Consider the following 55,007-nt stretch of genomic DNA (forward strand, 5'->3'; position numbering starts at 1 on the left):
TCAGCTTGCGCAGCGGGTTGCGGCCGCTGTGATACATGGCCGTGGCGGTTGCCATCGGCGAAGGCAAGAACGCCTGGACCTGATCGGGGCGGAACCGGTTCCGCTTGAGCCACAGCGCGAGCTCGAGCATGTCTTCGTCGGTGGTGCCCGGGTGCGCGGCGATGAAGTAGGGGATCAGGTACTGCTTCTTGCCAGCTTGCTCGCTGTAGCGCTCGAACAGCTGCTTGAAGCGCTCGTAGGTGCCGACCCCGGGCTTCATCATCTTGGACAGCGGCCCCGGGGCGACGTGCTCGGGGGCGAGCTTGAGGTAGCCGCCCACGTGATGGGTGACCAGCTCGCGCACGTACTCGGGCGACTCGACGGCGAGGTCGTAGCGCAGGCCCGAAGCGACCAGGACCTTCTTGATGCCGGGCAGCGCGCGGGCCTCACGGTAGAGATCGATCAGATCGCTGTGGTCGGTGTTCAGGTTGTCGCAGATGCCCGGGTACACGCACGAGGGCCGCCGGCACGCGGCCTCGATCTTGGGATCTTTGCAGCCAAGCCGCCACATGTTGGCCGTGGGGCCGCCAACGTCGGAGATGATGCCCGTGAACCCGGGGACCGTGTCGCGGATCTGCTCGATCTCGCGGATCACCGACGCCCGCGAGCGGCTCTGAATGATCCGACCCTCGTGCTCGGTGATCGAGCAAAACGAGCAGCCGCCAAAGCAGCCGCGCATGATCATGACCGAGGTCTTGATCATCTCGTAGGCGGGGATCTTGGCGTCTTCGTAGCGCGGGTGCGGGCGCCGGCCGTAGGGCAGCTCGAACACCTCGTCCATCTCGGGGGTCGTCAGGGGGATCGGCGGTGGGTTGATCCACACGTCGCGGTTGCCGTGGCGCTGGATCAGGACCCGACCGTTGTGGGGGTTGGCCTCTTGGTGGAGCACGCGCGAGGCGTGGGCGTAGAGCACCTTGTCGTTGCGGACGGTCTCGAACGCGGGCAGTCGCACGGCCGTGCGCTCGCGCGGCGTGGCCATGGTTCCGGTGCGCGAGTTGACCTTGCGCCGCAGGCTGACCAAGCCCTTCGGTTGATCCACATCGCTCGAGTCGATCTCGACAAACTCAGCCGGCAGCTCGCGGACGACCGTCGCGGTGCCGCGGATATCGCGAAGATCGCTGACGAGCTCACCCTCACCGAGGCGATGGGCGATCTCGATGATCGAGCGCTCGGCGTTGCCGTAGACCAAAAGATCGGCCTTGGCGTCGAGCAGCACGCTGCGCCGGACCTTGTCGGACCAATAGTCGTAGTGGGCGATGCGGCGCAAGCTGGCCTCGATCCCACCGATGATCACGGGGACCTCGGGCGCGGCTTCACGGCAGCGCTGCGTGTAGACGATGACCGCGCGATCGGGGCGCGAGCCAGAGCAGCCGCCGGGCGTGTAGGCGTCGTCCGAGCGGTGCTTGCGATCCGAGGTGTAGTGGTTGACCAGCGAGTCCATGTTGCCGCCGGTCACCCCCCAAAACAGGTTGGGCGCGCCGAGCTGCGTGAACGCTTCGGGGTCTTGCCAGTCGGGCTGCGCGAGCACGCCCACGCGGAAGCCCTGGTGCTCGAGCACCCGGCCGATCACGGCCGCGCCAAAGCTGACGTGATCGACGTACGCGTCACCGGTCACGATGATGACGTCGCAGCTATCCCAGCCGAGCTGGTCCATCTCGGCGCGGGACGTGGGAAGGAACGAGGCGACGCCGAAGCGATGCGCCCAGTACTTTCGCCGACCGAACAACGGCGGCGCGCTCGCACGGGTCACGGACACGGCCGGAGAGTACGCGAGTTCGTTGGGCCCCACAGACGCACCCCCTCAGCTTCTCTGTTTCGTCGCGTCCCCGGCACGCGCCGAGCGCGGGAAAGCCAGGCAACATGCGCCGCCGGTCACGCCGCCCGCGACGGAACGCACGTTGGCGGTGGCGGTGGTGTTGGCCATCGGGGTTTCGTCTATGGTTGCGGCCGCGGTCATGGGTCAAGAGGAGTCTCCATCGCACGGCTCGGAGCCGCTCTCGTCGACCGTGCGCATCCGACTCGACGAACAGATCCAGGTCAGCGCCACGCAGATCGATCGGCAGCTCAGCCACGCGTGGGCCGACCAGCCCGAAGACAGCGGGCAGCCGATCCTGGGCAGCGATGAGATCGTGGATGAGCGCTACCGGATCGACGCGCTGCTCGGTGCCGGGGGGATGGGCACGGTCTACAAGGCCACGTCGCTCGCTTCTGGCGAGTCGGTCGCGCTCAAGACCATGCTGCCGCGGCTGGCGGTGAAGACGGCGGCCCGGGCACGGTTTCAGCGCGAGGCCCAGGCGATCCTGCGCATGGATCACGACAACTTCGTGAAGGTGTTGGACTACGGCGAGATGCCGCCGCACACGCCCTACCTGGTCATGGAATTCCTCGAGGGGGCGGTGCTGCGTGACGTGATGGAGTCCGACGATCCGCTGACCAGCCTGCGGGCCGTGGAGATCGTGCAGGGCGTGCTGAAGGGTCTCGCGCATGCCCACGCGCGGGGCGTGGTCCACCGCGACATCAAGCCGGAGAACGTGTTCATGGTCGCGCAGGCGGATGGCCCCGGGCTGCCCAAGCTGCTCGATCTCGGCCTCGCCAAGTTCGTCTCGACCGACGACAGCAGCACGCCCTACAAGCTGACGATGCGGGGCGCGGTGTTTGGGACGCCCGCATACATGGCGCCCGAGCAGGCGCTTGGGGAAGAGGTGGACGGTCGCGCGGATCTCTACGCGACGACGGTCATGTTGTTCGAGCTGCTCACCGGTAGGCGCCCGTTCTATGCCCGGGATTCGCCCGCCTTGTTGGTCATGCACACCCGCCGCGAGCCGCCCAAGTTGGTCGACTACGCCCCGTTCTTGGTGGCGTATCCGCGCTTGCAAGAGGTCGTCTCGCGCGGCTTGGCGAAGCTCCCCATGATGCGCTTTCCCAGCGCCGACGCGTACCTCGAGGCGCTCGAGGAGGTCGTCTTGGAGATCGCCGGGAGCAACGCCAACATGCGCAGCGCCCCGCGCCACCACACCGCCACCGCCACCGCCATGGCGCGCGCGGACGCTGGCGGGCCGTCCACGCCGCAGCCAAGTCACGCGGACGAGGAGACCCAGACCCTGACGGGGATCCGCGCCAAACCCAGCGCGAGCGTCCCGCCCGGGGACCGCCCGCTGGCGACCTCGTTGCGCTCGCCCGTGATCGTGGTGGTGCTGCTCGCCGTGCTGATCGCCCTGATGGTGGCCGGTCTGCTGCTGGCGACCTGACGCCCAGTCCAGCGCGGGCTGCGGGCAGCGCCGGCGAGATCGTGCCAGCAAGAGGTGGCGCGACTCTTGGCCAACCTAGGCGAAATCGGGCGAATCGACCCGTGCGGCGCTGTTATGCTGCCCCGCGAATGAGCGACGCGCCTCGACCCGCCCTCGAAGAGCTGACGCGGGCCAACCGCGAGTTTTACCGGGCGTTCGCGGCTGGTGACATCGTGGGTATGGACCGGCTCTGGGCGGACCACCAAGAGGTGTTGTGCATGCATCCGGGGTGGACGCTGCTGCGCGGGCGCGAGCGGGTCATGGCCAGCTGGCGGGGCATCCTCCGCCGGCCCACGCCGGTCCGGTTTCGCGACGAGGTGATCGAGCTGCTTGGCGAAGTTGGGGTGGTTGCCTGCGTCGAGGTGCTGCCCGAAGCCGAGCTCGCCGCCACCAATGTGTTCGTGCTCGAGCAGGGCCGCTGGCGGATGCTCCATCACCACGCTGGCCTGATCGCGCGCAGCCTCGAGCGCGAAGAGGACGAGCCCGACGAGCCCGATCAGGGCCGGCTGCTGAACTAGATTGGTGGGCTGCACAGGGGAACGGTCATTTGATCACTGCTGAACATGTATGGTCGACCACTGAAAACTAAAGCAGTTAAAATCTTCGTTGACGCCGTGATGGTGGACACGATACGAAACCACTCGCACCTACACGTAGGTTCGGGTGCTCCACGAGACCGTCATGTTCCGCCAAAACCTCTCCATCTCCTCGATTTCGCTGCTACTCCCGCTGCTTGCGCTGTCCGCGTGTGATGACACCGAGAGTCGCCCAGGCGACATGTCGGGCATCCAAGACGGTGGCGACACCGAGCCCGACGAAGAGAGCCTGCCACAGCAGCCGCCAGAGGAGTTGGCGGAGATGTTCGATGTCGCAGGTGAGGAATTCGATGTCCCCGCCGCGATCCTGCGCTCGGTCTCGCTGGTCGAGACCCAGTGGCAGATGGTCCAGGGCACGTCGGAGTTCGAAGGCCAGCCGGTGGCGACCGGGTTGATGGCCCTGCGCGGGCAGGACTTGGCCGAAGGTGCCGAGCTGGCGGGGGTCTCGATCGTCCAGGCGAGCGGGGATCCGCTCTCCAACATTCGCGCTGGCGCGGCGCTGCTGTCCGCGCTCGCGGATCAGCACGGCCTCGCAGACCGCGGTGACATTGGCTCGTGGGTGCCCGTGCTCGCCGAGTACAGCGGGATCCAGAGCCAAGAGGGCATCGACGCCTATGTCTACGACGAGGTGTTCCCCGAGGCGATCGGCGGGGTCGGCTTCGAGGTTGGCGACGCTCCGCTCGCGCTCGACTCGGGCAACGGCGCGGCCACGACGGCGCTCTCGGCTGGGCCCAACTACGCGGGCTCGGTCTGGCGGCCCTCGCCCAACCACAGCGCGCGGCCGGCCGGGGCGATCGGTGATCCTTCCATGGTCATCATCCACACCTGCGAGGGCTCGTACAGCGGCTGCTGGAGCTGGCTCAAGAACGCCAACTCTGGCGTCAGCGCCCACTACGTGGTCAACAACACCGGCTCCGAGATCACCCAGCTGGTCGATGAGAGCCGCAAGGCCTGGCACATTGGCGCGTCCTACAACTGCGCGCTCAATGGCAACACCGACTGCAACAAGGGTGGCAGCAGCAGCAACAACTTCACGATCGGGATCGAGCACGCCGGCTACGGCAACCAAGCGAATTGGGACGGTGGCCTGATCGACGCCTCGGCCGAGCTGGTCTGCGACATCACCAAGGACCACAGCATCCCGCGCGACCAGTATCACATCGTCGCGCACGGTCGGCTGCAGCCCTACAACCGCACGGACCCGGGGCCCAACTGGCCGTGGTCGGACTACCTCGCGCTGATCAACAACTACTGTGGTGACGGCCCCGCGCCGGATCCCGAGCCCGAGCCCGAGCCGGACCCCGAGCCCGAGCCGGATCCCGATCCGCAGCCGGATCCCGATCCCGATCCACAGCCGGACCCCAACCCGAACCCGGTCGACATCGTCATCGACAGCAACAACAGCCTCAACGGCCCCGACGCCAGCATGTACGTGTCCAACGCGTGGACCTCGGCGACCGGACCGAACGACTGGGAGACCGGCTACTGGTGGCACTCGACCCAGAGCATCTCCGATGCCGCCGAGTTCGCGTTCTACCTCGACGCGCCCGCACAGCTGACCGTTGAAGCGTGGTGGACCTCGGGCAGCAACCGCTCGGCTTCGGCGCCCTTCATGATCTACGACTCGTCGATCAACCTGCTCAACACGGTCTACGCCAATCAGCAGCAAAACGGCGGCAAGTGGAACAGCCTGGGCACCTACCAGTTCAAGGCCGGCTGGAACTTCGTCGACCTCTCGGTCTGGGCGCCGGTGGGTTCGGTGGTCATCGCTGACGCGGTCCGCGTTCATTCCCCGTGACACGCAATCGCCTCGTCATGCTCGCGCTGCTGACCGCTTGGGTCGGCAGCGCTTGCTTTAAACCCAGCGCGGATCAACCCGGCGCCCAAGCGGCCGCCAAGGCTGACGCCGGCAAGCCTGGCTCGCCCGTCGAGCAGCCCGAGACCGAGGAGCTGTGCGGGCGGGTGTTGTTCGTGGCTTCGTCTGCGGACCACCACGGGCCCGACCAGATCTGGCAGGTACCGGCAGCGGGCGGCCCAAGCACCCAGCTGCTGCGCTCCGGGGCTTCGGTGTTTCCGGCCGCGATCTCGCCGGATGCTCGATCGCTGTTGGTGCTTCGCTCCGAGCCGCAGCCCGACGGCAAGACCCACGATCGCTTTGGGTTGCTCGCGCTGACGGGCGAGGCCGACGCGGGCCCGGCCGCGTTGGCGGCCGCGATCGGGCCCAAGGACGCGGGGCTGCGCAATCCGTCGTGGTCGCCCGATGGCAGCTGGATCGTGTTCGAGAGCGACGCGAACAGCTTCCGGGATCTGTACCGGCTTGGGCTCGGCTCGGACACGCTGCTGCGGCTCACCGACAACGCCGAAGGCAACTTCGAGCCGGTCGTGTCGCCCGATGGTCAGCGCATCGCGTTCGTCTCGAGTCGTGACGGCAACGCCGAGATCTACGTGATGACGGCCGACGGCGGCGCACCCACGCGGGTGACCAACAGTCCGGGCGACGACTCGGCGCCGGTCTGGTCACCAGACGGACAGTCGCTGGCGTTTTGCAGCGCCCGCGCGCGCGAGCGGGGCGTTGACGCGTTCGTGACCAACCTCGAGGGCACCAACGTCCAGCCGGCGCTGCGCGAGGGCGCGCTCGAGCAGTCGGTGATCGTTAGCGGCCTCGCCTACTCTCCAGATGGGTCGCTGCTGGCCTACACGGAGCTGGTGCCCAAGGGCGGCGTCGCCTCGATCGTGATCGTGCGCGCTGCGACGGGGGAGTTGGTCGCGCGCACGGGCACCGCGGGCACCAAGACCGTTGACGAGCAGCCGAGCTGGTCGCCAGACGGCAAGCACTTGGTGTTCGCGCGCAGTCAGGATCAGCGCTCCGACATCGCGCGGGTGCGGGCCGACGGCAGCGGACTCGAGCTGCTGACCGATGGGGCGGGCTTGTATTGGTTGCCACGCTGGGTCGCGGATCCCGGCTGCGATCGGGTCGCGCCGCTGGTGGTGCCGGTCGCCGGTCAGGGCTGAGCGCCCAGCTACATCACCGGCAGCCCACCTTGGAAGTCGACGCTGCCGCGGCCTTGGGCGCGCAGCTGATCCAGGCTGGCAAAGATCGCCCGGGTCTGCGCCAGCTGGATCCGCGCGGGTGCGCGGGTGTCGAGCATGCCGATGCCAGCGCTGCGGATCGCCAGCTCGAGCGCGAGCGGGTGCCGGCGTCGCATCGGCGCGGTGTGGAGCGCATGCTCGATCGTGCTTGGCTCGAGCGGCCGCCCAGCGTAGTAGCGCAGGGCAGGGGACAGCTCGTTGCGCTGCTCGAGCCACCACGCGCGCGCGCGCTCGGGGTTGGGCAGCCGCAGGCGCAGCTCGTCGGGCGGGACCAGGTTCGCCGTCAGATCGTCGCGCCCGAGCACCGGCAGCGCTTCGTCTTCGTCGTCGCCGTAGATCCCGTGCGCGCCTTCGTCGAGCCAGAAATCATCGACGCGCGTCGGCAGCCCGGCGACGAAGGTCATCAGCTCGCCGGCGAGCCGGGCGAGCAGCGGGTGATCGAGCAGCTGCACGGCCAGGTCGACGGCGTCGGGCCGACCGGTGACGCCGGCCGCCCACAGCAGATCCGCGTCGGGCCGGGCCCGCAGCAGGTCCAAGATCCGCGCGTGCGAGGCCGCGTCGCCCTGCATGGCGACCCAGCCGAGCGCGGTCCGGCGCAGGGAGCCCGCGCCCGTTGGGCTGCGCGGATCGAACGCGGCCTCGCAGGCCAGCTGCCACGAGCCGGGCAGCCCGCGGATCAGCGCGCTCTCGATCGCGGCCTCGCGCAGCTTGGGATCGGGGTCATGCATGAGCTTGAGCAGCCGCTTGAGCACGCTCGACGAGCTCGAGTAGCGCGCGAGCCAGGCCGCGGCCTGGCGCACCCGGGGCAGCTCGTGCTTGAACCACACCCGCAAGCGCTTGCCGACGTCGACCCCGAGCCCGGTCAGCGCTTCGAGGCGGCCGGCCAGCGCGAGGCCATCGTGGTCGGGCAGCGAGGCGATCAGGCGCGGGGCCAGATCCGTGCGGCGCGACAGATGCATCGCGCGGACCAACCCCCACTGACCCAAGACGCCCGCGCGGGGCAGGTACGCCAGCACGACGTCGGGCCCCTCGAACCCGCCGCCGTCGAGGATCGCCAGCGCGGCGGCGGCGGTCCGGTAGCGATCATCGTCGAGGTCTTCATCGAGGATCGGACGCACGAGCCGGTCGAGCACGACCTGCCCGCCAACCACGAGCCCCATGATGTTGGCCATCAGCCGCTCTTCGGGCCCGGTTCGCAGCTCGCCGATCGTGAAGATCGGCGAGTCGACGGCGCGCTCCCAGGTCTCCCAGAAGAATTCCGCCTCGCCGAGGTGCTCCTCTTGTACGTCCCAGAGCAGCGCTGCCACGTGGCCTCAGTTGATCTGGACGGAGCCGCCCTTGATCCGGTTGACCCCGCGCGAGCGGGTCTCGACGTAGGTGCCGCGGATCACCACGCGACCGTTGCGACGCAGCACGATGCTGGCCTGTCCGCACTTCAGGACGATCTCGTCGGCGGCTTCGATCTCCACCCGCCGACCGTCGACGTTGGCCTGCATGGCCGGAAGAGCCTCGCTGGTCTGGCGATCGGCGTCCTCCGACGCGGCCTCGGCGTCGGCGTCGGCCTCGGTGGCGATCTCGGCCTCGACCTCGAACACGACCGGTTGTAGCAGCCCCGTGATGATCGGCGCCCGCGGCCGGCCGTCTTCGAAGCTGATCATGACCCCGCGCTGCTCGGCGATCGCCGTGGCCACGAGGTTGGGATCGAGCGGGATCACGCTGCGAGCCGCGAGCGGACCGAGCTCGTTGCCTGGAAAGTCGACCGTGGGCGCGGAACCGGACGCCCACTCGACCAACCACCCCACGCGCGTACCAAAGACCGGGTGTGCAGAGGCGGTGGCAGGCCGCGGCTGCGACCCGGCCTGCGGGTTTGACGGGTCGCGGGCGCCCTCGAGCAGCTCGGCGAGCAGGCCGGGCGAGGTTGGTGCGGCGTCGCCCGCTGGCCCGACGCCTGGCCCGTCGCGGGTCCCGTCAATGGCCTCGTCTGACGGCGGGGGCGCGTCTGCGGGGGCATCGCTGTCTGGGTTGGCAGATTCGCTCACGACCGATCGCCAGTCTACCAGATGAACGGTTGCCGTACGCACGTTTGCGCCGGTATTCTGCACATGTCCGCGCGCAGGTGTGGGCGAGCGCTGGCGCTGCCACATCGGCGGCTCGGCGATTGTTGGGCGCTGGTCGTGCCCCCGAGAGATATCATGCTCAAGCTCAGTCTCCCGCCCGCCGCCTACGAGCTGACGTTGTCCGAAGAGGGCGCGCAGTGGACTGTCACTCGCGTGTTCATCGCAGAGGGTCTCAACCGCAGCTATCGGGTGGTGATTGACGCCGAGACCGACGGCGAGCCCGAGACCGACAGCTTGCTGGGGTGCAACGCTGGCTTGCGCTTGGTCCGTGGCGGCCAAGAGCAGCGCGCGATCTGTGGGGTCGTGGCGCGGGTCGACTACACCGGCATCGTGGATCACCACATGACGATCCGGCTCGAGGTCGTGCCGGCGTTCGAGCTCCTGCGCCAGCAGGTCAAGTCGCAGATCTGGCAAGAGCTCAGCGTCCAGGCGATCGTCACGGAGGTGCTCGATGAGGCGCTGGGCGCCTACGGTCGCGCGATCGACTTCGGCAGCGTCAGCCGCGGGGCCGCGCCGCGCGACTACTGCACGCAATACCGCGAGTCCAACTTCGACTACGTGTCGCGGCTGCTCGAGGAAGAGGGCATCAGCTACGAGTACCTCCACGACGGCGACGCTGGGCTCGAGACCCTGACCTTTCGCGACGCCAACGATCAATACACCGAGCTCGAGAACCTGGACGGCACCTCCGACGTGCCGATCATCGCCACCCAGCCGGATCTGGCCGACGTCGAGTCGATCCAGGCGTTCGAGTGGTCCAACCAGCTCACGACCACCGGCACGCTGCGGCGTGACTACGACTGGATGACCCCCCGCAACCTGCTGAGCGAGGCCGCCTCGGGCACCGACGCGCGCGGGCTCGAGCGCCGGGTCTATACCCACGGCCGCCGCCGCTACATCGAAGACGACCTTGGCGACCAAGCGACGGATCTCAAGCACGCGTCCACGATCGCCGGTCGGGTTGGGCGTGGCCGCAGCAACTGCATGAGCATGCGCCCCGGTCTGCGCTTCAAGCTGGCCAACTCCGAGCGGCCCGACATCGAGATCGAGTACCTGATCACCGCCGTGACCCACTCGGGCGGTCACAGCTACCAGGCCCAGGACGACGGCGGCGCCGAGGCCAGCTACACCAACGAATTCGAGTGCGTGCCCTTCGACGCGGTGATGCGGCCCGAGGCGGTCTCGCCCAAGCCGCGCGTGCACGGTCCGCAGACGGCGATCGTCACCGGCCCCGACGGCGAAGAAATCCACACCGATCAGCACGCCCGGATCCAGGTCCAATTTTACTGGGAAGAGACGCCAACCTACACGGCCGGTTCATCGTGCTGGGTGCGGGTCTCGCAGAGCTGGGCCGGGCTTGGGTGGGGCACGCAGTTCATCCCGCGGATCGGCATGGAGGTCATGATCGAGTTCCTCGCGGGCAACCCCGATCGTCCCATGTGCACCGGCTGCGTCTACAACGGCGAGTACCCGCCGCCGTTCGCGGTGCCCGACAACAAGACCCAGACCGGCTGGCGAACCAACTCGTCGCCGGGCGGCGGCGGCTTCAACGAGCTGCGCTTCGAAGACGCCAAGGGTGAGGAGCACATCTACATCCACGGTGAGAAGGACTGGGTCGTCGAGATCCTCAACGATCACCGCGAGACGATCGGTCACGATCAGTACCAAGAGATCGGCAACGATCAGACCAACGTGATCAAGCACGATCAGACCGAAGACGTCGGCCACGATCGAACCGAGAGCATCGGCAACAACGTCAGCGAGTCGGTCGGCAAGCTGCGCACGGTCACCTCGGGCGACAACATGAGCTTCACCAGCGACAAAGAGACGCTGATCGAGGCCGCCGACAAGATCACGCTCAAGTGTGGGGCCTCGTCAATGACGATGAAGAGCAACGGCAACATCGTGCTCAGCGGCAACAACCTCACGCTCAAGGGCACCGGAAACATCGTACTCAAGGGCAACAAGATCGGTAGCAATTGAGCCGGCAGGACAGCACCGGCTCGGTGGGGCACGCAGACGGCTTGGACGACACGTCGAGCAAGATCTCGAGCAACCTCTCGAGCTATTGGCCGTTCGACGCGCTGCCCGAAGCGGCCGGCAAGCTGTTGTCGGAGTCGGCCCTCGAGCTCGAGCTCGAGCACGACATGTGGCTGTTTCACCAAGATGATCCGGCCGACGCGCTGTTCGTGCTCGTCTCGGGTCAGCTCGACGTCTACCAGGGCGAGCCGCCGATCTGGCGCAAGCGGCTCGAGGCTGGGGCCTGCGTGGGGGAGCTCCCGCTGGTCGTCGGTGGCGAGCGCGTGCGCTCTGGCAGCATTCGGGCCGTCGGCAGCTGCCGCCTGATCGGGCTGGGCTACAGCGACGTGCGACGGTTGTTGACGCGGCGGGTGTTTGACGGGCTGTTGACCCCGGTGACCGAGCGCCACCTCGCGCGGCTCGAGCTCGGGCTCTCCACCTTGTTTGGCAAGCTGCCGCTGTCGATGTTGGTCGAGATCGACGGCGAGATGATCCAGCGCCACCTCGCGGCCGGCGAGGTCTTGTTCCACGCCAACGACACGCTGCGTCATGTATGGCTCGTCGATGAAGGCCGGCTCGAGGTCTTGGTCGAGCGAGACGGGCAGCAGCAGCGCGTGGCCGAGGTCGGTCCGGGCCAGCCCGTGGGTGAGCTCGCGGTGCTGATCGGTGGCGAGCGCTCGGCCACGGTCCGCGCGCTGCGTGACACCTGGCTGCGCGGGCTGACGGCGCCAACCTTCGAGGCGCTGCTGATGCGTCACCCCGGCGCGGCGCTGGGTCTGGCACGGACCCTCGCGCGGCGTCTGGTCCAGGCCAGCCAGCAGCCCGTGATCGTCAGCCAGCCGCGCACGCTGGCGTTGGTGCCGGCCCAACCAGACGTGGACCTGCGCGGCTTCGCGGACGCGCTGATCGAGCAACTCAGCAGTAGCGTGACGGCGCTCGGGGTCGAGAGCTTCGCGGCCGATGCCCCGCTGGCGGTGCGGCTCGACGACGATCCGGCGAACCGTCGGTTCGGCGAGTGGCTGTCGGCGGCCGAGGCCGAGCACGACGCGGTGCTGCTGCTGGTCAGCGACAAGCTCAACGCGTGGACGCGCGCGTGCGTGAGCGCGGCCGACGAGGTCGTGCTGATCGCCGACAGCGGCAACGCCTCGGCGCTGACCGAGGTCGAGCGCGCGATGCAGGGCGGCGACACACCCGGCGGCGTGTCGCAGTTGGTGCTCTGTCACCCACCCGGAACCCCGACGCCAGGCGACGAGAGCGTGCTGATGCCGTGGCTCGAGGCGCGCTCGCAGCTCGTGTTCTTGCACGAGGTAGCGAAGGGGGATCGCCGGGACTTCTCGCGGCTTGGGCGCGGGCTGTTTCGCGGCTGACGCCAGGTCAGGCCGGCAGCGCCGCGCTCAGCTTTTCTAGCACCCAGCGCATCCCGGGCGCGGGGGCCAGGTAGAAGTGGTCGCCCTCGAACTGCGCCGACTCGAAGCCAGCGCTGGTGAACGCGGCCCAGCGCTCGAGCCCGGCCTTGCCGACACGCGGATCATCGAGCCCCGCGTACGCGTGGATCGGGGTGTCGAGCGGGGCCTCGTCGGTGAGCGCGTGGGTCTCGTTGATCGTCAGGTCGGCGCGCAGGACCGGGAGCGTCAGGGCGAGCAGCTCGGGCTCATCGAGGATCGCCTGCGGGATGCCACCGTAGATCCGCTGGACTTCGTCGATCAGCTGGCGATCGCCAAGCTTGTGGAGCTCGAGCTTGCGGCCGGCGCCGGGACCGTTGCGACCCGAGGCGACCAGCAGCTCCGGGCGTGGGAGCGAGCGACGCCGCAGCTCGCGGGCCAGCTCGAACCCCAGCAGCGCACCCATGCTGTGACCAAAGATCGCAAAGCGGGGTGCCGAACCGGCCGCGCTGGCTTGCAGCAGCGGCGCGAGGGCCTCGGCGAGGGGCTGCACGACCTCGGCCACGCTGTTGACGGGGGTCTGACGCAGCCGCGCCTCGCGTCCGGCCAACCGCACCGCGAGCAGCTCGATGTGAACGGGGAGGTCGTTGAGCCACGGGCGAAAGCTAGAAGGGCTGCCGCCCGCGTGGTGAAAACACACCAGACGTACGGTCGCCGCGGGGCGCGGGCGCGGGCATGCCAGCCACGTTCGAGTCAGCTCGGGGGCGTCTTGGAGTTGCACCGCGGCCAGCCTACCCGCGCACGCGCAGCTTGTCAGTCGTCATCGTCGCAGTCGCGGCCGCACAGATAGGTGTCACCGCACTTCTTGGACTTCTTGCGCTTTTGCTTGCCCTTCTTGTCGGTCGTCGAGCACTCGACTTCGCAGCCACCGCGAGGGCACTGCACCTCGCAGTCGCCAAGGCACTGGACCGCGCAGCTGCCCACGCGCTCGCACGCGACCACGCTGTCGTCGCCCACGGTGATCTCGCAGCGACCGACGTCGATGCAGCGGACCTCGCAGTCGCGCTCGCAGCTGAGCTCGCACTCCGGGGTGCGGTGACACGCGCAGACGCGATCCGAGCAGTCCATGTCGGGCGCATCGGGGTCGCCCGCGCGCGCCGCAGGGCTTGCGGCGTCGCCCTCGAGCGCGGAGCCCGACAGCTTGGAGCCCGCCGCGCCGGGCTTGTCCGACGGCGCTGGCTCGCTGTGACCGGGGTGGAGGGCTTGACCTGCACCAAACGCCATCAGCGCGACCATGACCGCGACCGCACCGATCACCCAGGGCAGCCATGGACGGGCCGGTGCGGTCGGGGCTGGCCTGACCGGGGCGGGCTCGTAGTTGGTGATCATGGCCATGTGGGGATGACCAGGGTGGCCGCCGTGCGCGGCGAGCTGGTGACCGTGTGTGGCCGCGTTGGGTTCTTGGAGGGTGGGCGTCGCGCCGGGTCCGATCGGGTTGGGGATCGGGCGAGGGATCGGGCCAGGGTTGTGAGGGCCGACGGGTGCGGCGATCGGTCCAACGGCCGGGGCCGAAACCGGCGCCGCGAGGGGGGCGGGGCTCGGCGGGGCGATCGGAGCTGGGGCATGGGCCGGTGCATGGGCCGGGGCCGGTGCATGGGTCGGCGCGGCCGGCTGCCAAGCGCTCGAGCCTCCGGCGACCTCGGCGTGGGTCTGCATCGACGGCGTCGCGCTGGGACCGGTGACCGCCGGCGACGCGGGCACGGGCGCGCTCGCGGATCCAACCAGCCCCGGTCGCAGCTGCGTGAGCTCGTCGATGACCTCGCGCGCGCTCGCGCGTCGATCGTTGCGCGACTTCTCGAGCAGCTTGGCGACGACCTGGGCGAGCGGCGCAGGCACGCTTGGCGGCAGCGCGGGCGGATCGGCCAGGATGTGCATGCGCAGCAGGGTGGCCGCGTCGTCCGACACGAAGGGCGGGTGCCCAGCCAGCATCTGATAGAGGATCAGCCCCGCCGCGTAGAGGTCCGTGCGCTCGTCGAGCTTGCCGCCGGATGCCTGCTCCGGCGACATGTAGCGCGGGGTCCCAAACACCATCCCCGCTCGGGTCAGCTGCTCTTTGGCGCCCTCGTCGTCGATCAGCTTGGCGATCCCAAAGTCGACGAGCTTGACGATCTCGTCGCCGCGAAAGTCGGTGGTCACGAACACGTTCTCGGGCTTGAGATCGCGGTGCACGATGCCGAAGTGGTGCGCGTGCTCGAGACCCTCGAGCATCTGGACGATCGTGTCGACCGCCTTGTCCGGGGCCCATGGCTGGCCGAGCGAGGCCTCGAGCTCGGCGCCCTCGAGCAGCTCCATGACCAGGTACTTGACCCCGGCCTCGGTCGTGCCGAAGTCGGTCACGCGCACGCAGTTGCGGTGATCGAGACGCGACACGCTCTGGGCCTCGCGATCGAAGCGCTTGGCGGTCGACGGGTCGCGGCTGAGCCCTTCGTGCAGGACCTTGATCGCCACGTCGCGACGCAGGCCCACGTGGTGAGCCTTGTACACCGCGCCCATGCCCCCGCGACCGAGCAGCCCCTCGATCCGGTAGCGCTCGTGGATCATCTCCCCCGTGATCATTGCGCCCTCGGTCCATCCTGCCTGCTGGCGCCGATCGCCGCTATCCCCGTGGAGGCGTCAGCGCCGCTGGCCCCCGCGCCCGACCCCAGCCTGGTCAGTGCAGCGGCGATGCGCTAGGGTACGCGCTTGTTGGGCACCCACAGGCGTGGTGTGCGCAACGGAGACACGACCGATTTCGGCTCGAACACATCGCGCGCTCCTACAGGCCAAGCCCGTCATCGGTGCTTGGTCTAGTGTGCTGGGGCGCGCACGTTGATGATCGTTCGGGTCGAATCCACGGCGGGGGACCAGCGCGCAGGCTCATGTGGAGCTGCGTCGAGTTGGTCCACGCCTCACTCGCCCGCGCGACCAAAACACCGTCGCACGGGTCCAACCAGCCACAGGGAGTCCATGCATGGGTCGCGGTAGTAACTCGGTAGGTAAGCGTAGGCGTGAAGCCGAGCGTGAGCGTAAACAACGTGAAAAAGAGGAGCGTGCGCGTCAGCGGCGTGCCGACTCGACGGGCGAGGTCGAGATTGCGAATGTCGCAGACATTCAGACGGCGGCCGTGAACGCGACGGTCGAAGGCGTGCTGGCCGACGGTACGATCCTGTCCGGCGAAGATCCCGATGGGGCGTCCTCCGGACCGCCGTGCCGCTTGTTTGTCGGTGGGCTCAGCTGGGACACCACCGCCGTCGAGCTGCGCAAGGCGTTCGCGGATATCGGCGAGGTTGTCGACGCGGTGATCGTGATGGATCGCGACACCGGCGACTCACGCGGCTTCGGCTTCGTGACCATGGCCGATCGCAGGGCCGCCTCGAAGGCGATGCGCGAGCTCGGTGGTCATGAGCTCGATGGCCGCCCGATCCGCATCGACATGGCCACAGACCGCTAGAGCGCCGATCAGTTTGAAGTCGCGTCGTCAGGTGTGCCTGTCGTCGTGACTTCAAACTGATTGGCACTCTCGCTGACCTTCGCACTTCGCCGACGACGACCACGGTCGCTGTCGGCGAAGTGCCAAGGCGTCTGCGGGCCACTCGAGCGAGTCACGGAACCTCGAGCAGTACTTTGAGCACACCCCGCTGTCGGGCCTGCTCGAAGGCTGCCGGGGCCCGCGCGAGCGAGTGCGTCGCGGCGATCAGGGGGCGGGGATCAAAGCGCCCCTGCGCGAGCAGATCCATCGCCCGACGCATGTCGCCGCAGCGTGACCCAACGAGGCGCAGCTCGTTGACAACGATCGCGGCGAGATCGATCGGAGTGGGCGCGGCGGTCGTGGTCTTGAGGATCACCAGGCCGCGCGGCTGCGCCAGCCACAGCGCGCGCGCGAGCCCATCGGGGTGACCGGTCGCTTCGACGACGACCGCCGCGCTGCGCTGCTCGGACGGCGCGAGCTCGTGCTCGAGCGCGGTGCTGACTCCGGCCGCTGCGGCGATCTCGAGCTTGGCGCGGTGGTGGCCAATCGTGCGAACCGGGCGACCGCTGGCGGCGAGCGCGAGGCTGATCAACAGCCCGAGCTTGCCGTCGCCGAGCACGTCGACCCGCTCGTGGATTCGCTCGGGATCGAGCTCGTCGAGCACGTGGAGGGCGGCCGCGAGGGGCTCGGCGAACACGGCGAGCACGTCGTCCACGCTGTCCGGCACCCGAACCAGGTTTCGTCGGGGGATCGCCACCCGCTCGGCGAAGCAGCCGGGTCGATCCCGGATCCCCAGCGTGGTCCGAACCAGGCAGTGGTGGCCGTCGCTGCCCGTGCAGGCTGAACATCGGCCGCAGCCGATGTTGATGTCTGCGACCACGCGCTCGCCGGGGCGCTCGGGATCTGCGGCGTCGACCACACCGACGAACTCGTGGCCAAGCACCCCTCGAAACCCAGCGTAGCCGCGGGCGAGCTGCAGATCCGTGTCGCAGATCCCCGCTCGCTTCACATGGATCAGCGCTTCGGTCTTCGTTGGAGTTGGCTCGGGGTGATCGGTGGCGAGGCAGAGCCGGCCGTCTGCGTCGAGGATCAGCGCGCGCACGTATTCACAGTGTCCCGCGCCGCTGGGGCGCGAGCAAGCGAGTCTGACAGAGCCGCGTGACACTCGCTGGCCCCGGTGCGGATCGCTAGACTCACCGGCTGCGGGACTGGCAGCCGGCGTGGTCAAGCCAGGTCGCAACGATCGAGCGCAGCGAGCCTCGCGTGGTGCTGCAGGCCCACGCGGGCGGCGATCCGTGCGGCGTGGCGATCGCTTGTGGCAGCGACCTCATGCAGATCGCCGTTGCACCCGAGCACCGCCGCCGCTCGATCGCCAGCGCGTTGCTTGGCGAGCTCCACCGGCGCAGCGCCGATCCGCTGCGGATACTCAACGTCGATGAACGCGCCGTCGCGTCGCTCGCCTGGCTCCGCCACAGCGGCGCGCGACCCTTCATGCAACAGTGAGAGATGACCCGCGAGGTCAGCTGACAGCGACGCCGGGGTCTGGCAGCTCAGATCGGCCGATCGCCGGCGATCGTGATCCGCTGCATGATCCGAACGGCCGGCCAAAAGTCGTTGACCGGCCGGTGCATGGTCGAGCGGTTGTCCCAAAACGCGAGGGTCCCTGGGCGCCAGCGGAGCCGGCAGGTGTGCTCGGGGACCTCGAGGTGATCATACAAATACGCGAGCACGGCCGCGCTCTCGCGCTCGCCCACGCCGATCAGGTGGGTCGTGAACAAGCGGTTGACGAACAGCTGCTTGGCGCCGCTGATCGGGTGCGTGCGGATCACCGGGTGACGGCGCGGCGGGTTGTCGCGGACCGCGTCGCCAAGCCGCTCGAGCCCGCCCGGCTCGGCCAGGCTCTGGCGAAACCCGTGCGCGAACGAGTGATAGGCCTCGAGCCCCTCGAGGTAGCGCTGCATGCGATCCGACAGGCTCTGGTAGGCGGCGCCCAAGCTGGCGAACAGGGTGTCACCGCCCGAGCCGGGGATCGTGATCGCCCGCAGGATCGACCCCAGCGGCGGCCGCTCCATGAAGGTCATGTCGGTGTGCCAGGTGTCGATCTTGGGCGGCTTGGCCTCGTTGTTCTCGAGCACGTTGACGACCGGGTAGCCGGGCACGGTCGGGTAGGCCGGGTGGGCGACCGGGTCGCCAAAGCGCAGCGCGAGCGCGAGGTGATCCGCCGGCTCGATGTGCTGGTCGCGGAAGAACAGGACCTGGTGCTCGACCAGCGCGGCGTGCAGCGCGTCGGACAGCGCGTCGTCGATCGGTTGGGTCAGATCGACGCCGAAGACCTCGGCGCCGATCGTGGCGGTGACTGGCTGCAGCTTCAGCATCGGGGCCTGGACGCGGGCAGCTTTTTACACCGCCCGCGCGGCTTCGTAGAGACCGTCTGCTTTCAGCTCGGGCGAGGGCTCCTCGCCCGCTTGCGGGCGGCATTCGTAGACTGGGTCGACCGCGCCAAACGGAACGCCATGCAACACGGCTGCAACGCCAGGCCCGCCCGATCGCCCAGAACCAGGGTCGCGTAGCCATGGCGGCCTGGCATGGCGATTGCTCTGTCCGGGCCGTTGCACCGGGACGAAACACGAGCCTTCGTGAAGCACTCACGCGCCAGGTCGGAGCGGCCATCGTGAACTACGGCTTTGTCATTGACAACACCCGCTGCATCGGTTGCCACGCGTGCAGCACCGCGTGCAAGAGCGAGAACGAGGTCCCGCTCGGGGTCGATCGGACGTGGGTCAAGTACGTCGAGCACGGCGCGTTCCCAGACGTCACGCGCACGTTCCAGGTCACGCGCTGCAACCACTGCGAGAACCCGCCGTGCGTCCGGATTTGCCCGGTCACGGCCATGTACCAGCGCGACGATGGGATCGTCGAGTTCGACAAAGACATCTGCATTGGCTGCAAGGCGTGCATGCAGGCGTGCCCCTACGACGCGATCCACATCGACCCAAACACCCACACGGCGGCGAAGTGTCACTATTGTGCGCACCGGATCGACGCCGGGCTCGAGCCCGCTTGCGCGGTGGTGTGTCCAACCGAGGCGATCGTCGCGGGTGACCTCGACGACCCCATGAGCAAGATCGCCAAGCTGGTCGCAACCAGCCGCGTCAGCGTGCGCAAGCCCGAACAGGGGACAGCCCCCAAGGTGCTCTATATCGACGGTGACGCGGTCGCGCTGCATCCCACGGTGTTCGCCGCCAAGCCGAAGCAGCTGATGTTCGCGGACGTGGTCACGCAGCAGGGCACGGCGAGCCAGGCTGCCCCGGCCCCGCGTCAGACCAGCACCGCGGCTTCGGGCGCCAAGATCCGGGTCCCGGCGGCCCAGGGGCTCCCAGCCGGCTCCCCCGTTGGCGGCACCCGAGCCGAGCAGATGATCCAGCTGGCCTACAACGCGCAGCACGAGCTGCCCTGGCACTGGCCGGTGCCCGCGTACCTGGTCACCAAGGGCATCGGCGCCGGCATCTTCGGGTTCTTGGCGCTTGGCTGGGGCCTGGGGTTGTTTGCGTTTGATCAGGCGGCGATCGTGTGGGGCGGGCTGCTGGCGATCTTGGCCACCCTCGCCACGACGGGCTTGCTGGTCATGGATCTCGAGCGACCCGAGCGCTTCTTGTCGATCTTGCTGCGTCCGCAGTGGAAGAGCTGGCTGACGCGCGGGGCGTTCTTGCTGGTCGGCTTCGCGGGGATCTCGGGCGCGTGGTGGGCGGGTGAGGCGGCGGCGGCGTGGACCGGCGGCGCGTTCGTGTTGCCAACGTTGGCGCGCGCCGTGCTGGGCTGGCTGACGTTGCCGCTGGCTGTTGGGGCGGCGATCTACACCGCGTTCTTGTTTGCCCAGGCCGAGGGCCGCGACCTGTGGCAGAGCCCGCTGCTGCCGCTGCACCTGCTCGTGCAAGCAACCATGATGGGCACTGGCGCGCTGTTGGGCCTGTCTGCCGTCGTCGAGCTTGGGCCCGATCTGGTCGCGGCCGCGCGGGTCGGGTTTGGGGTCAGCTTGGGCGTCGACTTGTTCGTGATCTTGTTGGGTGAGTTCGCGATCCCCCACGCCAGCGAGCTCGCGGCGCGTGCCGCCCACGAGATTCGCCATGGACGCCACGCTCGCAATTTTTGGTGGGGCGCGATCGTGCTTGGGCACCTGGTCCCGCTCGCGCTGCTGCTGATCCCCGCAGGCGCGTTGCCTTCCGCGCTCGCTGGGGTCGTCGTGTTGCTCGCGGCCGCCACCGCTGCGATCGGGCTCTACGCCTACGAGTACGTGTTTGTGATGGCGCCGCAGGAGCTGCCCAACTCATGAGCACCCTCGCAGCCAAGATCGCCAGGCTGATCACCGCGGTCCTGCGCCCGGAGTACGCCCAGCACGACGAGCCGGTGATCGGCACGGAGCAGACCAACGCAGCCGGCCAGGCCCTGCCAAGCTACGGCGCGGCCGCGGGCGAGCCGATCCGGCTCGACACCATGATCGACGTTGCCCACGGCGACGGTCGGATGAGCCGCTACCCACCGCCCGCGCACTGGGAAGACTGGGTCGAGTGGGACGCCAAGGCCTGGCCGCGCAAGCTCGCGCGACGCTACGCGCTGATCCCCACGATCTGCTTCAACTGCGAGAGCGCCTGCGGGCTGCTGGCTTACGTCGACAAGACCACCTTCGAGATCCGCAAGTTCGAGGGCAACCCCGTCCACCCCGGCAGCCGCGGCCGCAATTGCGCCAAGGGCCCGGCGACCCACAACCAGATCTACGATCCCGAGCGGATCTTGTACCCGCTCAAACGGGTGGGCGAGCGCGGTGAGGGCAAGTGGAAGCGGGTCAGCTGGGACGAGGCCCTGGCCGACATCGCCGGGCGCATGCGGGCCAGCCGGCTGAAGCGGCGCGATGGGATCATGTATCACGTGGGCCGGCCCGGCGAAGACCACTACGCCAATCGCTGTATCTCGGCGTGGGGGGTGGATGGGCACAATAGCCACACCAACATCTGCTCGGCGGGCGCGCGGGCCGGCTACACGTTGTGGACCGGCGCGGATCGTCCGAGCCCCGACCACGCCAACGCCCGGGTGATCTTGCTGATCTCGAGCCACCTCGAGACCGGGCACTACTTCAACCCGCACGCCCAGCGCATCATCGAGGCCAAGCAAAACGGCGCCAAGATCATCACATTTGATCCGCGCTTGTCGAACACCGCCGCGCGCAGCGATGTGTGGGTGCCGTGTTGGCCAGGATCCGAGGCGACGATCCTGCTGGCGATCGCGAATTACTTGATCAGTCGACGCAGCTACAACCGCGAATTCGTCCGCCGGTGGGTCAACTGGGAGCAATTTCTGGCCGAGGCCCCGGGCCTGCCCAACATGCCCGAGCTGCCGGTTGGCGCGGGCCGCTTCGAGGACTTCGAGCGCTGCCTGGACGCGCTGTATGCCGAATTCACGTTCGAGCGGGCCGCCGCCGAGTCGCAAGTGCCGATCGAGCGGCTGCAAGAGACCGCGCGCTTGGTCGAGGCTGCCGGCGATCGCCTGGCGAGCCACACCTGGCGCTCGGCGTCGATCGGCAACCTTGGTGGCTGGCAGGTCGCGCGGACCTTGATGTTCCTCAATGTGCTGACCGGCAGCGTGGGCACCCGCGGCGGCACGTCGATGAACTCGTGGAACAAGTTCGTGCCCAAGCCCTTCAAGCAGCCGCCGGCGTTCAACGCCTGGAACGAGCTGCACCTGCCCCACGAGTGGCCGCTGGCGTTCTTTGAGATGAGCTTTTTGTTGCCGCACTTCTTGGCCGAGGGCCGCGGCGACATCGACGTGTATTTCACGCGGGTCTACAACCCCATGTGGATCAACCCCGACGGCTTCATGTGGCTCGAGGCCCTGCGCAACGTCGACAAGCTGAAATTTCACGTCGCGCTCACGCCAACCTGGAACGAGTCGGCGTGGTTCGCCGACTACGTGCTGCCCATGGGCCACGCCAGCGAGCGCCACGATCTCATGAGCCAAGAGACCCACGCCGGGCAGTGGATCGGGTTTCGCCAGCCGGTCAGGCGTGTCGCCCTCGAGCGGGCCGGCAAGCCGATCAAGCACACCCATGAGGCCAACCCGGGCGAGGTCTGGGAAGAGGCGGAGTTTTGGGTCGAGCTGTCGTGGCAGATGGACCCGGATGGTTCACTGGGGATCCGCCAGTGGTTCGAGAGCCCCGTCGACTCGAGCCGGCCGGTGTCGCAAGACGAGTACTGGGGCTTTGTGTTCGAGCACAGCGTGCCGGGGTTGCCAGCTGCGGCCCAGGCCGAGGGGCTGACGCCGCTCGAGTACATGCGCAAGTACGGCTGCTTCGAGGTCGTGCGCGAGAACTACGTGCCCTATGAGGCGGAGCTGTCCGAGGCAGCGTTGGCCGGCAGCGAGGGCGCAGGGGCGGGCGGCGTGATCCTGCGTGACGGCGCGGCGATCGGCGTCGAGATCGACGGGGTCGCGCGAGTTGGCTTCACCACGCCCAGCCGCAAGCTCGAGTTCTTCAGCCCCACGCTGCGCGACTGGGGCTGGCCCGAGCGCGAGCACGTGCTGCCGTGGCCGCTCGAGAGCCACGTTTCTTTGGGCAACATCGATCGCAGCAAAGGCGAGATGCTGCTGCTGCCGAATTTTCGGCTGCCCACGCTCATTCACACGCGCTCGGCCAACGCCAAGTGGCTCTACGAGATTAGCCACGCCAACCCGGTGTGGATGCACCCCAGCGACGCCCAACGGATCGGCGTGGAGACCGGCGCCCTCGTGCGCGTGGAGACGGAGATCGGCTACTTCGTCGACAAGATCTATGTGACCGAAGGGATCAAGCCGGGGATCATTGCGATGAGTCATCACCTGGGTCGGTGGCGGCTGGCCGATGACGCCGGCGGCAACCCAGGCATGACCGCGCTCGCGCAGCTCGACGAAGATGGGCTGGGGGGCCACACCCTCAACATTCTCGAGCACGGCAAGGCGTGGAAGAGCTTCGACCCGGACACCAGCCGGATCTGGTGGAAGGATGTCGGCGTCCATCAAAACCTGACCCACGCAGTCCACCCGGATCCGATCAGCGGCGCGCACTGCTGGCTGCAAAAAGCGATCGGTGTTGGCAAAGCTCAGCCCGGTGACAAACACGGCGATGTCCGCGTAGACACCCAAAAGTCGATGGACGTGTATCGCAAGTGGCACGCGCTGACCCGCTCCGCCGTGGACCACAGCCCCGACGGGACCCGCCGACCTGCCTGGCTCAAGCGTCCGCTGCGGCCCGTGGACGCCGCCTACGCCCTGCCAAAGGAGCCGTTTGGGCGCTGACGCGGAGCAGCAGGCGCTTGGACGCAGCCGCTTGTACGCGCTGCTGGCCCGGCTGTTCGTGCGAGGTGCGACCGCCCGCTCGCTCGCCCAGCTTGGCGCGCTCGAGTGGGTTGAATCCGAACCGTTGGATCACGACGAGCTCGCCGCGGCGCACCACGCCTGCTTTTCGCTCGGGGTGTTTCCCTACGCGGGGGTGTTCCTCGATCCCGCCGCGCAAGCAGGCGCGTGCGCGGATCGGGTCCGCAGTTTCTACGAGCAGGTCGGGTTCGCGCCGCGACTCGACGAGCTCAGCGCCGATCACCTCGGCATCGAGTTCGCGTTCTTGTCGTTCGTGACCGGCGCCCAGGCGGAAGCCCACGCCGACGGCCGACCCGAGCTGGTGACCCGCTGCGACGCGGTGCTTGCCAAGTTTCTCGACGCTTGTGTGCTCTCGTATCTGCCCGCGTTCGTGTGCGCCTGCGAAGATCTGTCCGAGAATGGCGAACACTCGCTCTGGCCCAAGATCGCGCGGGGGGCTCTGGAATTGGTCGCCGAGCACCGCAGCCACTTGCCAGGGACGCTGGACCCGGTCGCCCTGCCAGCCGCCGACCCGCTGCTGCAGGATCGGGCGACCGGCCTGCGCGAGCTGGCGCGGTACCTGCTGACGCCGGCCAAGGTCGGCGTGTTCTTCAGCCGCGCGGACATCGGCGCGCTCGGCCGCCGCCACGAGGTCCCACGCGGGTTTGGGCCGCGCGAGCTGATGCTCGACAACCTGCTGCGCAGCGCCGCCGAGTATGGCGAGCTGACCGGGCTGCTCGACTCACTGGACGCTGTGTTCCTGCGGCGGGATGATGCGCTCGCCCAGATCGCCAGCAGCTGCGCGATCGAACCCGCGATCGCGCCCTGGCGCGCCGCGATCGCCAGCGCGAGGACGCTGCTCTCCCAGCTGCGCGACGCCAGCACAGCCCCTTCACGCACCAGCACGGACACAGGTCGACCATGAAAATCGAAGCCTTCTACGATGAAGCCACCAGCACTCTGACTTACGTCGTGTTTGATCCCGAGTCACGCGACGCGATCGTCATTGATCCGGTGCTCGACTACGATCCGGCCAGCTCCGAGATCTCGCATGTCTCGGTCAATCGCGTCAGCGTGTTCCTGCGCAAGCACGAGCTCGAGCTGCGGCTGATCCTCGAGACCCACGCCCACGCGGATCACCTGTCGGGCTCGCAGGTGCTCAAGCGCAGGTTTCCAACGGCGCAGACGGGGATCGGCGCCAAGATCACCGTGGTCCAGGCGATCTTCAAGGACGTGTTCGATCTGCCCGCCGACTTCCCAACCGACGGCCGGCAATTCGATCGGCTGCTGCAAGACGGCGAGGACGTCGAAGCCGGCACCTTGCGGTTTCGCGTGATCGCAACCCCCGGCCACACGCCCGGCTGCGTGAGCTACTTGTTCGAGGACGCGCTGTTCACCGGTGACGCCATGTTCATGCCCGACATGGGCACGGGTCGCTGTGACTTCCCGGCCGGCAGCGCCGAGGACCTGTATGACTCGATCACCCAGCGGATCTACACCTTGCCCGACGCGACCCGGATCTTCGTGGGCCACGACTACCAGCCCGGGGGGCGCCCGCTCGCCTATCAGTCCACCGTTGCCGAGCAAAAGGCCACCAACAAGCAGCTGCCAGCCAGCCGCGGGCGGGCGGAGTTCGTGGAGTTTCGGACCCAGCGCGACGCCAGCCTGACCGCGCCGAAGCTGCTGTTTCAGAGCGTGCAGGTCAACGTCGACGCGGGCGCGCTGCCGGATCCGGCCGGCAATCAAAAGCGCTATCTCAAGATCCCGATCAACGCGTTTCGGCCCCAGCCCGAGGACTCGAGCGCGATCGTGGGCGAGACGATCTGAGCCGTGAAAGCCGGACGCTGGCGGCCCGTTGCCCCGCGTGCCTGGGCCCCCGCGACGACTCCAAATCCTGCCTTGCCCCGAGTCCTGGGAAGCGATGCCCGCGGTCGCTGGCGGCCGCCAGTGTGAGCGTTGCGAGCACCGGGTGACCGACACGACGGCGATGACCGAGCCCGAGCTCGCGCGGCTGCTCGACGCCAGCGAGACCACCCGGACCTGCGTGCGGATCGAGCGTGACGGGGATCGGCTCCGGCTCGCGAGCGGGCTCGCTGCCGGCATCGTGGCGCTGGTGCTGGCCGGCTGCGCGACGGCGGGCGCCCAGCGCGACGGCTCGACCCCCAACGCCCAGCTCGCGCGGCTGCCGGCTGGGAGCCCCGGTGAGATCCAAGGTGTCATCCGCGACACGGGGGGCCAGCGGATCGAGGACGCGGTCGTGATCTTGCAGAGCGTGGCGCTCGAGGGCGAGCGCTCGCTCTTGACCGGCCCAAGCGGTGCGTACCGGTTCGAGCAGCTGCCCCCTGGTACCTACACAGTCCAAGTGCTCGTGAACAGGGCCAACGTCAGCAAGATCGTCACGCTCGACGCCGGCTCCGATCCCGCGTCAGGCGTCGCGGCTTCGGGCGTGCGGGTCAACTTCAAGATCTCCCCCGAGGCGATGAGCGACGGCGTGACACTTGGCGTGGTCGTCTGTGAGCCACGCATTCGCATGGACGCGTCGAGCAGCTACAACTCCAGCTTGGTGTGGATCGGGGACTGACATCTGAGCGCGGTTGTCAGCCCAGTACCCGGCGCTTAGGATTCGCCGGCAACGATGCCGGCGATCACGATCCACATCCCGACCACGGTCTTGCCCGCCCACGGAGCCTGAGCACGTGGCCCAAGACAAGCCCTGGAGTACGCAGACCCCGGAGGGGAAGCTCGACTACATCGTGATCGGCTCGGGGATCGGCGGGATGTGCTGCGCCGCGCTGTTGGCCAAGCTTGGCAAGCGCGTGCTGGTGCTCGAGCAGCACTACGAACCGGGAGGCTACACCCACACCTTCAAGCGCAAGGGCTGGCGCTGGGATGTGGGCGTGCACGCGGTCGGCGAGGTCACCAAGCGCTCGATGCCGGGCCGCCTGCTCGCGCACCTGACCGATGATCGACTGCGCTGGGCCAGCTTGGGTCCGGTCTACGACGAGTTCTACTGGCCCGACGACTTTCGGATCGACTTCCCCGACACGCCCGAGAAATTCAGGGCCAACCTGCTCGCTGCGTTCCCCGATGAGCGCGAGGCGATCGACACGTGGTTGGCGCTCGCGCGCGAGGTCGCGGGCAGCATGCGCGGCTACTACTTGAGCCGCACCTTGCCGCCGGGGATCGGGCGCGGGGCCGAGACCGTGTTCGCCCGCACCGCAAAGAAGTGGTTCGAGCGCCGCACCGCCGACGTGGTCGCCGAGCTGACCGACAACGAGCGGCTGCGCGCGATCTTGGTCTCGCAGTGGGGCTACTACGGCTCGACGCCGCGCCGCTCGTCGTTTGCAATGCAGGCGCTGGTCACCCGTCACTTTCAATGGGGTGGCTATTATCCCGTGGGTGGCTCGGATCAGATCGCGCGCTGCCTGTTGCAGACCGTGGCTGACGCGGGTGGCTGGACCAAGATCCGGGCCGACGTCGAGCACATCATCATCGAGCATGGGACTGCCTGCGGCGTGCGCCTGCGAGGCCGCGACGGCGCGCCGGGTGAGGTCATCCGGGCCGATCGGATCGTCAGCGCCGCCGGGGTCTGGTCGACCGTGGAGCGGTTGTTGCCGGTCGAGCACGCCAAGCAGAGCTGGGCGCGATCCGTCGCGCAGCTCGACCCTGCGCCGCCGCACGTGTGCCTGTATCTTGGCTTCGAGGGCGACATCACCAAGGCCGGCGCAGGCGCGGCCAACAAGTGGTTCTACGAGACTTGGGACACCGAGGTGGGCGGCTGGGATGTCGCGCCTGGCAAGCCGGTCCCGCGCGCGCCCGTGCTGTATTGCTCGTTCCCCTCGCTCAAGGATCCCCAGCACGATCCCGGACCCAAGCAGCGCCACACAGGCGAGATCGTGACCTTCGTGCCGTGGTCGTCGTTCGAGCGCTGGCAGGGCTCACGCTGGCAGCGGCGCGACGCCGACTACGAGGCGTTCAAGCAGGAGCTGCACGACGCGATCTTGGCCCAGTACCTCGAGTACATGCCCGCGCTCGCGCCGATGATCGCCCACGCCGAGCTGTCGACGCCGCTGTCCACCGATCACTTCGTGCGGCCCTTCGCCGGGTCGATCTACGGGTTGGAGCCCACCCCCGAGCGGTATCGCAACCCCTGGCTGCGGGCCCGCTCGCCGATCGAGGGCTTGTTCTTTGCTGGCAGCGAGGTGTCGACCGTTGGGGTCGTTGGCGGGATGATGGGCGGCGTGTTGGCGGCGTTGTCGGCCGAGCCGGTCGCGGGTGCGCGGCTGATGTTCGAGGTCGAGCGCGGCTGAGCCTGGCATCACACCGGCATCACACCGGCATCACACCGACATCACACCGGGGGGTCCGCTGGGCCCCTGGTCGTTGGGCCGATGTCGCGTTGAACCGAGAGCAAGCGCGCACACGGCATAGTTTGCACAGGCGCTCGATCGTTGTTGGGCTGGCTCGGTGGGTCCAATGACACGGAGCCATGCGCAACTGCGCGGGCCGCAGGTGGTCGCCCACGACAACTCTGGTAGATAGAGGCATGCCTAGGTTGAGCTGTCTCACCGGCCCGAGTCTGGTTCTCTTGCTCGCGTGCAGCCCCGCGACCGGTGGTCTCGGCGGTGGCGACGACACGGAATCGGGCTCGACGCAGACCGGAACCGGGAGCGACTGCATCGGCCAGTCGGGTTGCGCGTGCACGCCGGGTGGCGGCTGTGACCCGGGCTTGGCCTGCGTCGCCGACATGTGTGAGCCCGTGTCCGGTGACGGTGACGGCGATCCAACGGGAGACGGCGATCCAACGGGCGACGGCGACGGCGACGGCGACGGCGACCCTGGCTGCACGGAGCTGGGCTGCATGTGCGACGGCTCGCTCGACGCCTGTGACCCGGGGTTGATCTGCGAGGACGGTGTGTGTGGGCCAAGTCCGTGCGGCAATGGGATCCAAGAAGATGGTGAGGTGTGCGACGACGGCAACATCGTCGGTGGCGACGGTTGCGAGGACGACTGCACGCTGACGACGGTCTCCGTGGTCGCGGGTACCCTGCACACGTGCGCGCTGATCGAGGGCGGTCACGTGCGCTGTTGGGGCGCGGGGGCTGACGGCCGGCTGGGCCACGGCAACACCAACAGCGTCGGCGACAACGAGGCGCCGGCCAGCGTGGGTCACGTTGGGTTGCCAGACGCGGTGGTCTCGCTCGACGTGGGTGATCTGCACAGCTGCGGTCTGTTCGCGGACAACGCCATGCGCTGCTGGGGTGAGGGCAGCGTCGGGCAGCTCGGCAACAGCTCGGACGAGAGCTTGGGTGACGACGAGGTGCTGGAAATGCTCGCAGGGATCATGCTGGGCGGCACGGCCACGCAGTTTTCCAGCGGGTATGCCCACACCTGCGCGCGCCTGGATACTGGCGACGTGCGCTGCTGGGGCGACAACGGCAGCGGCCAGCTCGGGGCCGGAGACACCGTGAAGATCGGCGACACCGAGCACGCGAGCGCGGCTGCGCTGGTGCAGCTTGGCGCTGACGACGTGGCGTTCGTGGCCGCGGGCTATCGCCACAATTGCGCGGTCACGGTCGCCGACGAGCTCTATTGTTGGGGCCTCAACAGCAAGGGGCAGCTGGGCCTGAGCAGCAACGTGGCGATCGGCGACAATGAGCCGGCCAACGATCTGGGCCCCGTCGACGTGCGCCCGATGTCGCTGCCAGACAACGCGACGATCACCCAGCTCGCGCTCGGCAAAGAGCACTCCTGCGCGCTGTTCTCGTCGGGGGAGGTGACGTGTTGGGGCCACGCCAACCGCGGTCAGCTCGCGCGCGGCAGCAAAGACAACTGGAGCGACAGCGCCGACGAGCCGCCCGCAGCCTTGTCGCCGATCAGCCTAGGGGGGGCGGCCACGGCGATCAGCGCGGGCGATGAATTCAGCTGCGCGCTGCTCGACGGCGGCGCCGTGCGGTGCTGGGGTAAGAACGATCGCGGCCAGCTCGGGCTTGCCAACAAGGCTGACTTTGGTGACAGCATGGACGAGGTCCCGAGCACGATCGACCCGATCGATCTTGGGGGCCCGGCGATCTCGATCTCGTCGGGGGTCGAGCACAGCTGCGCCGTGCTCGAGGACTACTCGGTCGTGTGCTGGGGCCGCGGCGCCAACGGGCGGCTTGGCTATGGGAACGTCGACGACATCGGCGACGACGAGTCGCCCGCGACCGCCGGCGCCGTCGAGCTGTTCTGAGCTCGTGGCCGCTCACTGACGCTCGAGGACCAGCAGCCCGTTGACCAGCGACTCGCGCACGAAGCGGGCCACGCTGGCCGCGACCTGCTCGGGCGTGGCCCGGCACATCTGCGCGTAGTGTTCGACGGCTTCGGTGAGGGTGTGGGTCTGGGCGAGGATCTCGATCAGGGCCGCGGCGGCCTCGCTGAGCTCGCGGTCGCTCGCGTGGCCACCCTCGAACCGGATCCGCAGACGATCGTCGCAGGTCCCGGCCAGCGAGCGCTCGTGCACGAACAGCGCGTGGGGGCTGGGACGCACCGACAGCTGCAGCAGCGCGGCGTCTGGGAGGGCGGCGGCGTCGAGCGCACGACGCAGCTGCGTGAGAGCAGCGGCGTCGTGGAGCCGCGCGCCGTCGGTGTCGACCCGCGCTGAGAACCGTGGGGCCCCGTCGCTGTCCGGGCGCTCGACCAACACCAGCACGTGGCGGGTTCGCTCGATCCCGAGCTCGCGCAGGTGCTCGCGGTAGGCGATCGCGGCGGCGGCGTAGTCGGGGCCCAGCTTCGAGTGCGAGGTCGAGGCGTAGCCCAGGGCTTGCTGATCCGCGCCGAGGCCCTTCGCGGCCACGGCGATGATGCGCAGGGTCGGGTCGTTGACGGCTGCGGTCAGCCGGTCGATCAGCGCTTCGTCGTCGGCGCTGTCGAACAGCGCGATGGCGCGGCCGCGCTCGCCAAGCAGCGGGGGCAGCTCCGACAGCATCCGCAGCGCCAGCTCGTCGCCGCGACGGCCACCGTGGAGGTAGGTTGTCGCGGCGACCGAAGCTGGTTGGGTCACGAAGGGCGGCTGCGAGACGATGAGCTCGAAGCGCTGACCGGCGACCGGAGCCGAGAGGTCACCCGCTTCAAAGCGCGCGTTGGAGATGCCGTTGAGCTTGGCGTTGAACCGGGCGTACGCGACCGCGCGAGGATCCAGATCGACGCCAACGACCTCGCGCGCCCCGGCCCGCGCGGCCGCCAGCGCGAGCGAGCCGGCGCCACACCCAATGTCGAGCACGCGCGGGCTGTCGCTGATCTCGACCGCCCGCCACAGCTCGAAGGTGGTCGCGCCTGGGCCCATGACCGGGTCGAAGCGGGCGTCGACCTCGTCGGAGCCGAGCAACAGGCCCGCGAACGGCATCAGGCGCAGGCTGGCGCGCAGCTGACCGTTGGTGGACTGCAGCGCGTTGGCGGACTTCAGCGCTTGGATCAGCGCCTCGCCAAGCACCGAGCGGGCGAGCGGCTCGTCAACGGCGTCGCGGTAGGCGAACAGCCGGGCCCACACCGCCGCGGGTTCGGGCAGGTGCTGCAGCCACGCGTGGACGAGCGGGAGTCGGACGGCGTCGAATTGCTTGGGGGCGATCGCCTCGGCGCGGGCGATCAGCGAGGCGTTGAAGCCCGCGTCCATGCTTGCCTGGATGCGTGCACACAGCTCGAGAGGGAGCGCGAGCAAGGCGGTGGGGTCGGGGCGTGGATCAGACACGAGGGTGCTTGGCTACCACGCGACGGCGGTTTACGCATGACCCATCGGGGGGACGAGCCGCGCGGCCAGGGTCCCCGCATACCACTGGTCGAAGGCATACACGCAGCGCTCGGTCGAGTGATACGGCCCCGGCACGCAGCCCGCCGAGGCCACGCCGCTCTGGACCCGCTCGCACACCTGCCAGTCCTGGCGATTCGTTCGATCCCAGAATTCAATCATGTCGCTGGGGTCGAACCCGGGCAGGGCCAAGCTGCTTGGCGGGAACAGCCACTCGCACACAATCCGAGATCGGGTTGGCGTGAGCGGCCAGATCGCGTGGGTCAGCAGGTATTGTGGGTGCAGGGCCAGGGTGAAGTTTGGATAGATCTGATCATAGCGGACCAATTGCAGATCTTCGCCCTTCAGCCCGGGGATCGGCGGCAGCGCGGTGGTACCCGACATCGACAAGGTCGTGAAGCCGTCGCGCAGCCGCATGGGCCCGCCGTTGAAGCAGAGCCCGGCCGTGAACGAGCCGGTCTCGAAGTCGCTGATTCGGTGCAGCTGCGGGTGCAGCAGCTGGCAGTGGTAGCACTCGCCGTAGTTCTGCGCGATCACCTTCCAATTGGCCTCGATCGTGTATTCGTGCCGGTGCGCCCGCCGCAATGAGCCGACCTGGTAGCGCGCCAGGCTGGGCAGATCTGCGAACGCCTTGGCGAGCGTCGGGGCGCTTGGATCCAAGTTGATGAACACGAAGCCCGCGAGGGTCTCGAGCCGCGGCGAGAGCAGCGGGTAGTCTGCTGCCGCGAACCCTGGATCAGCGCGGGGCGCATGCAGCAAGTGACCGTCGAGGGCGTAGCTCCATTTGTGATAGGGGCAATTGATCGCCCCGCGCAATCGCCCACATGGCGCGTCGAGCAAGCGCGCGCCACGGTGACGACATACATTGAAGAACGCGTGCAGCTGGCCGCGTTCGTCGCGAACGACCAAGAGTCGCTCATCGCCGACGTCACGGGTCACGTAGCTGCGGGGGCTGGGCAGATCCTGCTCACGGGCGATGCACAGCCACATGCGGCCAAACAGCTCGCGCTGCTCGATCGCAAAGATCTCTGGCGATGTGTACACGTGCGGAGGCAGCGTCCGCGCTTGCTCGAAGGGCGCTTGGATCGCCGTGAGCTCGGCGGCGAGCTCGGCGTGGCTCTGGGACCCAAGGGGGCGCATGGTCAGGATCGATCCTAGCGCTGGTTGGGGGGACGAGGCCCCGAAGCCGGGCGTTGGGTGACTGGTGGATCAGCGCAGCGCTGGTCTATCATCGGCCCATGCCACGCATTGCCACGTCGCTCACACTTGCTTGCATGCTCGCGCTGATCGGCTGCGCCGACGACGGCAGCAGCGATGGCACCCTGACCACGATTGACCCCACGACGAGCGGCGACGGCGACGGCGACGGCGACACCGAGAGCAGCAGCAGCGACTCGACCGAGACGGGCGATGGCGATGGCGACCCAGGTGACGGTGACGGCGACGGCGACGGGGATGGCGATGGCGACGGCGATGGCGACGGCGAGCCAGGGCCCCTGTGTGGCGACGGCAAGGTCGATCCCGGCGAGGAGTGCGACGTTGGCAACGAGACCATGTTCTGTGACGGCGACTGCACCTATGCGATGTGTGGCGATGGCTATCACAACATGTTGTCGGAACAATGCGACGACGGCAATTCGGAGAGCAATGACGGCTGCGTGGGCCCGTGCCTGATCGCCAGCTGCGGCGACAACTTCGTGTACGAGGGGGTCGAGGAGTGCGATGACGGCGATATGGACGACACCGACGACTGCACGAGCGCGTGCGTGTTGGCCTATTGCGGCGATGGCATCGTGCACGCCCAGGACGAGGAGTGCGACGACGCCAACATGGTTGACAGCGACGCTTGCACGGCCCAGTGCACCGCGTCGTTTTGTGGCGATGGCGTGCTGTGGGAGGGCATGGAGACCTGCGACGACGGCAACCTGATCAACACGGATGCGTGTCCGACCAGCTGTCAGCCGGCGGTGTGTGGCGACGGCTTCGTGCAGCAAGGCGTAGAGGAGTGCGACGACGGCAACATGATCGACGACGATTTCTGCGCGAACGACTGCACGGGCTTGGGTTACGCGCCGTGTTTCGAGTCGGACTTTGGCGTGCTCAACAACGGCGACCCATGGGTTGTGTGCACGATCGATCAAGACGGGGCGTGGGTTTCTGCCAACACTGGCGGGACCTACCAGGCCGACGAGATCTGCAACTTCCTGGGGTTCAACACCCTGTCTGAATGGGGCGGGACCTGTGGCAACGTGTGCGGCTACTGTGAGAACGACACGACCTGCAACAACCCCGGCAGCATGAACTTCGACGGGGGCGGCGGCGGCAACTGGCCCCAGCTCGGCAACACGGTCCACTGGCTGTGCACCAACGAGTGATGCGCGCAGCTCAGACCAGCGCTTGCAGCAGCTGGCCGATCGCCACCAGCCAGGCCTCCCAGCCGTTGGCCTGCAAGCTGGGCGGCTCGGTTCCCCGCGCGGCTTCGACCCACACGCCGGGGCGCGCGTGCTCGAGGCTCAGCGCGTGCTCGGTGTAGCTGGCGGCCTTGCCGGCGCCGCTTGGCGCGGAGGGCTTGGTGGGCTCGGAGGGCACGAAGGGCGCGCCGAGCAGCCAGACCAGATCGCTGCCGCCCACCACCGCGGCCTCGCTGGCGTGGGCTCGGGCCGCGTCGGGGTCGTCGACTTCGAGCAGCGTGACGACGCCCGACTCGATGAACTCGCGCAGGATCAAGCGGGCGAGCTCGAGCTCGGGCCGCAGCGGCTGTGCAGCCGCGCCGCCGGTCCGGCTGGGGACGCCGATCGTGACAATGCGCAGATCCAGCTCGGCCTCGTCGAGCCACGCACACAGCTTGCGGACCCCCGCGATCACGGCTCCGAACGCGACGACGATCCGCTGAAACGGCACGTCGGCGTCCTTGAGCCGCGCGTCGTCGAGCTCGGGCGCGAGCGCGAAGCAGATGGTTCGGCGCTCGCGGGTGTGCACGCTCTCGTCGCGGGTGTACTTGAGCAGCTCGCCGGCTGCCCAGCGAACGTCGAATAGATCGACGTGGCCAGCGGCGCGCTCGTCTGCTGGGTTCATGTAGATCAGCTCCGAGCTGACCAGGCTCTCGATCCCGCCGACGGTGGCGATCGATGCGTAGCCGCCGATCGGGTAGGCGCTCTCGTCCTCGACCTTGGTTGGTGTTCGGCCGCGGCTGGCGTCGCTGCGCCGGACCCGAACCGGCAAGCTGCGCTCGATCGCCTGGGCCGCGTCGGCGATCTGGGCCATGGCCAGGCGCAGCGAGGGGCTGTGCAGCGCCTCGTGGTTCTCGAGGGTGTACAGCTCGACGTCGCCGATCAGCGCGCCGCACTGGCGGGCGCCCTTGGCCAGGCCGGCGTAGACCTGGCCAAGCTCGCGCCGCAGCGGGGCGAACTGCGGATCATCGAGGGCCGCGGCCCCAAGCTCGAGCAGCTCGACGCCGTGGCGGTGCAGGACCCGGCGGATCGCGGTGGGGCCGGGCGAGTCGAGCTCGAGCTCACCGGGGCGCTGGGCTTGGCGGATCCGCCCTAGGATCTGATCCACGAACACCGCGATCGCGGTTGGCCGCACGCCCAGCTCGAGCCGCAGCAGCGCGTCGCGGGCGTGCTCGAGCCGGTAGTCGGCCGACAGCCGCCCGAGCACGTGCTCTTCGTAGGCGTCGAGGGCCGCGCGCAGCTCGGGATCGGCGAGCGCAACCGAGGCGGCGATGTCGAAGGGGTCACGCGCCAGCAGCCGGCCAAGATCCGCGACGATCCCAAGCGGGGGCAGCAGCGCGAACAGCTCGAGCGTGGCCTCGAGCCAAGGACGCACGCGCGTCAGCAGCTCGGCGCCCGGCGCTACGCCACGTTGGAGCGAGAGCCCGGCCGCGGCCCACTCGTCGACGTTGTCTCGCGCCTCGCTCACGCGGGGGGACCATAGCAGCATCGATCGTGGTGAGCGCGAGCTCGCAGCGGCGCGCTGTTGCGGCTTCGTCAGCGGTTGGAACGGCAACGTCCCGGCCCAGCGCGGGCGAGCCACGCAGGGGGGGGCCACAGGATCACGGCTCCGCGGGTAGGCGAGATCGCTGCTGCGAGCGCGGCCGCTACGCGACCCTGGACAGCATGGCTGGCAATGCTGGTGAGCTGAAGCCGACAGGCGAGCGTTTGGGGGGAGCGAAGGGGGATCCGCCGCCGAAGCGAGGGGGCTCTTGAAAAGCCCCCTCGAGGACATAGTAGGCCCGAGTCGAGCGCGCAGCGCTTGGTTCGAGCCTCGAGCGGCGGCAGCCAGCGAGGCCGTGGACGTACGGCTTCGCCGACACGAGCGCGCAGATATCCTGGCAACCGCAGGCCGCTAGCGGGCGCGCGCGAGCGGCAACACGCGTCGCCAGTCGCTACGCATCCACGCGCCGGCGCGCGCGGAGCTCGGATGATCGTGGAGGTGGGGCGGCGCGCCCCAACTCGAGGTGCGCGCAAAACCAGACAACCACAACGCCGCCGCCGCAGCGCTTGCGCCTCGAGGTGTGCACGCTCGGATTCGTTCACGCCTTGAATCTCGAGCGTCCAAGTCACCTCAATTCCTGCTCGCGAACCGCGTGAATGGGCATTCTCGCGAACGTGGCCAGAGATCGCAGCAACGCGCCGCCGCGCCGCAACTAGGCGGAATTCACCGGGCTCAATTCGCGATTGCCAGTTGGATACATATGATGTGTGGCACCGCCATTGCAGCATTGATGGACATGTCTGCCCGAGAAGTCGTTGTCATCACTGGTGCATCTGCTGGGATCGGTCGGGCGCTCGCTCGACGATTCGCACGGGAAGGCGCGAGCATTGGTCTGCTCGCGCGCGGCGGCCTCAAGCTGACGGCGACCGTAGAAGAGGTGGAAGAATTGGGCGGGCGGGCCCTGGCGATCGAGGTTGATGTCGCAGATCCCGAGGCGGTCGAGGCCGCCGCGACCCAGATCGAAGAGGAGCTCGGGCCGATCGACATCTGGATCAACAACGCTGGCGTCGCGGTAGCTGGCCGGATCATGGACATGAGCCCCGACGAGATTCGGCGGGTGTCGGACGTGACCTATCACGGCGCGGCCTGGGGCACGCGGGCGGCCTTGGCCCGCATGAGCGAGCGCGGTCGCGGCACGATCGTACAGATCGGATCGGGCACAGCCTACCAGGCGGTCCCAATGCTCACGAGCTACTCGGCGGCCAAGCACGCGCTGCGGGGGTTTACCAACGGTCTGCGCGCCGAGCTGCTGCATGACGGGACCGACGTGCACCTGACCATGGTGCACCCGTCTGCGATCAACACCCCATTTTATACATGGGCCCGGAACCTGTTGCCGTATCGGCCGGTCCCGCTGCGGCCGGTCTATCAGCCAGAGCTCGCGGCCGACATCATCTATTGGGCGGCCCACGCCCGCCGTCGTGACGTGTACTTGGGCTGGGCGACCGTCGGGGCGATCTTCGTGGATCAGCTGGCGCCGGGTCTCGCCGATCGCCTGCTCGTTCGCAATGTGCGGATGACAGAGGAGCGCTCGGAGCCGGCGCCCCCCGATCAGCTCGACCATCTGTTTGACCCGGTCGAGGTGGATCTGGGCGCGCGCGGTCGCTTCAACCACATCTCGCAGTCGCGGGCGCCGCTGGTGCGGTTGGTCGCGCGCCTCAGCGGGATCCGGGGGGCGCTGGCGGACGGGCTCTACGATCTGCTGCGCGGCCGTCGGATCTGGCGCTGAGGTGTCAGCGACCAGGTGATCGACGCTGCCGGCCGCGAGGGCCTGACAACAGTCAGTCGAGGCCGAGCAGCTTGGGGACCTTGTCCTCGAGCAGCGCGAGCTCTTCACGGGTCTCACCAAGGTAGGCCAACACCGTGAGGTCCTCGCGCTCGACCTTGCCGCCGTGCAGCAGCCACGCCCGCGCCCGCAGCAATTTGTAGAGCTTGACGACCTTGCGATCGCTGACGAACACCCCGTCCTCGCGGGCGAGGGTCTTGAGCAGGCGATGCAGCTCGCGGAGCAGCTCGTCCGAGAAGTAGCGGTGGCGATCACGCTGCGACGAGCCGTCGGGCAGCAGCTCGCGCCGCGCCATCTGCATGGTCAAGTAGCGGTGGGCCTTGAGCAGATCCTCCAAGCTGGCGTGGCCTTCGACCCAAGGCTTGAGGTTGAGGTCGCGCTGGGTCTGGGCGTCGAGGCCGGCGTCGATCAGCTCGAAGAAGTGGTCGTCTTGCACCGGGTGCGCGACGATCTTGAGGCAGAAGCGGTCTTTGAGGGCGGCGAGCTCGGCGTGCTCGGGGATCTCGTTGGTCGCCGCGATCAGGACCTTGAGCGCGACCGGGACCGGCAGGCCGTCTTGATAAAATTTGCGCTCATTGATGATCGTGAGCAGGGAATTGAGGATCGCCGAGTTCGACTTGAAGATCTCGTCGAGGAACACCATGCGCGCGGTTGGCAGCTTGCCCCGCGCGCGGCGAATGTAGCGGCCCTCTCGCAGCAGGTTGATGTCGATCGGGCCCATCACCTCCGAGGGCTCGGTGAACCGGGTGAGCATGTACTCGAAGTAGTCCTCGGTCGGGATCCCCAGCGCGTCGCGAAACTTGGTCACGAGGTCGGACTTGGCCGTGCCGGGGACGCCAACGAGCAACAAGGGCTCTTGGGCGATCGCGCAGACGGTCATGAGATCGACGATCTCTTGGCGCTCGACGAAGTAGTGGGCCAGCGCGACGCGAAACCGGTTGAGCCGCTCGCGCAGCTCGTGGGCCTCGGCGGCGAGGGTCTCGTAGTCGAGCTGCTCGACGGCCTCGACCGACGCGTCGAGCTGTTGGACGGACGGATCAGTGGTCACCGAGGGGCGCATGCGAGGCCGGGATCATAACGGCATGGCTGCGCATGGGAAACCGTGGGCGCACGACGCCGTCGCAGGTTGGCTTCAGCGACTCGACAGGTCGGTGTGGATCCGCCGGTGCAGCAGGTGCTCGTCATCCTCGACCCAGCGTCGCGCCCACTGGCTGAGCGCGAGATCTTCGCTGGCCAGCGAGAGCACGACGGCCTCCATCAGCTGGATCACGGACAGGCAGAAGTGAGACGTGGTGCTCAGGCTGTCGCTGGTCGAGGGCAGCCGCTGCATCAGCGCCCGCGCGCCCGCGATCGCCTGGCCGGGGGTGCTGCGGCTGAGCGCGACGGCGATCTCGCGCAGCAAGGTCTGCAGGACCTGCAGCTTTGGCGGCGGCGCGGCGAGCTCGGGCAGCAGCGTGTACGCGGCCGTGAACGCGCCCTGGACCCGGCCAGGCTGGCCGAGCGCCGCGAACCCGGCGGCGATGTGCAGCTGCGCGACGACCCCGGGGAGATCGCTGTTGTCGCCGACCCGCTCCTCGAGCTTGGTCAGCCGGCTGCTGAGCTGGGCCTCGTTGTTGCTGCGGCGCAGCACGGCGGCGCAGCGGGTCAAGAGCTCGGCGTACTCGGCGGGGCGCTGCTCGGTCAGCTCGGCGTCGCTGACGGCGAGGGTTGCGAGGGCGTCGTCGATCAGCGCGGGCCGGTCGTAGTAGCCGGCCAAGAGCAGGGCGTTGCGCAGCAGCTTGGGCCGGAGCTCCAGCGGGGCCGCGCTCACGAACGGCAGCGCGGCGTGCAGACGCGGGACCGCGAGCGGCTCGGGCAGGGCCTCGAGGAATTCGAGCAGCTCGCCGAGCGCTCGGGCGACGCGCTCGGGCCCCTGGGTGGTCATGCCCGCGAGCATGCGATCGAACAGCGCGGCGAGATCCTCGGGGTGGGTCAGCAGCGCGAGCCCGGCGAAGGGCTCGTCGTCCTTGCGGTTCCACTTGTCGAAGGCGTCGGTGTCCTCGCGGGGATCGAGCACGCGCGAGAGCTGAAGCAGGCGATCGTACTTGAACCGGTCGATGTTGCTGAGCCGCTCGCGGGCGGCGATCGGCCCGTTGGGCTCGGCCGAGAGCGGGGCGCCGGGCGGCAGACCCTCGAGCGCGTGCTGGATCCGGGCGGCGTAGCTGGCGTGGGCGGCGATGTGGATCGGGTCGCCGCGCGCGGGATCGATGCTGTCCCCAAGCAGCGCCTCGCCAGCTTCGAGCTCCTGGCGGGCGACCTGGGGCCGGCCGAGCCGCGCGAGGCCCCACGCGAGGACCAGGCGCACGTAGGCGTCGGTGCGGGCCTCGGGGTAGGTCGACTCGATCGTCGAGCGCTTGCGCTTGGTCGTGAGGTACTCGTCGCGCACGCGCTGCAGCTCGTCGGCGAGGCGGCCGAGATCGCTGGCGTCGCCGTCGGTCCCGTGGGTGCGCACGAAGTTGGGGATGTTGCGGGCCAGCCCGACCCCTTCGCGCAGCGAGCCCATGATCAGATCGCGGGTCTGGAACAGCGCGAGGCGATCGTCGCCAGCGAGGCGGGCCAGCGCGCTGCGGGCCAGCCACAGCGTGCGCAGATCCAAGCGCGCGCCGTGGGTGGCGAAGAAGCGCTGCAGTCGGGCGAGCAGCTCGGGGCCGAGCGGGGGAGGGACCTGCGCGAGCGAGCCGAGCGACGCGGCGGCGCGATCGCGCTCGGCCGGGCTCGCGCGGGTGTAGAGCTCGGCGTAGACGACCTCGGCGGCCAGCGCTCGGACCATCTGCTCGTCGAGGTCGACGTCGATGATGTCGACGATCCCGAGCATGTGCCCGCCGTCTGGGTAGCCCAGCATCGCGCACTCGCTGGCGACCCAGCGGTGGGCGAGCACGAGCGGGCTCGGCCCTCCCGCGCTCGCGCTCGCGCTCGCGCTTGGCCACAGCGCGCGCGACCAACACAGCCCCGCCTCGCGCGAGCGGTGCAGGGCGGCCTGGAGGTTGCCGAGGTCGGCCCACGCAGCGGTCCGCCCGGGATCGTCGAGCGGGGTGTCGAGCTCGCAGAACGCGGTCTCGAGCGCCGACAGCTGGGCCTCGATCTCGCTGCGGGGCAGGTCGATCGGGCGCAGCTCCTGCTCGGGATCGACCTGCGGGCCGGGGCCGGCATCGGCGATCTCGACCGACACGGGCGTGGCAAAGTCGTGCTCGTCAAACTCCGGCTCGCGCCGCAGGCGGTCGCGCTTGGGCTTGGGCTCGCGCTTGGGCTTGGGCGCCTCGCCGTCCTCCCACTCGACGCCGATCGACACGAAGCTGTCGAGGTCGAACGCGGTGCTGCGGACCCACGGCGCGAGCGCGTGCTCGTGCGCGCCGACGAGGTAGTCGACCCACTCGGACAAGGGCGCGAACGCGGTCTCGTCTAGGCTCTCGCGCGAGAAGCTGTGACCGCGGCGGCCCTCGCTGCCCTGCGGCGCCAACCACACGACGCGCTGGTCGAGGCTGGATCCGGGGGCGTCGTCGCCCAGCAGCTCGCGCAGCCGGCTCGGTCGCAGCGGCGGATCGATCATCGCGCCAACCGGCAGGTAGAGATCGGGGATCTGGGCGGCGGGCACGTAGGCCTCGGCGTTTAGATCGAGCGCGGGCGGCCCCTTGGCGCTGCGGCGGGCCCGAAGCACCACGCAGGTGTGGGTGCCGTCCCCGTGGGGGGTGGGCTGCTCGACGATCGCAAACCGGAGCCGCGCGACGACCTCGTCGGGGACCGTGCAGACCAGCTGCTCGATCTGTTCGAGGGCGCGCTCTCGGAGCACCCACAGATCCGCTGGGCGCTTGCTGGGCGCCCGCACCAGTCGCAGCTCGACGGCGAGTCGCTGCTTGGGTGTGGTCCCGCGCCAGCTGGTCAGCGAGGGCAGGGTGACGTCGCTGACGGCCTGCAGATCCAGCCACGGACCGTCGGGGGCGCGCAGCCATGGCACGCAGCCGGGCGTGGGAGCGGGCGTCGCCGCGCGGGCGCCCGCAGGGCCGCGGGGGATCAGCACCAGCTCACCGGGCTCGAGATCGAGGCGGGCCGCCTGCGGGTGACGGGCGCCGATCTCCACCCACACGCGCCCGCCCGGTCGCGCCGGCAGGTACGCGCGCAGGGGATCGTCACGATCGAGCGCGCGCAGCAGCGCGTAGTAGGGCGGATCGGCGACCCGGCACAGGTTGCGGCGCTGGCCGTGCTCGTCGTCGAAGAACGCGAGCCGCTGGTCCTCGCTGCCAAGCCGCAGCAGCTCGCCGCTGAGGCGCAAGAAGCCGTGATCCCCCTCGCTCACGAACAGCACCTCGCCAAGCGGCAGCTGGGGCTCGGGGGCGGGCTCGGGATCGATCAGCTCGGCCCAGCAGCGCAGGGTCTGGCCCGCGCGGATCCGCCGACGCGAGAACGCGACCCCGACCTCGCGCAGCTTCTTGCGTTCGCTGCGGCCGATCTCGACGCTCGGCTCGAGCAGCAGGCGCTGATCCTCGTCGAGCTCGAAGCTGACCGGCGCCGCCTGGACGGCGGCCGGGATCAACCCCGAGTCGAGCGCCACGCGCAGCGCGTCGTGATCTTCGATCACCAAGGTCGACATGCGGATCAGGAGCCTTGCTCGATCGACTCGCGCTCGTCGGCCTGCTCGTCCTCGACCTGAGCGTCGGGGATCTTGGCCTCGCGCTCGCGCTTGACGATGACCTTGCCGAGCTCCTCGGCCTTGACCACGCCGCCCTCGACGAGCTCGTTGATCAGCCGACGGTGCTCGTCTTCATGCTCGATCGGGAGCATGTCCGAGTCCGACTCGTACTCGATGATCAGGTTCTTCTTGCCCGTGTCCGGGTCGATCAGCAGGCGGATGTTGAGCTCGGCCATGGGTGGGGCGGGTAGCATAGCAAGGGTTTTTTTTACCCCCACAGTCGGTTTCGCACTTCGCAGGTCACTCGCTTCGCTCGCTCCCAAGGGGCTGGCTGTGCGCGGGGGCATGTGTGGCCCCCTAGAAGGGGGCTTGGGCGCGTTGAGCGGGGGGGGCTGTTTTGACCCCCACATTCGGTTTCGCACTTCGCAGGTCACTCGCTTCGCTCGCTCCCAAGGGGCTGGCTGTGCGCGGGGGCATGTGTGGCCCCCTAGAAGGGGGCTTGGGCGCGTTGAGCGGGGGGGCTGTTTTTACCCCCACATCCGGTTTCGCACTTCGCAGGTCACTCGCTGCGCTCGCTCCCAACGGGCTGGCTGTGCGCGGGGGCATGATTGGCCCCCTAGAAGGGGGCTTGGCGCGTTGAGCGGGGGGGCTGTTTTGACCCCCCACATCCGCTTTCGCACTTCGCAGGTCACTCGCGTCTCGGGGTCGTTCGTCGCGCGCGCGCGCTCGCCCGCAAGGCCGCCTCGCTAGCGACGTACCGTGTCGACCCAGCCACGGTCCGCACCGTCCGACCGCCGACGCCCGCCGAAGCCACCGAGCCCCCTTCTAGGGGGCCACACATGCCTCCGCGCACAGCCAGCCCGTCGGGAGCGAGCGAAGCGAGTGACCTGCGAAGTGCCAAACCGTCTGTGGGGGTAAAAAACAGCACGCCCGCTCAACGCGCCCAAGCCCCCTTCTAGGGGGCCACACATGCGGTCGCGGACAGCCAACCCGTTGGGAGCGAGCGCAGCGAGTGACCTGCGAAGTGCGAAACCGGATGTGGGGGTATAAGAAGGATCTCGTGCCCAGCATCCGTGCGATTCAGGTCGTGCACAGCCTGCGGGCGCTCGAGCTCGTGAGCGGGGGGGAGCACGAGCGGGCGCTGAGGCGGATGCGGCCGGAGTCGCTCGCGCGGATCCGCGACGCGCGTCGGTTTGACTGGCTGCCGGTCGCGCTCGACGTCGAGCTCAGCCACGCGGTCGCCGATGAGTTTGGCCCCGTGGTCGCGGCCGCTCGATCGCGGCAGAGCCTGGGTCAGTCAACGGGGACGCCGCTGCTGCGGCCGTTCATCGACGGCGTGGTCAAGCTGTTTGGACTCGAGCCCTCGAGCATGTTTCGGCAGGTGCCGCTGGGCTGGAACGCGGTCTACCGCGACGCTGGGCGGATGCGCTACGAGGTCAGCTCCGGCGCAGATCGATCGCTCATCTACGAAGACGTGCCGGTCGTGATCCTCGAGAGTCGCGTGTACCTCGACGCGATCGCGTCGGCGCTGCACAGCTTGTTGGATCTTTGCAACGCCGACGGGGCGATCGAGGTCGCCACGATCGACCGGGAGCGCGCGCGGGTCCAGCTGCGCGTGACCTGGTCCTGAACGCGGTCAGAGCGGAGCATGGCCCTCGAGTATGACCTCCACGTCGACGCTGTTTGCCCGGCGAATCACCTCGAGAAATTGCTCGTCGACGCTGGCGCCACCAAGCTCTCAGATAGCCCGGCGACCTACGGCGGTGACAAAATTCTGTGCGTCGTGGTCCCGCCGGACCCGCGCTCGAGTTCGTTCATCGCCGAGGAATTTCACGTCGAGCCGCGGGTCAGCGTCTACTTTCGGCTCGACAAGTTCAACCTGGATCAGTCGCAGCGATCGCTGGTTCAGTACATTGATCGGGTGTTGGTCGGCTGCGCGGGCGATGCCGTCGTCGTGTTCAATGGTGAGTTGGTCGTGCTGCGGCGGACCCACGACGCGCTGTTGATCCGGGCTGAATCGGCGGTGTCCATGCACGGTCGCGCCTCGCTGCTCAGCGCTCCATATGCGGTGGTTGACGACCTCGTGTGATCAGCGGACCCCAAACCCAGCCTCGAGCGAGTCGAGGGCTTCGTGGCCGAGCTGGTCGAGATCCTCGACCCCACCAGTTGCGTACCAGTGCCGCATCGTCGCGCGTACGGTGCCCATCATCGCGCCAGCCAAGACCTCGGCGCGGCGCTCGGACGCGAGACCGGGCGGGAGCTGGTTGATGAACACGGCGGCGATGTCCTGCTCCCACTCGCGATCGATCGCGGCCTCGCGGGCCAGCAGCGCCGACGATGATTGGATCAAGCTCTGCGCGACCAACAGCTGGTCGCGGTGCTCGCTGTACTCGACGCTGAACAGCCGGGTCAGGCGACGAAAGGTGTCGAACGGCGACTCGTCGGGCGGGGCCGTGCTCAGGATCTCCACGAAGCGCTCGCGCCTGCGCTCGCGGTTGGGAAACACCAGGCTCTCTTTGTCGGGGAAGTAGCGGAAGAAGGTTCGCTTCGACACGTCGCCCGCGGCACAGATGTCCTCGAGCGTGGTCGAGTCGAAGCCGTGCTGGTGGAACAGCTCGTGGGCGCGGCTCAGGATCCGCGAGCGCGTCTCGGCCTTCTTCTGTTCGCGCGTCTGCTCGGACCCGGTCACGGGCGAATTTATACGGCAGTGGGTGTGAGATGTGCCACTCGGTGGCACGGAGCCCTTGGGACGGTTCTCGAGGGCCGAATTCGGCGTTCATGGGGGTGATCTCTGCGCGGTATCCACGATCTGGAGTCGGCACGAACGCCCCTGTGACACAACGAAGACAGAGAATTGCGACGTTCGTGATTCCCGCATGGAGACGAAACCGCCACTGGGTGGCACCTTCCGCTCGGGCTTCCCCAAATGTCCTCCGAACACGATTTTTCAGCGGGCTTCTGGCACGACGCGGACACGGCTCCAGGGTTCGCGGGTGCGCCGATCGTCAACGCGATCGCGCGGGTCCGCGAGCCGGCCTACGTGATCCGTCACCCCGAGACAGGCGCGATCGGTGTGGCCGTGGGCGGGCGCGTGGGCCCGGAGCCCGTGGCACTCGGCCGCCCGGCGTGGCCGGTGTGGGGCCACCTGCCGCCGCTGTACCCGGAGTGGCTCGGTGACCGCAGCTTCACCCAGACCCACGGCGTCCGCTTTCCTTATGTGACCGGCGCGATGGCGAATGGCATCGCAACGACGCGGCTCGTCGCGGAGGCCGGACGCGCGGGCTTCCTGGGCTTCTTTGGGGCCGCGGGGCTGGCCTACGGGCGGGTCGAGCAGGCCGTCGCCGAGCTGAGCGCGGAGCTTGGCGACGCGGCGGCGTGGGGCTGCAACCTGATCCACTCGCCGCAAGAGCCGGCGCTCGAGGACGCGGTCGCGCAGCTGTACATCGAGCGTGGGGTTCGGCGGGTCTCGGCGGCGGCGTTCATGGCCTTGACGCCCTCGATCGTGCGCTACGCGATCGCGGGCATCCACGAAGATCAGCACGGCCAGATCGTGCGGCCGCGCCACGTGTTCGCCAAGGTCTCGCGGCTCGAGGTCGCGCGGCACTTCCTCGAGCCGGCGCCCGAGCGGATCTTGCAGGTCCTGCGCGAGCGCGGGCACATCACCGAGCACGAGGCTGCGCTCGCCCGGCACATCCCGATCGCCGAAGACATCAGCGTCGAGTCGGACTCGGGCGGCCACACCGACAACCGGCCGCTCGCTGCGTTGCTGCCCAGCATGCTCGCGCTGCGCGACGAGATCGTGGCGGCGCGTGGCTACGCGCGCCCGATCCGGATCGGCGCGGCCGGGGGAATTGGCACCCCGAGCGCGGTCGCCAGCGCGTTCGCGCTTGGGGCTGCGTACGTGCTGACGGGATCGGTCAACCAGGCGTGCGTGGAGTCGGGGCTCGACGCGAGCGGCAAGCAAATGTTGGCCGAGGCTGGGATCGCCGACGTGATCATGGCCCCGGCCGCCGACATGTTCGAGCTTGGCGTCGAGGTCCAGGTGCTGCGCCGCGGCACGCTGTTTGGCGTGCGAGCCAAGCGGCTCTACGAGCTGTACCGGGCCTACGAGACCTGGGACCAGATCCCCGCCGAAGACCGCCGCAAGGTCGAGCAACAGCACCTGCGCACCAGCTTCGAGCAAGCGTGGGCTTCGACCCACCAGTTCTGGGCCGAGCGCGATCCCGGCGAGATCACCAAGGCGCAGGCCGATCCACGCCACAAGCTGGCGCTGGTGTTTCGCTCGTACCTGGGCCAGTCCAGCCGCTGGGCGATCGTCGGCCAAGCGGATCGCCGCACCGACTTTCAGATCTGGTGCGGCCCGGCGATGGGGGCGTTCAACGCCTGGACCGCCGGCAGCTTCCTGGCCGCCCCCGAGGCCCGCACGGTCGTGCAGGTCGCCCGCAACTTGATGGAGGGCGCCGCGGTGATCACCCGCGCCCAACAATTTCGCAGCTACGGCGTGCCGGTTCCGGCGGCCGGCTTTGACTTTCGGCCCCGGCCGTTGGCTTGACTTCCCACTCACCGCTCGAGGTCCGCATGACTACTCAATCGCCCCGTTGTCCCCTCGCGATCGTTGGTGTGTCCGCCCTGTTCCCTGGCTCGCAGGACGCCACCGGGTTTTGGACAGACATCCTGGCTGGCCGGGATCTGCTCAGCGACGTGCCGACCACCCACTGGCTGCCCGAGGACTACTACGATCCCGATCCGCGGGCGCCCGACAAGACCTACGCCAAGCGCGGCGGGTTCTTGTCGCAGGTGGACTTCGATCCGATGGCGTGGGGCGTGCCGCCCAACATCATCAAGGCCACCGACACCTCGCAGCTGCTGGGGTTGATCGTCGCCGAGCAGGTGTTGCGCGACGCGGCGCGCGGCCAGTTTGACGCGATGGATCGCTCGCGGATCTCGGTGATCCTGGGCGTGACGTCGGCCCAAGAGCTGCTGGCTTCGATGATCAGCCGGCTGCAAAAGCCCGTGTGGGTCAAGTCGCTGCGCGAGCAGGGGCTGGGCGAAGACGAGGTCCAGGCGGTCTGTCAGCGGATCGCGGATCACTACACGCCGTGGGAAGAGAGCTCGTTCCCGGGCCTGCTCGGCAACGTCGTGGCCGGGCGGATCGCCAACCGGCTCAACCTTGGCGGGACCAACTGCGTGGCCGATGCGGCCTGCGCTTCGACCTTTGCGGCGCTGAGCATGGCGGCGCAAGAGCTGTACTTGGGCGACTCGGACCTGGTGATCACCGGGGGCGTCGACACGCTCAACGACATCTTCATGTTCATGTGCTTCTCGAAGACGCCGGCGCTGTCGGCCTCGGGCGACTGCCGGCCGTTCTCGGATCAGGCCGACGGCACGATGCTCGGCGAGGGGCTGGGCATGGTCGCGCTCAAGCGGCTCGCCGACGCCGAGCGCGACGGGGATCGGATCTACGCCGTGCTGCGCGGGATCGGGGCCTCGTCCGACGGGCGCTCGAAGAGCGTGTACGCGCCGGTCTCGGACGGCCAGGCGCAGGCGCTGAAGCGGGCCTGGGGCCACGCGGGGATCGAGCCCGACACGATCGAGCTGATCGAGGCGCACGGGACCGGCACCAAGGCCGGCGACGCGGCCGAGTTCGAGGGGCTGCGCCAGGCGTTTGGGGTGCGGGATGACGCCCAGTGGTGCGCGCTTGGATCGGTCAAGTCGCAGATCGGCCACACCAAGGCCGCCGCCGGGGCTGCGGGGCTGTTCAAGGCCGTGATGGCGCTGCACACCAAGGTGCTGCCGCCCACGATCAAAGTGGATCGGCCCAACCCCAAGCTGGAGATCGAGACCTCGGCGTTCTATCTGAACACCCAGGCCCGGCCGTGGATCCGCGCCAGCGATCACCCGCGGCGCGCGGGCGTGAGCGCGTTTGGGTTTGGCGGGTCGAATTTTCACCTGCTGCTCGAGGAGTACGCCAGCGAAGACTCAGCGTTGGTCGCCGAGCGGCTGCGCACGCTGCCGGTCGAGCTGATCGCGCTGTCGGGCACCAGCGGGGCCGAGGTCGCCGAGCAGGCCCGGGCGTGGGCGCAGCGCTGTGATCAGCGCGGGCTGCTGCAAGTAGCGGCGTGGGAGACCCAGCGCAGCTTCGACGCTTCGGCCAAGGCGCGGCTGAGCGTGGTCGCCAGCGACGAGCAGGATCTGCGCACCAAGCTCGAGCGCGCGGCGGCGCAGATCGAGGCGGATCCAAGCGCCGCGTTCGAGAGCCCGAACGGGAGCGCCTACGGGGTCGGGCCGCAGGTCGGCAAGATCGGGCTGCTGTTCCCGGGCCAGGGCAGCCAGTACGTGGGCATGACCGCCGAGCTGGCGATGAGCTTCGACCACGCCCGCGGGGCCTGGGATCGCGCCGCCGAGCTGCGCTTGGGTCTTGGCGAGCGTCGGCGGCTGGACCAGCTGGTGTTTCCGATCCCGCGCTTTGACGACGCGGCGCGCGAGCAAGACGAGCTCGCGCTGCGCGAGACCGAGTGGGCCCAGCCGGCGATCGGCTGCGCGAGCGCGTCGCTGCTGGCGATGCTGCGCGAGCTTGGGCTCAGCGCGGACGCGGTCGCGGGCCACAGCTTTGGCGAGGTCATGGCGCTGCACGCCGCGGGCGTGCTCGGCGAGGCGGACATGTTGCGGGTCGCGCGGCGTCGCGGTGAGCTGATGGCGGCCGCGGGGTCGGCGGAGCTGCCGGGGGCCATGAGCGCGGTGACGGCCTCGGCCGAGCAGGTGCGCGCGGCGATCGAGGGGCTCGACGACGTGGTCCTGGCGAACTTGAACGCGCCCAAGCAGACGGTGATCAGCGGGCCGGTGCGGGCGATCGAGGCGGCCGAGCAAGCGCTCGAGCGGGCCGGGTTGGACGCGCGGCGGCTGCCGGTCGCGTCGGCGTTTCACTCGCCGTTGGTGGCGGCGAGCGTGGAGCCCTTCGCCGCGTTCTTGGACCAGCTCGAGTTTGGATCGGCGCAGCTGCCTGTGTACTCGGGCGAGTCGGGGGCGCCCTACGAGGACGACGCCGCGGCTGCGCGCGCGCGCTTGGGTCGGCAGATCGCCCAGCCCGTGCGCTTCACTTCGGTGGTCGAGGCGATGGCCGACGCGGGCGTGCACACCTTCATCGAGGTCGGGCCGGGCGCGGTGTTGACCAACCTGGTCGGGAAGATCCTCGAGGGGCGGCCGCACGCGGCGGTCGCCTTGGATCGGCGCGGGACCGGCAGCGTGACCGCGCTCGCGCGGGCGCTGGGCCGGCTGTGTGCGCTGGGCGTGCCGCTGCGCTTGGACGCGCTGTGGCAGGGGTACCGGCAGCCCGTGGATCACAGCGCAACGCCGGCGCCCAAGCTCGCGGTGCCGCTGTGTGGGTCGAACCCGCAAAAGCCGTATCCGCCCGTTGGCGGGGCCAAGGATCTGCCCGCGCCAAACCCCGCCCGGCCGCTCGCGGCTGTATCGCAGCCGCTCGCGGCTGTATCGCAGCCGCTCGCTGCCGGGACGTTGAACCCGGCGCCGTCGCCCGCTACTACGCCGCAACCTCCGCGGTCTGCGGTCACGCCTGCGTCGCCGCGAGCGACGTCGAACACGGCGCCGCCGGTCGCTGCTGCGCCGCAAGCTCAGCGGCCTGCGCCAACTCCTGCTGCCTTGCCTGAGATGCCCATGTCCAAGCCTACTTTTGTTCCGAGTCCCGCTGCCGCCTCGCTCGTCGCTCATGCACCCGCTGCACCGGTTGGCGACGCCTGGCTCGCGGCTTGGCAGGAGGCCCAGCGCCAGACCGCGCAGACCCACGCAATGGTGCAGCAAACGATGGCGAGCTCGCACGCGGCGTACCTGCGCGCGACCGAGACGAGCTTGGTTGGGTTGGCCGCGATGGCCGGGGTCTCGCTGCCAGCGGGGCCGGCCGTGGCTGCGCCCGCGCATGCGCCCGTGTATGCGCCTGCTCCCACGTATGCCCCTCTCGCGGCTGCGCCTGCACAGCCGAGCCCAGCCGCGCAGCCGAGTCCAGCCGCGCAGCTGAGCCCAGCCGCGCAGCTGAGCCCAGCCGCGCAGCTGAGCCCAGTAGCGATGCCGACGGCGCCCTCGCAGCCAGCCCCAGCACCGGTCGCGGCTGCGCCCGTGCAGCCCGTGTCCACGCCCGCGCAGGCCGTGGCTGCTGCTGCGCGGCCGGTCGCCGCACCCCAGCCGGCCGCCGCCGCGCCGGGTGTGGATCTCGAGGCGTTGATGCTGACGGTGGTGGCTGACAAGACCGGCTACCCCGAGTCGATGCTGGAGCTGTCGATGGACATGGAGGCCGAGCTTGGGATCGACTCGATCAAGCGGGTCGAGATCCTGGCCGCCGTGCAAGAGCAGGCGCCCGGACTGCCGGCGATCGACGCGGGTCACATGGGCTCGCTGCGGACCCTGGGCGAGATCGTCACGTACATGCAGAGCCTGATGGGCCCGGTCGCGGCGGCCCCGGTGGCTGTCGCTGCGGCGGCGCCCAGCTTGGATCTCGAGGCTTTGATGCTCGCGGTGGTGGCCGACAAGACCGGCTACCCCGAGTCGATGCTGGAGCTGTCGATGGACATGGAGGCGGAGCTTGGGATCGACTCGATCAAGCGGGTCGAGATCTTGGCCGCGGTCCAAGAGCAGGCGCCCGGGCTGCCGGCGATCGACGCCGGTCACATGGGCGCGCTGCGGACCTTGGGCGAGATCGTCAACTACATGCAGGGCCTGCTGAGCCCGGTCGCGGCTGCGGCTGCGCCGATCGTGGTCGCTGGCGCGCAGTCGGATGGGTCTAGCCAAGCAGCGACCCCGCCGCTCGGTCGCTACGCGCTCGAGTTGGTGCCCGCGCCGGCCGTTGGCTTGGCGCAGCCGGGCCTGCACGGACCCAGCGGGGTGTTCATCACGGGCGCGCCCGAGCTCGCGGCGGCGTTGGTCGGCGTGCTCGAGGCTCGCGGCTTGCGGGCCCGCAGCGGTGATCATGTCCCGGCCGACGCCGACGCCGTCGTGTTCCTTGGCGGGCTGCGAGATGTCGCCGACGAGGCCGACGCGATCGCCATCAACCGCGAGGCGTTTCGTGTCGCCCGCACGCTCGCGCCGCGGTTCACCGCGCAAGGTGGGCTGTTCGTCACGGTTCAGGACACCGGCGGCGCGTTCATGGTTGGCCACAGCGAGCCGGCAGACGCCACGCGGGCGTACCTCGGCGGCCTGCCAGCGCTGATCAAGACCGCCAAGCAAGAGTGGCCAAGCGCGAGCCTCAAGGCGATCGACATCGCCCGTGGCACGCGGACCGCCGAGCAGCTCGCCACCGTGATCGCCAACGAGCTGCTGCTTGGCGGCGGTGAGCTCGAGGTTGCGATCTCGGCCACGGATGAGCGCCGAACGCTGCGCTCGTTCGCGGCTCCGCTCGACCTGAACGCTGCGGAGACCACCACCGGAGCGATCGAAGCGGTCGGGCGCGGCGACGTCGTCGTGGTCTCCGGTGGCGCGCGCGGGGTCACGGCCGCCTGCGTGATCGAGTGGGCGCGGCGCAGCCAGGCTCGGTTCGCGCTGCTCGGTCGCAGCACCCTCGAGCCCGAGCCGGACTGCTGCGCGGGGCTCGAGGACGACGCCCAGCTCAAGCGCGCGCTGCTCGAGCAAGCCAAGCGCGACCAGGTCAGCGTGACCCCGGCCTCGCTGTCTCGGCAGGTCAAGGCGGTGCTCGCCGGTCGCGAGATTCGGGCGACCCTGGCCGCGATCACGGCCGCCGGCGGCGAGGCGCTGTACCTCAGCGTCGACGTGGGCGACCGCGCGGGCGTGGCCACGGCGCTCGGTGATCTTCGCTCGAGCTGGGGGCCGATCGTTGGGCTCGTGCACGGCGCGGGGGTGCTGGCCGACAAGCTGATCGCCGAGCTTGGCGACGAGCAATTCGACTGGGCATTCGACACCAAGGTCGAGGGTCTGCGCGCGCTGCTGTCGGCGACCGCCGAGGATCCGCTGCGGGTCCTGTGCACCTTCTCGTCGGTCTCGGCCCGCTGCGGCAACAACGGCCAGTGCGCCTACGCGATGGCCAACGAGATCCTCAACAAGGTCGCCCAGGCCCAGGCCCGGCTGCGGCCGCAGGCGCTGGTCAAGTCGCTTGGCTGGGGCCCGTGGAAGGGCGGCATGGTCAGCCCGCAGCTCGAGCAGCACTTCGCGGCGCTCGGCGTCCCCATGATCCCGCTGGCCGAGGGCGCCAACATGCTGGCCAACGAGCTCGCGGGTCGCGAGCCCGAGCGGGTCGAGCTGGTGCTCGGCGGTGAGCCGCGGCCCGAGGCGCTGCTGGTCAAGGGCAGCGAGGCGCGGGTGCTCGAGCTCGAGGTCCACCTCGATCGTCGGACCCACACCTATCTGGCGGATCACAGCATCGCCGGCACGGTCGTGGTCCCGGTCGTGCTTGCGATGGAGTGGTTCTCGCGGATGGCGAGGGCGTTCCGGCCCGACTTGCAGCTGCTGTCGATCACCGACGTCCGGGTGTTGCGGGGCATCAAGCTGCACGGCTTCGAGGCCGCGGGCGATCGCCTGATGCTGCGCTGCCGGCAGTTCAGCAACGGCCGCGGGGTCGTGCTCGAGCTCGAGATCCTGGGCGCCGAGGGCACCCTGCACTACCGCGCCAAGGCCAAGCTCGACGCCCCGGGATCATCCTCCGACTTGGGTCAAGAGCAGCGCCAAGAGCCCGCGCTGCGCTCGTGGGGCGACGCCTTGGTCTACGGCGACGTGTTGTTTCACGGCCAGGACTTTCAGGTGATCGAGACGCTCGAGGGCGTGGGCGACGACGGGATCGCGGGCATCCTCAAGGGCGTGCGCAGGCAGGCCGGGTGGAGCTCGGAGCCGTGGCAGGTCGACGTCGCGGCCCTCGATGGCGGACTTCAGCTCGCGGTGCTGTGGGCCCGCGAGCGGCTTGGCGGCGCGACGCTGCCCATGGGGATCGGTGAGCTGCGGATCGGCGCCGCGCCGGTCAGCGAGGGGCCGATCCGGGTGGTCGCGAATTGCCGCAAGACCAGCGACTCGCGGGCGACCGCGGACGTGATGTTCCTCGACCAGGCGGGGGTGCGGCTGTCCGAGCTGCGCGGCGCCGAGCTGGTGCTGCGCCCCGACCAGGTGCTCACCCAACAAGGCTCGTAGGAACCCGCGCCAATGCCAGCCTTCGAGCCGATCGCGATCGTTGGGCGCGCGTGCGTGCTGCCCGGCGCGCTGACCCCCGAGCAGCTGTGGACCTTGGTCATCGAGGGCCGCGACATGGTCGAGTCGATCCACGCGGTCGACCCGGGGCGCTGGCGGCTCGCGGGCTCCGACGTGCAGGGCGAGGGCGCGGATCAGACCTGGAGCGATCGCGGCGGCTACGTGCGCGGGTTCGAGGGCGTGTGGGATCCCGAGGGCTTCGCGGTCCCGGCGGCCGCACTGCGTGGGCTGGACCCGCTGTTCTTGTGGGTGCTGCACTGCGCACGCGAGGCGCTGGCCGACGCGGGGGACGACCGCCGCGGCGCGGTCGCGCGGGCCCGGGTGGGGGCGGTGTTCGGCAACCTCGGGTTTCCGATGGCGCAGATGAGCCGCCACGCGGAGTCGCTGTGGTTCGAGCAGGCCGAGCCGGTTGATCCGCGCAACCGGTTCATGAGCGGCGCCGCCGGGTTGCTCGAGCGCGCCCTGGGTCTGGCGCCCGGGGTGTTTTGTCTGGACACCGCGTGCGCGAGCTCGCTGGTGGCGATCAAGCTGGCCTGCGATCAGCTGCATGATCGGCGGGTGGATCTGGCCCTCGCGGGCGCCGTCAATCGGGCCGACGATCTGTTCTTGCACGTCGGCTTCTGTGCGCTCTCGGCCCTCAGCCGCAGCGGTCGCAGCCGGCCGTTTCACGCGGACGCCGACGGCTTGCTGCCGGCCGAGGGCGCGGGCTTCGTCGCGCTCGAGCGCCTGGCCGACGCGCGCCGCCACGGCCATCACATCTACGGGGTGATCCGCGGCGTGGGCCTGTCCAACGACGGGCGCGGGCGTGGATTCTTGGCCCCCGCACGCGAGGGGCAGGTCCGGGCGATCCGTCAGGCCTACGCCCTCGCCGACGTGGACCCCGGTGCGGTCTCGCTGCTCGAGTGTCACGCGACCGGCACGGTCGTCGGTGACGCGACCGAGCTGGGCAGCAGCGCCGAGGTGTTCGCGGATCGGCAGACCCAGCCGCTCCCGATCGGCTCGCTCAAGTCGAACCTTGGCCACGCGATCACGGCGGCCGGCGTCGCCGGGTTGATCAAGGTGCTCGAGGCCATGCGCCACGGCCAGCGCCCGCCAACGATCCACGTCAACGCCGACGCGCCCAACCCCACCCTGGCCGACACGCCGTTTCGCGTGCTGGATCGTCCGGAGTCGTGGCCCGAGTCGCCGAAGATCGCGGGCGTCTCGGCGTTTGGGTTTGGCGGCAACAATGCACACTTGGTCGTGAGCGAGGACGACCCGGGGATCGACGTGGGGGCGGGCCCAGGGCCGCGCGATGAGCCGCTGGCGGTGATCGGCGTCGGGGCGATCGTGGGCTCGGCCCACAGCGCCAACGCGTTCACCCGGGCGCTGCTCGGGGACGACGAGAGCTTCGATCCGCGGACCGGCAGCTTCGAGCTGGACCTGGGCGGCCTGCGGTTTCCGCCCAACGATCTGCGCCACACCCTCGCGCAGCAGCTGCTGGTGCTCGCGGCCGCGCGTGAAGCCAGCGCGGGTCTCGAGCCCGCGCGCGAGCGCAGCGGGGTGTTCATGGGCATCGAGCCGGATCCCGAGATCTGCCGGCACGGCGCGCGCTGGCGCCTGGCCCAGCGGCTGCGCGACGCGGGGCTCGATCCTGGCGCGTCGCAGGCTTGGATCGAGGGCGCGGGCGAAGCCTTGGTGGGTCCGCTGAGCGCGGCTGGGGTGGTCGGGACCATGCCCAACATCCCCGCCAACCGGATCAACGCGCAGCTCGATCTTGGCGGCCACAGCTGCACGGTGTTCGACGGCGAGTCCTCGGGGCTGCGGGCGCTGTCGCTCGCGAGCCGAGCGCTGCGCAGCGGCGAGCTCGACACCGCGGTGGTCTGCGCGGTCGACCTGAGCTGCCAGGAGGTCCACACGCACGCGATCGCTGCGATCGAGGGGCGACCCAGCGAGCCGGGCGACGCGGCCGTGGCGTTGGTCGTGCAGCGTCTGAGCGTGGCACGGGCTGCGGGCGCCCGGGTGCTCGCGGTGCTCGAGGGCGACGCCGCCGAAGCCGAAGGCCAAGCGCTGTCGCTCGGCGACATCGATCTGCGCGCGCGCCTGGGTCGATCATGGGCGGCGGGTGACTTGCGTGATCTGTGCGCGGCCGTGCTCGCGGGCCGTCGCGGCGCGCTGCCTGACGCGCGCCCATG

37 protein-coding genes are annotated in these 55,007 nt (G+C 69.3%); 22 read left to right on the forward strand and 15 right to left on the reverse strand.

Annotated features, from left to right (window positions below; all coding sequences use genetic code 11):
- On the reverse strand, positions 1-1,795 hold a 1,795-nt coding region (locus DB30_RS25330; protein ID WP_052553557.1), incomplete at its 3' end, for a YgiQ family radical SAM protein.
- A 45-nt stretch (positions 1,796-1,840) separates the two neighbouring features.
- Complete coding sequence (locus tag DB30_RS25335) at positions 1,841-1,996, reverse strand: hypothetical protein (RefSeq protein ID WP_165703938.1); 156 nt, start codon at positions 1,994-1,996, stop codon at positions 1,841-1,843.
- A gap of 49 nt (positions 1,997-2,045) precedes the next feature.
- On the opposite strand from DB30_RS25335, the gene DB30_RS25340 reads away from it, so the two are divergent.
- From DB30_RS25340 to DB30_RS25355, 4 genes are all read left to right on the forward strand, one after another.
- Entirely contained in the window at positions 2,046-3,287 is a 1,242-nt protein-coding gene (locus tag DB30_RS25340; protein ID WP_165703939.1) for a serine/threonine-protein kinase, read from the forward strand.
- A 128-nt stretch (positions 3,288-3,415) separates the two neighbouring features.
- The gene (locus tag DB30_RS25345; RefSeq protein WP_052553500.1) at positions 3,416-3,844 is read left to right on the forward strand and encodes a nuclear transport factor 2 family protein; all 429 of its coding nucleotides are present in this window, start codon (positions 3,416-3,418) and stop codon (positions 3,842-3,844) included.
- Between the two features lie 163 nt (positions 3,845-4,007).
- The gene (locus DB30_RS25350) at positions 4,008-5,720 is read left to right on the forward strand and encodes an N-acetylmuramoyl-L-alanine amidase (RefSeq protein WP_146660541.1); all 1,713 of its coding nucleotides are present in this window, start codon (positions 4,008-4,010) and stop codon (positions 5,718-5,720) included.
- A complete protein-coding gene (locus DB30_RS25355) occupies positions 5,717-6,934 on the forward strand; it encodes a TolB family protein (protein WP_052553504.1) in 1,218 nt (405 codons plus the stop codon). The genes DB30_RS25350 and DB30_RS25355 overlap by 4 nt, the downstream gene beginning before the upstream one ends.
- A gap of 8 nt (positions 6,935-6,942) precedes the next feature.
- Here DB30_RS25355 and DB30_RS25360 read toward each other — a convergent pair whose 3' ends face one another.
- The gene (locus tag DB30_RS25360) at positions 6,943-8,319 is read right to left on the reverse strand and encodes a HEAT repeat domain-containing protein (RefSeq protein WP_052553506.1); all 1,377 of its coding nucleotides are present in this window, start codon (positions 8,317-8,319) and stop codon (positions 6,943-6,945) included.
- Positions 8,320-8,325: 6 nt separating this feature from the next.
- Complete coding sequence (locus DB30_RS25365; protein WP_052553508.1) at positions 8,326-9,051, reverse strand: DUF6484 domain-containing protein; 726 nt, start codon at positions 9,049-9,051, stop codon at positions 8,326-8,328.
- Positions 9,052-9,204: 153 nt separating this feature from the next.
- Between DB30_RS25365 and DB30_RS25370 the strand changes: the two genes are divergently transcribed.
- Together DB30_RS25370 and DB30_RS25375 are read left to right on the forward strand one after the other, a co-directional pair.
- Complete coding sequence (locus DB30_RS25370) at positions 9,205-11,112, forward strand: type VI secretion system Vgr family protein (protein WP_052553510.1); 1,908 nt, start codon at positions 9,205-9,207, stop codon at positions 11,110-11,112.
- Entirely contained in the window at positions 11,109-12,515 is a 1,407-nt protein-coding gene (locus DB30_RS25375) for a cyclic nucleotide-binding domain-containing protein (protein ID WP_052553512.1), read from the forward strand. Before DB30_RS25370 ends, DB30_RS25375 begins: the two co-directional genes overlap by 4 nt.
- Before the next feature lie 7 nt (positions 12,516-12,522).
- On the opposite strand, the gene DB30_RS25380 is transcribed toward DB30_RS25375, so the two are convergent.
- Together DB30_RS25380 and DB30_RS25385 are read right to left on the reverse strand one after the other, a co-directional pair.
- Positions 12,523-13,311 (reverse strand): thioesterase II family protein, encoded by a 789-nt coding sequence (locus tag DB30_RS25380; protein ID WP_165703940.1) that lies wholly within the window; start codon positions 13,309-13,311, stop codon positions 12,523-12,525.
- A 32-nt stretch (positions 13,312-13,343) separates the two neighbouring features.
- Positions 13,344-15,146: a serine/threonine-protein kinase gene (locus DB30_RS25385; protein WP_052553517.1), complete on the reverse strand. Its 1,803-nt coding sequence runs from the start codon at positions 15,144-15,146 to the stop codon at positions 13,344-13,346.
- Between the two features lie 547 nt (positions 15,147-15,693).
- Here DB30_RS25385 and DB30_RS25390 point away from each other — a divergent pair.
- Complete coding sequence (locus tag DB30_RS25390; protein WP_205633061.1) at positions 15,694-16,020, forward strand: RNA recognition motif domain-containing protein; 327 nt, start codon at positions 15,694-15,696, stop codon at positions 16,018-16,020.
- A 151-nt stretch (positions 16,021-16,171) separates the two neighbouring features.
- On the opposite strand, the gene DB30_RS25395 is transcribed toward DB30_RS25390, so the two are convergent.
- Positions 16,172-17,140 carry an alcohol dehydrogenase catalytic domain-containing protein gene (locus DB30_RS25395; RefSeq protein WP_052553519.1) on the reverse strand — a complete coding sequence of 323 codons (969 nt, stop codon included), beginning with the start codon at positions 17,138-17,140 and terminating at the stop codon, positions 16,172-16,174.
- 164 nt (positions 17,141-17,304) lie between these two features.
- Here DB30_RS25395 and DB30_RS25400 point away from each other — a divergent pair, with 164 nt between their 5' ends.
- Positions 17,305-17,541, forward strand: coding sequence for a GNAT family N-acetyltransferase (locus tag DB30_RS25400; RefSeq protein ID WP_146660548.1), 237 nt, complete (start codon positions 17,305-17,307; stop codon positions 17,539-17,541).
- A 47-nt stretch (positions 17,542-17,588) separates the two neighbouring features.
- Here the strand turns inward: DB30_RS25400 and DB30_RS25405 are convergent, their stop codons facing one another.
- Positions 17,589-18,413, reverse strand: a complete 825-nt coding sequence (locus tag DB30_RS25405; protein ID WP_052553523.1) for a TauD/TfdA dioxygenase family protein — start codon at positions 18,411-18,413, stop codon at positions 17,589-17,591.
- Positions 18,414-18,709: 296 nt separating this feature from the next.
- On the opposite strand from DB30_RS25405, the gene DB30_RS25410 reads away from it, so the two are divergent.
- The 7 genes from DB30_RS25410 to DB30_RS25440 all read left to right on the forward strand — a co-directional run bounded on the left by DB30_RS25410 (position 18,710) and on the right by DB30_RS25440 (position 29,647).
- Positions 18,710-20,368: a 4Fe-4S dicluster domain-containing protein gene (locus DB30_RS25410; RefSeq protein WP_146660550.1), complete on the forward strand. Its 1,659-nt coding sequence runs from the start codon at positions 18,710-18,712 to the stop codon at positions 20,366-20,368.
- A gap of 161 nt (positions 20,369-20,529) precedes the next feature.
- Positions 20,530-23,358, forward strand: a complete 2,829-nt coding sequence (locus DB30_RS25415; protein WP_165703942.1) for a molybdopterin-dependent oxidoreductase — start codon at positions 20,530-20,532, stop codon at positions 23,356-23,358.
- Positions 23,348-24,340, forward strand: a complete 993-nt coding sequence (locus DB30_RS25420; RefSeq protein WP_052553527.1) for a TorD/DmsD family molecular chaperone — start codon at positions 23,348-23,350, stop codon at positions 24,338-24,340. The genes DB30_RS25415 and DB30_RS25420 overlap by 11 nt, the downstream gene beginning before the upstream one ends.
- A complete protein-coding gene (locus tag DB30_RS25425) occupies positions 24,337-25,242 on the forward strand; it encodes an MBL fold metallo-hydrolase (RefSeq protein WP_052553528.1) in 906 nt (301 codons plus the stop codon). The genes DB30_RS25420 and DB30_RS25425 overlap by 4 nt, the downstream gene beginning before the upstream one ends.
- A gap of 94 nt (positions 25,243-25,336) precedes the next feature.
- Positions 25,337-25,996 carry a carboxypeptidase-like regulatory domain-containing protein gene (locus tag DB30_RS25430; protein ID WP_052553529.1) on the forward strand — a complete coding sequence of 220 codons (660 nt, stop codon included), beginning with the start codon at positions 25,337-25,339 and terminating at the stop codon, positions 25,994-25,996.
- Between the two features lie 115 nt (positions 25,997-26,111).
- Positions 26,112-27,725 carry a phytoene desaturase family protein gene (locus DB30_RS25435; protein ID WP_052553531.1) on the forward strand — a complete coding sequence of 538 codons (1,614 nt, stop codon included), beginning with the start codon at positions 26,112-26,114 and terminating at the stop codon, positions 27,723-27,725.
- Positions 27,726-27,961: 236 nt separating this feature from the next.
- Positions 27,962-29,647, forward strand: a complete 1,686-nt coding sequence (locus DB30_RS25440) for an RCC1 domain-containing protein (RefSeq protein ID WP_146660554.1) — start codon at positions 27,962-27,964, stop codon at positions 29,645-29,647.
- Between the two features lie 12 nt (positions 29,648-29,659).
- On the opposite strand, the gene DB30_RS25445 is transcribed toward DB30_RS25440, so the two are convergent.
- Both DB30_RS25445 and DB30_RS25450 read right to left on the reverse strand, forming a co-directional pair.
- Positions 29,660-31,141 carry a methyltransferase gene (locus DB30_RS25445; RefSeq protein WP_146660556.1) on the reverse strand — a complete coding sequence of 494 codons (1,482 nt, stop codon included), beginning with the start codon at positions 31,139-31,141 and terminating at the stop codon, positions 29,660-29,662.
- Between the two features lie 30 nt (positions 31,142-31,171).
- Positions 31,172-32,338 (reverse strand): aromatic ring-hydroxylating oxygenase subunit alpha, encoded by a 1,167-nt coding sequence (locus tag DB30_RS25450; RefSeq protein WP_052553537.1) that lies wholly within the window; start codon positions 32,336-32,338, stop codon positions 31,172-31,174.
- Between the two features lie 98 nt (positions 32,339-32,436).
- Between DB30_RS25450 and DB30_RS25455 the strand changes: the two genes are divergently transcribed.
- The gene (locus tag DB30_RS25455) at positions 32,437-33,573 is read left to right on the forward strand and encodes a DUF4215 domain-containing protein (RefSeq protein WP_146660558.1); all 1,137 of its coding nucleotides are present in this window, start codon (positions 32,437-32,439) and stop codon (positions 33,571-33,573) included.
- Positions 33,574-33,583: 10 nt separating this feature from the next.
- On the opposite strand, the gene DB30_RS25460 is transcribed toward DB30_RS25455, so the two are convergent.
- Complete coding sequence (locus tag DB30_RS25460; RefSeq protein ID WP_052553542.1) at positions 33,584-35,116, reverse strand: hypothetical protein; 1,533 nt, start codon at positions 35,114-35,116, stop codon at positions 33,584-33,586.
- A gap of 811 nt (positions 35,117-35,927) precedes the next feature.
- On the opposite strand from DB30_RS25460, the gene DB30_RS25465 reads away from it, so the two are divergent.
- Positions 35,928-36,920 (forward strand): SDR family oxidoreductase, encoded by a 993-nt coding sequence (locus DB30_RS25465; protein ID WP_165703941.1) that lies wholly within the window; start codon positions 35,928-35,930, stop codon positions 36,918-36,920.
- A gap of 52 nt (positions 36,921-36,972) precedes the next feature.
- Here DB30_RS25465 and DB30_RS25470 read toward each other — a convergent pair whose 3' ends face one another.
- The 3 genes from DB30_RS25470 to DB30_RS25480 all read right to left on the reverse strand — a co-directional run bounded on the left by DB30_RS25470 (position 36,973) and on the right by DB30_RS25480 (position 41,876).
- A complete protein-coding gene (locus DB30_RS25470) occupies positions 36,973-38,037 on the reverse strand; it encodes an AAA family ATPase (RefSeq protein ID WP_052553544.1) in 1,065 nt (354 codons plus the stop codon).
- Between the two features lie 72 nt (positions 38,038-38,109).
- Positions 38,110-41,601, reverse strand: a complete 3,492-nt coding sequence (locus tag DB30_RS25475) for a hypothetical protein (protein WP_052553546.1) — start codon at positions 41,599-41,601, stop codon at positions 38,110-38,112.
- Between the two features lie 5 nt (positions 41,602-41,606).
- Positions 41,607-41,876 carry a hypothetical protein gene (locus tag DB30_RS25480; RefSeq protein WP_052553547.1) on the reverse strand — a complete coding sequence of 90 codons (270 nt, stop codon included), beginning with the start codon at positions 41,874-41,876 and terminating at the stop codon, positions 41,607-41,609.
- 824 nt (positions 41,877-42,700) lie between these two features.
- Between DB30_RS25480 and DB30_RS25485 the strand changes: the two genes are divergently transcribed.
- Together DB30_RS25485 and DB30_RS25490 are read left to right on the forward strand one after the other, a co-directional pair.
- Positions 42,701-43,270 carry a hypothetical protein gene (locus DB30_RS25485; protein WP_146660562.1) on the forward strand — a complete coding sequence of 190 codons (570 nt, stop codon included), beginning with the start codon at positions 42,701-42,703 and terminating at the stop codon, positions 43,268-43,270.
- Positions 43,271-43,288: 18 nt separating this feature from the next.
- On the forward strand, positions 43,289-43,729 hold the full coding sequence (locus tag DB30_RS25490) for a SitI3 family protein (RefSeq protein ID WP_052553551.1): 441 nt from the start codon (positions 43,289-43,291) through the stop codon (positions 43,727-43,729).
- Here DB30_RS25490 and DB30_RS25495 read toward each other — a convergent pair whose 3' ends face one another.
- Entirely contained in the window at positions 43,730-44,329 is a 600-nt protein-coding gene (locus DB30_RS25495) for a TetR/AcrR family transcriptional regulator (RefSeq protein ID WP_052553554.1), read from the reverse strand.
- A 237-nt stretch (positions 44,330-44,566) separates the two neighbouring features.
- Between DB30_RS25495 and DB30_RS25500 the strand changes: the two genes are divergently transcribed.
- From DB30_RS25500 to DB30_RS25510, 3 genes are all read left to right on the forward strand, one after another.
- Positions 44,567-46,192 carry a PfaD family polyunsaturated fatty acid/polyketide biosynthesis protein gene (locus DB30_RS25500; protein ID WP_146660566.1) on the forward strand — a complete coding sequence of 542 codons (1,626 nt, stop codon included), beginning with the start codon at positions 44,567-44,569 and terminating at the stop codon, positions 46,190-46,192.
- 26 nt (positions 46,193-46,218) lie between these two features.
- Entirely contained in the window at positions 46,219-52,776 is a 6,558-nt protein-coding gene (locus DB30_RS25505) for a type I polyketide synthase (protein WP_146660569.1), read from the forward strand.
- A gap of 12 nt (positions 52,777-52,788) precedes the next feature.
- Positions 52,789-55,007 (forward strand): beta-ketoacyl synthase N-terminal-like domain-containing protein (locus DB30_RS25510; protein WP_276204380.1); only part of this gene is annotated, 2,219 nt, incomplete at its 3' end.

It is taken from the genome of Enhygromyxa salina (assembly GCF_000737335.2).
Lineage (GTDB): Bacteria > Myxococcota_A > Polyangia > Nannocystales > Nannocystaceae > Plesiocystis > Plesiocystis salina_C.

Bases quoted from the DNA above. Each gene is read 5' to 3' on its own strand.
- DB30_RS25505 (WP_146660569.1), top strand. From the start codon at position 46,219: ATGACTACTCAATCGCCCCGTTGTCCCCTCGCGATCGTTGGTGTGTCC.
- DB30_RS25385 (WP_052553517.1), bottom strand. From the start codon at position 15,146: ATGATCACGGGGGAGATGATCCACGAGCGCTACCGGATCGAGGGGCTG.
- DB30_RS25405 (WP_052553523.1), bottom strand. From the start codon at position 18,413: ATGCTGAAGCTGCAGCCAGTCACCGCCACGATCGGCGCCGAGGTCTTC.
- DB30_RS25425 (WP_052553528.1), top strand. From the start codon at position 24,337: ATGAAAATCGAAGCCTTCTACGATGAAGCCACCAGCACTCTGACTTAC.
- DB30_RS25455 (WP_146660558.1), top strand. From the start codon at position 32,437: ATGCCACGCATTGCCACGTCGCTCACACTTGCTTGCATGCTCGCGCTG.
- DB30_RS25415 (WP_165703942.1), top strand. From the start codon at position 20,530: ATGATCGACGTTGCCCACGGCGACGGTCGGATGAGCCGCTACCCACCG.
- DB30_RS25490 (WP_052553551.1), top strand. From the start codon at position 43,289: ATGGCCCTCGAGTATGACCTCCACGTCGACGCTGTTTGCCCGGCGAAT.
- DB30_RS25480 (WP_052553547.1), bottom strand. From the start codon at position 41,876: ATGGCCGAGCTCAACATCCGCCTGCTGATCGACCCGGACACGGGCAAG.
- DB30_RS25440 (WP_146660554.1), top strand. From the start codon at position 27,962: ATGCCTAGGTTGAGCTGTCTCACCGGCCCGAGTCTGGTTCTCTTGCTC.
- DB30_RS25475 (WP_052553546.1), bottom strand. From the start codon at position 41,601: ATGTCGACCTTGGTGATCGAAGATCACGACGCGCTGCGCGTGGCGCTC.
- DB30_RS25350 (WP_146660541.1), top strand. From the start codon at position 4,008: ATGTTCCGCCAAAACCTCTCCATCTCCTCGATTTCGCTGCTACTCCCG.
- DB30_RS25370 (WP_052553510.1), top strand. From the start codon at position 9,205: ATGCTCAAGCTCAGTCTCCCGCCCGCCGCCTACGAGCTGACGTTGTCC.
- DB30_RS25500 (WP_146660566.1), top strand. From the start codon at position 44,567: ATGTCCTCCGAACACGATTTTTCAGCGGGCTTCTGGCACGACGCGGAC.
- DB30_RS25470 (WP_052553544.1), bottom strand. From the start codon at position 38,037: ATGCGCCCCTCGGTGACCACTGATCCGTCCGTCCAACAGCTCGACGCG.
- DB30_RS25450 (WP_052553537.1), bottom strand. From the start codon at position 32,338: ATGCGCCCCCTTGGGTCCCAGAGCCACGCCGAGCTCGCCGCCGAGCTC.
- DB30_RS25430 (WP_052553529.1), top strand. From the start codon at position 25,337: ATGCCCGCGGTCGCTGGCGGCCGCCAGTGTGAGCGTTGCGAGCACCGG.
- DB30_RS25335 (WP_165703938.1), bottom strand. From the start codon at position 1,996: ATGACCGCGGCCGCAACCATAGACGAAACCCCGATGGCCAACACCACC.
- DB30_RS25465 (WP_165703941.1), top strand. From the start codon at position 35,928: ATGTCTGCCCGAGAAGTCGTTGTCATCACTGGTGCATCTGCTGGGATC.
- DB30_RS25345 (WP_052553500.1), top strand. From the start codon at position 3,416: ATGAGCGACGCGCCTCGACCCGCCCTCGAAGAGCTGACGCGGGCCAAC.